At 73.6% G+C, this 55,202-nt stretch carries 52 protein-coding genes and 1 pseudogene (1 of these 53 running past the window's edge); 27 read left to right on the top strand and 26 right to left on the bottom strand.

Annotated features, from left to right (window positions below; translation table 11 throughout):
• Positions 1–868 carry the 3' portion of a threonine aldolase family protein gene (locus Sfr03f_RS29015; RefSeq protein WP_108957185.1) on the top strand. It extends 206 nt beyond the left edge of the window, so the window shows 868 of its 1,074 coding nt (coding positions 207–1,074); its start codon lies beyond the left edge, outside the window; the stop codon is at positions 866–868.
• A 75-nt stretch (positions 869–943) separates the two neighbouring features.
• Entirely contained in the window at positions 944–1,534 is a 591-nt protein-coding gene (locus Sfr03f_RS29010) for a transglutaminase domain-containing protein (RefSeq protein WP_108957229.1), read from the top strand.
• 49 nt (positions 1,535–1,583) lie between these two features.
• Here the strand turns inward: Sfr03f_RS29010 and Sfr03f_RS29005 are convergent, their stop codons facing one another.
• Positions 1,584–2,309 carry a lysophospholipid acyltransferase family protein gene (locus Sfr03f_RS29005; protein ID WP_108957184.1) on the bottom strand — a complete coding sequence of 242 codons (726 nt, stop codon included), beginning with the start codon at positions 2,307–2,309 and terminating at the stop codon, positions 1,584–1,586.
• A 235-nt stretch (positions 2,310–2,544) separates the two neighbouring features.
• Here Sfr03f_RS29005 and Sfr03f_RS29000 point away from each other — a divergent pair, with 235 nt between their 5' ends.
• The 5 genes from Sfr03f_RS29000 (at position 2,545) to Sfr03f_RS28980 (ending at position 7,000) form a co-directional block, all read left to right on the top strand.
• Complete coding sequence (locus Sfr03f_RS29000) at positions 2,545–2,910, top strand: thioredoxin family protein (protein WP_108957183.1); 366 nt, start codon at positions 2,545–2,547, stop codon at positions 2,908–2,910.
• A gap of 14 nt (positions 2,911–2,924) precedes the next feature.
• Positions 2,925–3,524, top strand: a complete 600-nt coding sequence (locus Sfr03f_RS28995) for a flavin reductase family protein (protein WP_159105754.1) — start codon at positions 2,925–2,927, stop codon at positions 3,522–3,524.
• A 194-nt stretch (positions 3,525–3,718) separates the two neighbouring features.
• Positions 3,719–4,504 carry an electron transfer flavoprotein subunit beta/FixA family protein gene (locus tag Sfr03f_RS28990; protein ID WP_108957182.1) on the top strand — a complete coding sequence of 262 codons (786 nt, stop codon included), beginning with the start codon at positions 3,719–3,721 and terminating at the stop codon, positions 4,502–4,504.
• Between the two features lie 54 nt (positions 4,505–4,558).
• Complete coding sequence (locus Sfr03f_RS28985) at positions 4,559–5,533, top strand: electron transfer flavoprotein subunit alpha/FixB family protein (RefSeq protein ID WP_108957181.1); 975 nt, start codon at positions 4,559–4,561, stop codon at positions 5,531–5,533.
• A gap of 192 nt (positions 5,534–5,725) precedes the next feature.
• Positions 5,726–7,000, top strand: coding sequence for a DUF6986 family protein (locus tag Sfr03f_RS28980; protein WP_108957180.1), 1,275 nt, complete (start codon positions 5,726–5,728; stop codon positions 6,998–7,000).
• A gap of 23 nt (positions 7,001–7,023) precedes the next feature.
• On the opposite strand, the gene Sfr03f_RS28975 is transcribed toward Sfr03f_RS28980, so the two are convergent.
• Complete coding sequence (locus tag Sfr03f_RS28975; protein WP_245967829.1) at positions 7,024–8,016, bottom strand: LacI family DNA-binding transcriptional regulator; 993 nt, start codon at positions 8,014–8,016, stop codon at positions 7,024–7,026.
• 170 nt (positions 8,017–8,186) lie between these two features.
• Between Sfr03f_RS28975 and Sfr03f_RS28970 the strand changes: the two genes are divergently transcribed.
• The 3 genes from Sfr03f_RS28970 (at position 8,187) to Sfr03f_RS28960 (ending at position 10,854) form a co-directional block, all read left to right on the top strand.
• A complete protein-coding gene (locus tag Sfr03f_RS28970) occupies positions 8,187–9,146 on the top strand; it encodes an ROK family protein (protein ID WP_245967821.1) in 960 nt (319 codons plus the stop codon).
• A 182-nt stretch (positions 9,147–9,328) separates the two neighbouring features.
• Positions 9,329–9,625 (top strand): hypothetical protein, encoded by a 297-nt coding sequence (locus Sfr03f_RS28965; protein WP_108957178.1) that lies wholly within the window; start codon positions 9,329–9,331, stop codon positions 9,623–9,625.
• Positions 9,626–9,816: 191 nt separating this feature from the next.
• Positions 9,817–10,854, top strand: a complete 1,038-nt coding sequence (locus tag Sfr03f_RS28960) for an NUDIX hydrolase (protein WP_108957177.1) — start codon at positions 9,817–9,819, stop codon at positions 10,852–10,854.
• A 123-nt stretch (positions 10,855–10,977) separates the two neighbouring features.
• On the opposite strand, the gene Sfr03f_RS28955 is transcribed toward Sfr03f_RS28960, so the two are convergent.
• Complete coding sequence (locus Sfr03f_RS28955; RefSeq protein ID WP_108957176.1) at positions 10,978–12,333, bottom strand: dipeptidase; 1,356 nt, start codon at positions 12,331–12,333, stop codon at positions 10,978–10,980.
• 307 nt (positions 12,334–12,640) lie between these two features.
• Here Sfr03f_RS28955 and Sfr03f_RS28950 point away from each other — a divergent pair, with 307 nt between their 5' ends.
• Positions 12,641–13,837 carry a geranylgeranyl reductase family protein gene (locus Sfr03f_RS28950; protein ID WP_245967828.1) on the top strand — a complete coding sequence of 399 codons (1,197 nt, stop codon included), beginning with the start codon at positions 12,641–12,643 and terminating at the stop codon, positions 13,835–13,837.
• Between the two features lie 127 nt (positions 13,838–13,964).
• Here the strand turns inward: Sfr03f_RS28950 and Sfr03f_RS28945 are convergent, their stop codons facing one another.
• The gene (locus Sfr03f_RS28945; protein ID WP_108957175.1) at positions 13,965–14,483 is read right to left on the bottom strand and encodes a nitroreductase family deazaflavin-dependent oxidoreductase; all 519 of its coding nucleotides are present in this window, start codon (positions 14,481–14,483) and stop codon (positions 13,965–13,967) included.
• 146 nt (positions 14,484–14,629) lie between these two features.
• Here Sfr03f_RS28945 and Sfr03f_RS28940 point away from each other — a divergent pair, with 146 nt between their 5' ends.
• Entirely contained in the window at positions 14,630–15,352 is a 723-nt protein-coding gene (locus Sfr03f_RS28940) for a TetR/AcrR family transcriptional regulator (protein ID WP_108957174.1), read from the top strand.
• Positions 15,353–15,631: 279 nt separating this feature from the next.
• Here the strand turns inward: Sfr03f_RS28940 and Sfr03f_RS28935 are convergent, their stop codons facing one another.
• Positions 15,632–16,378: a maleylpyruvate isomerase family mycothiol-dependent enzyme gene (locus Sfr03f_RS28935; protein ID WP_108957173.1), complete on the bottom strand. Its 747-nt coding sequence runs from the start codon at positions 16,376–16,378 to the stop codon at positions 15,632–15,634.
• 92 nt (positions 16,379–16,470) lie between these two features.
• On the opposite strand from Sfr03f_RS28935, the gene Sfr03f_RS28930 reads away from it, so the two are divergent.
• Both Sfr03f_RS28930 and Sfr03f_RS28925 read left to right on the top strand, forming a co-directional pair.
• Positions 16,471–17,364 carry an SIS domain-containing protein gene (locus Sfr03f_RS28930; protein WP_108957172.1) on the top strand — a complete coding sequence of 298 codons (894 nt, stop codon included), beginning with the start codon at positions 16,471–16,473 and terminating at the stop codon, positions 17,362–17,364.
• Positions 17,365–17,460: 96 nt separating this feature from the next.
• Positions 17,461–18,360, top strand: coding sequence for a class II fructose-bisphosphate aldolase (locus Sfr03f_RS28925; RefSeq protein WP_108957171.1), 900 nt, complete (start codon positions 17,461–17,463; stop codon positions 18,358–18,360).
• Between the two features lie 96 nt (positions 18,361–18,456).
• Here the strand turns inward: Sfr03f_RS28925 and Sfr03f_RS28920 are convergent, their stop codons facing one another.
• Entirely contained in the window at positions 18,457–19,650 is a 1,194-nt protein-coding gene (locus tag Sfr03f_RS28920; RefSeq protein WP_108957170.1) for a methyltransferase, read from the bottom strand.
• Positions 19,651–19,777: 127 nt separating this feature from the next.
• On the opposite strand from Sfr03f_RS28920, the gene Sfr03f_RS28915 reads away from it, so the two are divergent.
• Positions 19,778–21,019 (top strand): ROK family protein, encoded by a 1,242-nt coding sequence (locus tag Sfr03f_RS28915; RefSeq protein ID WP_108957169.1) that lies wholly within the window; start codon positions 19,778–19,780, stop codon positions 21,017–21,019.
• A gap of 11 nt (positions 21,020–21,030) precedes the next feature.
• Here the strand turns inward: Sfr03f_RS28915 and Sfr03f_RS28910 are convergent, their stop codons facing one another.
• The 3 genes from Sfr03f_RS28910 to Sfr03f_RS28900 form a co-directional block, all read right to left on the bottom strand.
• On the bottom strand, positions 21,031–21,285 hold the full coding sequence (locus Sfr03f_RS28910) for a PQQ-binding-like beta-propeller repeat protein (protein ID WP_159105753.1): 255 nt from the start codon (positions 21,283–21,285) through the stop codon (positions 21,031–21,033).
• A 128-nt stretch (positions 21,286–21,413) separates the two neighbouring features.
• The gene (locus tag Sfr03f_RS28905; RefSeq protein WP_170145179.1) at positions 21,414–21,968 is read right to left on the bottom strand and encodes an ATP-binding protein; all 555 of its coding nucleotides are present in this window, start codon (positions 21,966–21,968) and stop codon (positions 21,414–21,416) included.
• Between the two features lie 162 nt (positions 21,969–22,130).
• A complete protein-coding gene (locus tag Sfr03f_RS28900; protein ID WP_108957166.1) occupies positions 22,131–22,550 on the bottom strand; it encodes a hypothetical protein in 420 nt (139 codons plus the stop codon).
• A 281-nt stretch (positions 22,551–22,831) separates the two neighbouring features.
• Between Sfr03f_RS28900 and cds1 the strand changes: the two genes are divergently transcribed.
• Complete coding sequence (gene cds1, locus Sfr03f_RS28895; protein WP_108957225.1) at positions 22,832–23,959, top strand: L-cysteine desulfhydrase Cds1; 1,128 nt, start codon at positions 22,832–22,834, stop codon at positions 23,957–23,959.
• Positions 23,960–24,092: 133 nt separating this feature from the next.
• Here cds1 and Sfr03f_RS28890 read toward each other — a convergent pair whose 3' ends face one another.
• The gene (locus Sfr03f_RS28890) at positions 24,093–24,965 is read right to left on the bottom strand and encodes a DeoR/GlpR family DNA-binding transcription regulator (protein ID WP_108957165.1); all 873 of its coding nucleotides are present in this window, start codon (positions 24,963–24,965) and stop codon (positions 24,093–24,095) included.
• Between the two features lie 443 nt (positions 24,966–25,408).
• Between Sfr03f_RS28890 and Sfr03f_RS28885 the strand changes: the two genes are divergently transcribed.
• Entirely contained in the window at positions 25,409–27,766 is a 2,358-nt protein-coding gene (locus tag Sfr03f_RS28885; RefSeq protein WP_245967827.1) for a hypothetical protein, read from the top strand.
• Here Sfr03f_RS28885 and Sfr03f_RS28880 read toward each other — a convergent pair.
• The 5 genes from Sfr03f_RS28880 to Sfr03f_RS28860 form a co-directional block, all read right to left on the bottom strand.
• A complete protein-coding gene (locus Sfr03f_RS28880; RefSeq protein ID WP_108957164.1) occupies positions 27,726–30,182 on the bottom strand; it encodes a right-handed parallel beta-helix repeat-containing protein in 2,457 nt (818 codons plus the stop codon). The two genes, Sfr03f_RS28885 and Sfr03f_RS28880, sit on opposite strands and share 41 nt — an antisense overlap.
• 116 nt (positions 30,183–30,298) lie before the next feature.
• Positions 30,299–30,898, bottom strand: a complete 600-nt coding sequence (locus Sfr03f_RS28875) for an Rv1733c family protein (RefSeq protein ID WP_290429406.1) — start codon at positions 30,896–30,898, stop codon at positions 30,299–30,301.
• Between the two features lie 159 nt (positions 30,899–31,057).
• A complete protein-coding gene (locus tag Sfr03f_RS28870) occupies positions 31,058–31,885 on the bottom strand; it encodes an MOSC domain-containing protein (protein ID WP_108957162.1) in 828 nt (275 codons plus the stop codon).
• Between the two features lie 37 nt (positions 31,886–31,922).
• On the bottom strand, positions 31,923–32,501 hold the full coding sequence (locus tag Sfr03f_RS28865; RefSeq protein ID WP_245967820.1) for a DUF6643 family protein: 579 nt from the start codon (positions 32,499–32,501) through the stop codon (positions 31,923–31,925).
• A gap of 225 nt (positions 32,502–32,726) precedes the next feature.
• A complete protein-coding gene (locus tag Sfr03f_RS28860; RefSeq protein ID WP_108957161.1) occupies positions 32,727–33,956 on the bottom strand; it encodes a glycosyltransferase in 1,230 nt (409 codons plus the stop codon).
• A gap of 57 nt (positions 33,957–34,013) precedes the next feature.
• On the opposite strand from Sfr03f_RS28860, the gene Sfr03f_RS28855 reads away from it, so the two are divergent.
• The 5 genes from Sfr03f_RS28855 to Sfr03f_RS28835 all read left to right on the top strand — a co-directional run bounded on the left by Sfr03f_RS28855 (position 34,014) and on the right by Sfr03f_RS28835 (position 40,697).
• The gene (locus tag Sfr03f_RS28855) at positions 34,014–34,853 is read left to right on the top strand and encodes a glutamate racemase (RefSeq protein ID WP_108957160.1); all 840 of its coding nucleotides are present in this window, start codon (positions 34,014–34,016) and stop codon (positions 34,851–34,853) included.
• A 498-nt stretch (positions 34,854–35,351) separates the two neighbouring features.
• Positions 35,352–36,977: an apolipoprotein N-acyltransferase gene (lnt, locus tag Sfr03f_RS28850; protein ID WP_108957159.1), complete on the top strand. Its 1,626-nt coding sequence runs from the start codon at positions 35,352–35,354 to the stop codon at positions 36,975–36,977.
• Positions 36,978–36,987: 10 nt separating this feature from the next.
• On the top strand, positions 36,988–37,464 hold the full coding sequence (locus Sfr03f_RS28845; RefSeq protein WP_108957158.1) for an NUDIX hydrolase: 477 nt from the start codon (positions 36,988–36,990) through the stop codon (positions 37,462–37,464).
• Positions 37,465–37,524: 60 nt separating this feature from the next.
• Positions 37,525–38,340 (top strand): 3-hydroxybutyrate dehydrogenase, encoded by an 816-nt coding sequence (locus Sfr03f_RS28840; RefSeq protein WP_108957157.1) that lies wholly within the window; start codon positions 37,525–37,527, stop codon positions 38,338–38,340.
• Between the two features lie 491 nt (positions 38,341–38,831).
• Positions 38,832–40,697 carry a helix-turn-helix domain-containing protein gene (locus Sfr03f_RS28835; protein ID WP_245967826.1) on the top strand — a complete coding sequence of 622 codons (1,866 nt, stop codon included), beginning with the start codon at positions 38,832–38,834 and terminating at the stop codon, positions 40,695–40,697.
• A gap of 111 nt (positions 40,698–40,808) precedes the next feature.
• Here Sfr03f_RS28835 and Sfr03f_RS28830 read toward each other — a convergent pair whose 3' ends face one another.
• Complete coding sequence (locus tag Sfr03f_RS28830; RefSeq protein WP_170145177.1) at positions 40,809–42,206, bottom strand: MFS transporter; 1,398 nt, start codon at positions 42,204–42,206, stop codon at positions 40,809–40,811.
• A gap of 459 nt (positions 42,207–42,665) precedes the next feature.
• Here Sfr03f_RS28830 and Sfr03f_RS28825 point away from each other — a divergent pair, with 459 nt between their 5' ends.
• Positions 42,666–43,556, top strand: a complete 891-nt coding sequence (locus Sfr03f_RS28825) for a DUF5655 domain-containing protein (protein ID WP_108957223.1) — start codon at positions 42,666–42,668, stop codon at positions 43,554–43,556.
• Positions 43,557–43,568: 12 nt separating this feature from the next.
• Here the strand turns inward: Sfr03f_RS28825 and Sfr03f_RS28820 are convergent, their stop codons facing one another.
• Positions 43,569–44,402 (bottom strand): SDR family oxidoreductase, encoded by an 834-nt coding sequence (locus tag Sfr03f_RS28820; RefSeq protein WP_108957155.1) that lies wholly within the window; start codon positions 44,400–44,402, stop codon positions 43,569–43,571.
• 159 nt (positions 44,403–44,561) lie between these two features.
• Positions 44,562–45,314: a class I SAM-dependent methyltransferase gene (locus Sfr03f_RS28815; RefSeq protein ID WP_159105752.1), complete on the bottom strand. Its 753-nt coding sequence runs from the start codon at positions 45,312–45,314 to the stop codon at positions 44,562–44,564.
• A 268-nt stretch (positions 45,315–45,582) separates the two neighbouring features.
• On the opposite strand from Sfr03f_RS28815, the gene Sfr03f_RS28810 reads away from it, so the two are divergent.
• Positions 45,583–46,629 carry a serine/threonine dehydratase gene (locus Sfr03f_RS28810; RefSeq protein WP_108957153.1) on the top strand — a complete coding sequence of 349 codons (1,047 nt, stop codon included), beginning with the start codon at positions 45,583–45,585 and terminating at the stop codon, positions 46,627–46,629.
• 38 nt (positions 46,630–46,667) lie between these two features.
• On the opposite strand, the gene Sfr03f_RS28805 is transcribed toward Sfr03f_RS28810, so the two are convergent.
• Positions 46,668–47,357, bottom strand: coding sequence for a restriction endonuclease (locus Sfr03f_RS28805; RefSeq protein WP_108957222.1), 690 nt, complete (start codon positions 47,355–47,357; stop codon positions 46,668–46,670).
• A gap of 49 nt (positions 47,358–47,406) precedes the next feature.
• Positions 47,407–47,616: a hypothetical protein gene (locus Sfr03f_RS28800; RefSeq protein WP_108957221.1), complete on the bottom strand. Its 210-nt coding sequence runs from the start codon at positions 47,614–47,616 to the stop codon at positions 47,407–47,409.
• A 283-nt stretch (positions 47,617–47,899) separates the two neighbouring features.
• Between Sfr03f_RS28800 and Sfr03f_RS28795 the strand changes: the two genes are divergently transcribed.
• Positions 47,900–48,427 (top strand): ATP-dependent DNA ligase, encoded by a 528-nt coding sequence (locus Sfr03f_RS28795; RefSeq protein WP_108957152.1) that lies wholly within the window; start codon positions 47,900–47,902, stop codon positions 48,425–48,427.
• A 207-nt stretch (positions 48,428–48,634) separates the two neighbouring features.
• Positions 48,635–48,928 (top strand): annotated as a pseudogene (locus Sfr03f_RS28790) (Tn3 family transposase); the annotation flags it as partial.
• A gap of 18 nt (positions 48,929–48,946) precedes the next feature.
• On the opposite strand, the gene Sfr03f_RS28785 reads toward Sfr03f_RS28790, so the two are convergent.
• From Sfr03f_RS28785 to Sfr03f_RS28770, 4 genes are all read right to left on the bottom strand, one after another.
• A complete protein-coding gene (locus Sfr03f_RS28785; protein ID WP_245967819.1) occupies positions 48,947–49,474 on the bottom strand; it encodes a flavodoxin in 528 nt (175 codons plus the stop codon).
• A gap of 270 nt (positions 49,475–49,744) precedes the next feature.
• Positions 49,745–50,596, bottom strand: coding sequence for an aldo/keto reductase (locus Sfr03f_RS28780; RefSeq protein WP_108957151.1), 852 nt, complete (start codon positions 50,594–50,596; stop codon positions 49,745–49,747).
• A gap of 35 nt (positions 50,597–50,631) precedes the next feature.
• Positions 50,632–51,660 (bottom strand): zinc-binding dehydrogenase, encoded by a 1,029-nt coding sequence (locus Sfr03f_RS28775; RefSeq protein WP_174721673.1) that lies wholly within the window; start codon positions 51,658–51,660, stop codon positions 50,632–50,634.
• A 41-nt stretch (positions 51,661–51,701) separates the two neighbouring features.
• Complete coding sequence (locus Sfr03f_RS28770) at positions 51,702–52,679, bottom strand: aldo/keto reductase (protein WP_108957149.1); 978 nt, start codon at positions 52,677–52,679, stop codon at positions 51,702–51,704.
• 215 nt (positions 52,680–52,894) lie between these two features.
• On the opposite strand from Sfr03f_RS28770, the gene Sfr03f_RS28765 reads away from it, so the two are divergent.
• The gene (locus tag Sfr03f_RS28765; RefSeq protein ID WP_245967818.1) at positions 52,895–53,656 is read left to right on the top strand and encodes a helix-turn-helix transcriptional regulator; all 762 of its coding nucleotides are present in this window, start codon (positions 52,895–52,897) and stop codon (positions 53,654–53,656) included.
• Here the strand turns inward: Sfr03f_RS28765 and Sfr03f_RS28760 are convergent.
• Positions 53,622–54,014: a hypothetical protein gene (locus tag Sfr03f_RS28760; RefSeq protein WP_108957148.1), complete on the bottom strand. Its 393-nt coding sequence runs from the start codon at positions 54,012–54,014 to the stop codon at positions 53,622–53,624. The genes Sfr03f_RS28765 and Sfr03f_RS28760 overlap by 35 nt on opposite strands.
• Positions 54,011–55,045, bottom strand: coding sequence for a hypothetical protein (locus tag Sfr03f_RS28755; protein WP_159105751.1), 1,035 nt, complete (start codon positions 55,043–55,045; stop codon positions 54,011–54,013). Before Sfr03f_RS28755 ends, Sfr03f_RS28760 begins: the two co-directional genes overlap by 4 nt.
• Positions 55,046–55,202: the final 157 nt, after the last annotated feature.

Genomic DNA, 55,202 nt, shown 5'->3' with positions numbered 1-55,202 from the left:
CTACCCGGTCTTCAACGGCACCGGCGCCAACGTGGTGGCGCTGCAGGCCGTCACCGACCGCTGGGGCGCGGTGATCTGCGCGGAGAGCGCGCACATCAACACCGACGAGGGCGGGGCGCCGGAGCAGGTCGCCGGCATCAAGCTGCTCACCGTGCCGACCCCCGACGGCAAGCTCACCCCCGAGCTGATCGACCGCCAGGCGTTCGGCTTCGAGGACGAGCACCGCGCGATGCCGCAGGTCGTCTCCATCACCCAGTCCACCGAGCTGGGCACCGTCTACACACCCGAGGAGATCCGCGCCGTCTGCGAGCACGCCCACGCCCACGGGATGGCCGTCCACCTCGACGGCTCCCGGCTCGGCAACGCGGCCGCGTCCCTGGACGTGCCCATGCGGGCGTTCACCAACGCGGCGGGCGTCGACCTGCTGTCGCTGGGCGGCACGAAGAACGGCGCCATGTTCGGCGAGGCCGTCGTGGTGATCGACCAGGAGCGGGTGCGGCGGATCAAGCACCTGCGCAAGACCTCCATGCAGCTGGCCTCCAAGATGCGGTTCGTCTCCGTGCAGTTCGAGGCACTGCTGTCCAAGGACCTGTGGCTGCGCAACGCCCGCCACGCCAACGAGATGGCCCGGCGGCTCGCCGAGGGCGTCCGGGCGGTGGACGGCGTGGAGATCCTGTACCCGGTGCAGTCCAACGCGGTCTTCGCCCGGCTGCCGCACGCGGTGACCGAGCGGCTGCAGAAGCGCTTCCGGTTCTACTTCTGGGACGAGGCGGCCGGCGACGTGCGCTGGATGTGCGCGTACGACACCTCCGAGGACGACGTCGACGCGTTCGTCGCCGCCCTCAAGGAGGAGATGGCGTCCCGCTGAGCCACCCTGTGCATAGATATGCGATCGTCCGCAAAACAATTGACCGCAGACGGTCGCATTTCTATGATCTCGGCCATGCAGACGATCCAGCAGACGCCCGACCTGTCCGCGTATCTCGCCGCGTCCGAGGTGGTCGATCACGAGCACCCGGCTGTGCGGGAGCTCGCCGCGGAGCTCGCCTCGACGGCCGAGGACTCGTATGACTATGCGCGCGCCGCTTTCGAGTACGTGCGCGACGCGATCCCCCACTCGCAGGACGCGGACGACCCTCGGGTCACCTGGCGCGCCTCCGACGTGATCCGGCTGCGCACCGGCATCTGCTACGCGAAGGCCCACGCACTGGCCGCGCTGCTGCGGGCCGAGGACATCCCCACGGCGTTCTGCTACCAGCGGCTCGACGACGACCGGGGCGGCTTCGTGGTGCACGGCCTGGTCGCCGTCCGCTTCAACGGCGCCTGGCACCGCCAGGACCCCCGGGGCAACAAGCCGGGGGTCGACGCGCGGTTCTCCCTGACGCGGGAACGGCTGGCCTTCCCGGTGGACGCCTCGCGGGGGGAGCGGGACTACCCCGAACTGCACGCCGAGCCGCACCCGGCGGTGCTCGCCGCGCTGCGCGGGGCGCGTGACCGCGCCGGACTGTGGCGGACGCTGCCCGCGGAGCTGTGACGCGCGGGCAGCGGGGAAGGGCCGTGGCGCGGGAGGGGCCCCGGGCGCCTCAGTGCTTCTCGCGGCGGGCGACTTCCTCCGGCGTCGGGGCCGTGCCGCCCAGGTGTGCCGGGAGCCACCAGGAGTCCTCCGCGCCGGAGGGCTGGTCCGGGTAGTCGCGCCGGGCGTCGTCCAGGAGGTCCTGGATGCGATCGCGCAGACGCGCGGTCAGCTCCTCGGCCGTGCCCTCGGCGGTGTCGATCGGCTTGCCGATCCGGATCGTCACCGGGGTGTGGCTGCGGCTGAAGTCGCGCTTGCGGCCCTTGGTCCACAGGCGCTGGGTGCCCCAGAGCGCCATCGGGATCAGCGGGACGCCGGACTCCTGCGCCAGCCGGGCCGCGCCCTTCTTGAACTCCTTCAGGCAGAACGACTGGGAGATGGTCGCCTCGGGGAAGATGCCGACCACCTCGCCCGACCTCAGCGAGTCCAGGGCGTGCGTGTAGGCGGCGTCACCCTTGCGGCGGTCCACCGGGATGTGGCGCATGCCGCGCATCAGCGGACCGGACACCTTGTGGCGGAAGACCGAGTCCTTGGCCATGAAACGCACCAGGCGCTTGCTGGGGCGGGCGGCGTACCCGTCGAAGATGAAGTCGAGGTAGCTGATGTGGTTGCTGGCCAGCACCGCGCCCCCCGCCCGAGGTATGTTCTCCGTTCCGCGCATGTCGATCTTCAGGTCCCAGGCCTTGAACAACGACAAGGCGAGACCGATGACGGGACGGTAGACAAGCTCTGCCATGGGCGGGACGAGCCCCTTCTTTCCGAGTGACTGCCGGGGAAGGGGTTACCGCTCCCGGCCGATCCAACCTACGCGGCCGTAACTTACGGGCGCGTAGAGATGTTGCCCCAAGAACGGGCAAAGGACCAGATGAAGTGCCTGGTGGGGAGGAGATCCTCGTCACGTCCCCCGAAATGGCCCCTGACCGGGGAATCCTCACCCCCCGTCCACCGCTGACGATCACGGACAGGTCATCATGGGAGCGCCGCGACGGCGGCGGAGCGGAGGAGTGCGGGTGAGCGGGCGCGACGGTGGTCCACGCATCGACGTGACGGTGCTCGGCGACGGCGCCGGCCGGCGGGCCACCCTGCTGCAGTTCTCCACCGCCTTCTGCGCGCCCTGCCGCGCGACACGGCGGGTCCTGGCCGAGGTGGCCGCGATGGTCCCCGGGGTGACCCACGTGGAGATCGACGCGGAGGCCCACCTGGAGCTGGTGCGCGCGCTGGAGATCGAGGCCACCCCGACCACGCTGGTGCTCGACGCGGACCGCCGCGAGGTGCGCCGGGCCGCCGGAGTGCCCCGCAAGGCCGATGTGATCGCCGCCCTGGGGGAGGCGATATGAGGAAGGACACCCGTATGGCGGCCCAACCCGTGACGGCGCTCCCCGTGGAGACGGCGGCGGCCGTCCCGCCGCAGCCGGGCGCACGGGCCGAGGCGCCGGGCCACGCGGGGGCCGGTTCCGCGACGGTCGACGGCGGCGGTACTCCCTCCGACCTGCTGCGCTCCGTCTTCCGGCGCCACGCCGCCGGTGTGGCCGTGATCACCGCCGGTCACCAGGGGCGCCCGTTCGGCTTCACCGCCACCTCGCTCACCTCCGTCTCCGCGGAACCCGCGCTGGTGTCGTTCGGCATCAGCGAGCGGTCGTCCTGCTGGCCCGCCGTCGCCCGGGCGGAGTACGTGGGCGTCCATCTGCTCGGCGAGCACCAGAGCGAACTGGCCGCCACCTTCGCCCGCAGCGGGGCGGACCGCTTCGCCCCGCCGACCGCGTGGCGCGAGGGACCCGAAGGCGTTCCGGTGCTGGACGACGTGATCGCCTGGCTCGTCTGCCGCCCGGTGGCACGCATACCCGCCGGGGACCACCGGATCGTGGTCGCCGAGGTCACCACCGGGGACCCGGCCGGGGCGGGGCGTCCGCTCCTCTATCACCAGGGCCGCTTCGGCGGTCTGCGGGCCTGACATACCGGCCGTTACGCAGCGTTACCCACGTCACACCGCAAAGCGCTTGCTTAGCCGGGTGCCGAGAGGTGTACTACTGGCGGGTAATTTATTCGTCGGGGGGCAGACACTCCCCGGACGGAAGAGGCGGCTTCGGACGCATATGCTGCGTGACAGGAAGCAGCCCGACATGACGATGCAGTAGGAGAGCCGGCGTGAGCCTGAGGATCGTTGTCACCGTGAAGTACGTGCCTGACGCCACCGGCGACCGGCACTTCGCCGACGACCTGACCGTCGACCGCGACGACGTCGACGGTCTGCTGTCGGAGCTCGACGAGTACGCCGTCGAGCAGGCGCTGCAGATCGCCGAGAACGCCGACGACGCCGAGGTCACCGTCCTCACGGTCGGCCCCGAGGACGCCAAGGACGCCCTGCGCAAGGCGCTGTCGATGGGTGCCGACAAGGCGATCCACGTCGAGGACGACGACCTGCACGGCACCGACGCCATCGGCACCTCCCTGGTGCTTGCCAAGGCGATCGAGAAGGCCGGCTACGACGTCGTCATCTCCGGCATGGCCTCCACCGACGGCACCATGGGCATCGTGCCGGCGCTGGTCGCCGAGCGCCTGGGCGTCCCGCAGGTCACCCTGCTGTCCGAGATCGCGATCGAGGACGGAAAGGTCACCGGCCGCCGCGACGGCGACGCCGCCTCCGAGCAGCTCGAGGCCTCCCTCCCGGCCGTCGTCTCCGTGACCGACCAGTCGGGCGAGGCGCGCTACCCGTCCTTCAAGGGCATCATGGCCGCCAAGAAGAAGCCGGTGGAGTCCTGGGACCTCTCCGACCTCGACATCGAGGCCGAGGAGGTCGGTCTGGAGGGCGCGTTCACCAAGGTCGAGGCCGCCAACGAGCGCCCGGCCCGCACCGCCGGAACGATCGTCAAGGACGAGGGCGAGGGCGGCAAGCAGCTCGCCGAGTTCCTCGCGGGCCAGAAGTTCATCTAAGGCCCACCCCGCCGACCGCCCCTCAGACTTCGCATTCGCAGGAGATCGAATCCCATGGCTGAAGTTCTCGTCTACGTCGACCACGTCGACGGCGCCGTCCGCAAGCCCACCCTCGAGGTGCTGACCCTGGCCCGCCGCATCGGCGAGCCGGTCGCCGTCGCCCTCGGCGCCGGCGCCGCGGCCACCGCCGCCACCCTCGCCGAGCACGGCGCGGTGAAGGTGCTCACCAACGAGGCCGCCGAGCTCGCCGACTACCTGGTCGTCCCGAAGGTCGACGCCCTCCAGGCGGCCTACGACACGGTGTCCGCCGGGGGCTCCCTCGCCGCCGTCCTGCTGCCCACCTCCGCCGACAGCAAGGAGATCGCCGCGCGTCTGGCGCTGCGCATCGGCTCCGGCATCATCACCGACGCCATCGACGTCGAGGCCGGCGCCGACGGCCCGGTCGCGACCCAGTCGGTGTTCGCCGCCTCCTTCACCACCAGGTCCGTGGTGTCCAAGGGCACCCCGGTCATCACCGTCAAGCCGAACTCGGCCCCGGTCGAGGCGGCCCCGGCCGCCGGCGCGGTCGAGGAGCTCCCGGTGACCTTCTCCGCCCTCGCCACCGGCACCAGGATCGTCTCCCGCACGCCGCGTCAGTCGACCGGCCGCCCGGAGCTGACCGAGGCCGCCATCGTGGTCTCCGGCGGCCGTGGCGTGAACGGCGCCGAGAACTTCGGCATCATCGAGGCCCTCGCCGACGAGCTCGGCGCCGCGGTGGGCGCCTCCCGTGCCGCCGTCGACGCCGGCTGGTACCCGCACACCAACCAGGTCGGCCAGACCGGCAAGTCGGTGTCGCCGCAGCTGTACATCGCCAACGGCATCTCCGGCGCCATCCAGCACCGCGCCGGCATGCAGACCTCGAAGACCATCGTCGCGGTCAACAAGGACCCCGAGGCCCCGATCTTCGAGCTCGCCGACTACGGCGTCGTCGGCGACCTGTTCCAGGTCGTCCCGCAGCTGACCGAGGAGATCAAGACCCGCAAGGGCTGATCCCCGCACGCCGCGCCCGAGGGCCCGCCGCCGCATCGCCGGCCGCGGGCCCTCGGCGTGCGCGACGGCGGTCGCCGCAGCCGCCGGTGCGGTGCGCGTGCCGGGTGAGGCGCTGTTGACCGTGGAGCGGACCGGCCGTTAGCCTCCCGCCGAGTTCAACGATCTGTTGAAACGCCGAGAGGGGCGCCCCGTATGAGCCAGGCCGTGCCGACCTCCCTGTCCGGCGCGGTCCACGACCGGCTCGACGCGCTGCTCGCGCCCGCCGACGCCGACCTCGCGCGCCGCTACCCCGGCGACCCGGGCGCCCGCCGTCCCGTCCACACCGTCTACGTGCCCGCCGACCGCTTCACCGCCGGCACACCCCGCGCCTGGGGCGACCGCGCCCTCGCCGCGCTCGACGAACACGCCCCCGACGCCGCCGCGTTCGCCGCCGTGCTGGACCTGCCCGCCGCACTCGCCGGTCCGGTGTACGCCCGCGTGCGCGCCAAGCTGGAGCGCGAACCCGTCGAGGACCTCCGGATCGACTTCGAGGACGGCTACGGGCACCGCCCCGACGACGAGGAGGACGCGCACGCCGCCCGCGCCGCCCGGCTGCTCGCCGAGGCACGCCGCACCGGGGAGGCACCGCCCTTCGCCGGCATCCGCATGAAGTGCCTGGAGGCCCCGGTCCGCCGCCGCGCGGTGCGCACCCTCGACGTCTTCCTCACCACCCTGCGGGAACACGGCCCGCTGCCCGAAGGCCTGCTGCTGACCCTGCCCAAGGTGACCTCCGCCGAGCAGGTGACCGCCATGGTCCGGCTGCTCGAGGAGTGCGAGAAGGCCCTCGGACTCGCGCCGGGGCGGCTTCGCTTCGAGATCCAGGTGGAGACCGCCCAGGCGGTCCTCGGCCCGGACGGCGCCGCCACGGTCGCCCCGATGATCCACGCCGCCGAGGGCCGGGCCACCGGGCTGCACTACGGGACCTTCGACTACAGCGCCGCCCTCGGCGTCTCCCCGGCGCACCAGGCGAGCGACCACCCGGTGGCCGACCACGCCAAGGCCGTGATGCAGGTGGCCGCCGCGGGCACCGGCGTGCGGGTCAGCGACGGCTCCACCAACGTGCTGCCCGTGGGCGGCACCGAGCAGGTCCACGCGGCGTGGCGCCTGCACCACCGGCTCACCCGGCGGGCGCTCGCCCGCGCCTTCCCGCAGGGCTGGGACATGCACCCCGGTCACCTGCCCACCCGGTACGCCGCCGTGTTCGCCTTCCACCTCGAAGGGCTCGACCGGGCCGCCGACCGGCTCGCCCGGTACGCCGCAGGCGCCGAGGGCGACGTCCTGGACGAACCCGCCACCGCCCGCGCGCTGGCCGGCTTCCTGCTGGCAGGACTCGACTGCGGCGCCTTCGACGAGACCGAGGTGACCGGACGGACCGGGCTGACCCGCGCCCGGATCGAGGCCTACGCCCGGCCGGGAGCGGCGCGGTAGGACCGTCGGTGGGCATCGCGGGGTCAGTCAACCGGCGGCAGTTCCCCCGACCCCCGCACCACCAGCCGGGTGGGCAGCTCCACCACGGACGGCTCCAGCTCGGCCTGGGCCATCCGGGCGAACAGCCGCTGCGCCGCCACCCGGCCGAGCCCCGCCGGATCCTGCGCCACCACGGTGACCGCGGGACGCAGCAGATCCGCCAGCTCGAAGTCGTCGAAGCCCACCAGCGCCACCGGGCGGTGCGGCTGCCGCTCCGCGAGGACCCGCACCACCGTCACCGTCACCCGGTTGTTGCCGGTCAGTAGGGCCGTCACGGGATCCGGGCCGTCCAGCATCTCCTCGGCCGCCCGCCGCACCCGCTGCGGCGCGGTGCTCCCCACGGACACCCGGTCGGGCCGCACCGGCAGTCCGGCCTCCTCCATCGCCGTGCGGTAGCCGCGCAGCCGCTCGTCGGAGGTGTGGATGCCCGGCACGTCCCCGATGTAGCCGATCCTCCGGTGGCCGTGCGCGATCAGGTGCGCCACCCCGGCCCGCGCGCCGCCGTGGTTGTCGGAGAGCACCGTGTCCGCCTCGACGGCACGGGCCGGGCGGTCCACGAAGACGGTGGCGATCCCGGCCCGCATCTCCGGCTCCAGGTACCGGTGGTCCGTGCCCGCGGGCACCACCAGCAGACCGTCCACCCGCCGGGCGCACAACGCCAGCGCCAACTCCCGCTCGCGGTTCGCGTCGTGGGCGCTGGAACCGTTGATCAGCAGGGTGTCGTGGGCACGCGCCACCTCCTCCACCGCGCGCGACAGCGGCCCGTAGAAGGGATCGGCGAGGTCCTCGAGTATCAGTCCCACGGTGGCGGTGCGCCCCTTGCGGAGCACCCGGGCGCTGTCGTTGCGGCGGAACCCGAGGGCGTCGATCGCCTCCTGGACCCGCCGCCGGGTCCCGGCGGTCACCCCGGGCTCCCCGTTGACCACCCGGGACACGGTCTTCAGACCCACGCCCGCGCGGCTCGCCACGTCCTTCATCGTGGGGCGGCTGCCGTAACGGGCGGGCGGACGGCCGGCGGTCAGGGTCACGATGCGCAGGTCCTGTCCTGGGAGGGCGGATTCGGGAGGGGGCAGGGGGCGAGGCGTGGCGACGAGCATAGAGTGCGGACATCGTTGTCAGGCAGGGAAATCGCAGGAAAGCAGGGGACATGACGCCCATGGACACCGCGCCCTCCGGTGCAGGCCTGGTGGCGGCGCTCGACGTCGGCGGGACGAAGATCGCGGGCGCGCTGGTGGACGCCGACGGGCGCGTTGTGCTGCGCGCGCGACGCCCCACGCCCGCGGCGGAGGACGGCGCGACCGTGATGGCCGCGGCGGCCGAGGTGCTCGGCGACCTCCGGGACTTGCCGCTGTGGGCCGCCGTGCAGGCCGTCGGGATCGGCAGCGCCGGCCCGGTCGACCGCGCCGCGGGCTCCGTCTCGCCGGTCAACATCCCCGGCTGGCGCGGATATCCGCTCCGCGAGCGGGTGCGGGACCTGGCCGGGGGACTGCCCGTGCAGCTGATCGGTGACGGGGCCGCCGTCGCCGCGGCCGAGCACTGGGTGGGCGCCGCCAGGAACAGCTCGCACGCCCTGTGCATGGTGGTCTCCACCGGCGTCGGCGGCGGCCTGGTCCTCGGCGGCCGGGTGCGGCCCGGACGTACCGGCAACGCCGGGCACATCGGGCACATCAGCGTCGACCTCGACGGCGACCCGTGCCCCTGCGGCGGCCGCGGCTGCGTCGAGGGTCTGGCCCGGGGCCCGGCCATCGCCCGGCGGGCGCGGGAGAACGGCTGGCGCCCCGAGCCGGGCGGCGAGGGGTCGGCCGCCGAGGTGGCCGCGGCCGCACGGGACGGTCACCCCGCGGCGGTGGCCGCCTTCGCAAGGGCCGGGCGCGCCCTGGCGGCGGCGATCGCCGCGGTGGCCGCGCTGGTGGAGATAGAGGTCGCGGTCGTCGGCGGGGGAGTGGCGGAGGCGGGGGAGGTCCTGTTCGCCCCGCTGCGCCGGTCGCTCCCGGAGTACGCCACGCTCGCGTTCACCCGGGGTCTGCGGGTCGTCCCCGCCCTCACCGGGCCGGACGCAGGCCTGATCGGGGCCGCGGCGGCGGCGCTGGGGCGGGTCGACGGGTGACGGGGGGCCTGACACCGGGAAGCGCAGAACGGGGACGTCCGTGCCGATCGGTTGCGCGTGATATGGGCGTAAATTGACGTATTGAGTCGATTTGCTGAACATGTCGGGATGGAGCGCGACCGAGTCAGGGTGTGCCGGGCGTGTCACCGTGACCGATGGCCCGCCTGCGGTGTTGTCACGGCATGAAGAAGCGCAGCATGCTGGCCATCGCCTCCTTCGCCGCCGGGTGCGTCCTCGCGGCGGTCTCGCCCTCCCACGCGGAGGGCGAGGAGGCGGAACGTCCTGTCGAGGACGTGCACAGCACGGTGGAGGAGCTCACCGGCGACGACAGTATCGCCCGCCACGAGGTCTTCGGCCCGACCGCCGGGACCACTCTCCACGAGGGCGTGACGTACCTGGACGGGACGGAGTCGTTGGAGGCGCTGGAGACACTGGAAGCGCTGCCCGCGCCCGACGCGGGCGTATGGCCGGTCCTCTGAGCCGCTGACGTCCGTGGTCGTTGCCCGGCGTCCCGAACGTCCGCCGCCCGGTCGGTCCGTCGGCCTGCCTGGACCGTGATCCCCTGTGCTCCCCCGTTGCCCCCTCAACTGCGGCTGGTTTCCGGTGCAGGGTGGGGCGGGCACGTCACAGTCGTCCGCAGAGGACGAAGATCCGGGGAAGAGGGGGAACTGTGATCGTCTGGATCAACGGCGCGTTCGGTTCGGGCAAGTCCAGCACCGCGAAGGAGTTGCTGGACCTGCTGCCCGGCAGCGCGCTCTTCGATCCCGAGGTGGTCGGGGGCGCGCTGACGTTCATGCTGCCGCCCAAGCACCTCGCCGGGGTCGACGACTACCAGGACCTGCCGATCTGGCGGCGGCTGGTCGTGGACACCGCGGCCGCCATGCTCCAGGAGCTCGGCGGCACCCTGGTCGTTCCCATGACCCTGCTGCGCCAGGAGTACCGGGACGAGATCTTCGGAGGCCTCGCGGCCCGGCGGATAGCCGTGTGCCATGTGGTGCTCACCCCGGCGGAAACGATTCTTCGGCAGCGGATCACGGAAGCCCAGGACCCGGCGGGTCCGGAGACCGAGCGGCGCGTCCGGCAGTGGCGCCACGACCACGTCGAGCCGTACCGGGCCGCGCTCGCCTCCTGGCTGGCCGCCGACGCCCATCCGGTGGACAACGGCGCGCTCACCCCGCAGCAGACCGCCGCACGGATAGCCCGGGCGGTGGGCAGCGGGGAGGCCGCCGCCTGCGACATCGTGCAGACGCCCGAACCCAGGGCCGAGACCGTCGCCTCCGGGGTCCTGCTCTTCGACGAGCAGGACCGGTTCCTGCTGGTCGACCCCACCTACAAGCCCGGCTGGGAGTTCCCCGGGGGAGTGGTCGAGCGGGGCGAGGCGCCCGCGCAGGCCGGTGTGCGGGAGGTGGCCGAGGAGACCGGACTGCGGCTGGCCGGCGAACCCCGGCTGCTGGTCGTCGACTGGGAGTCGCCGCAGCCCCCCGGCTACGGCGGACTGCGCTTCCTCTTCGACGGAGGGACCCTGCGCGGCGACGACGCCGGCCGTGTGCTGCTGCCCGGACCCGAGCTGCGCGGCTGGCGCTTCGTCACCGAGCAGGAAGCGGCGGACCTGCTGCCTCCGGTGCGGTTCCGCCGGCTCCACTGGGCACTGCGGGCCCGCGAACGCGGTGCGGCGGTGTACCTGGAGGCGGGGGAGCCGGTGGGGTGAGCGGAGCGAGCGGCGCTTCCCGCGACGGCCCGGCCCCGTGCGCGGTCGCGCTCGGCCGGCCGCCGCCGCGCCGGACGGTTCCTCGCACCGGTGCGAGGAACCGTCCGGCCCGGTGACGCGTGCTCAGCCGGCCGCGTACTCCCGCAGGAAGAGGGCCTCTGCGACCGACAGCCGCTCCAGCTCCTCGGGGGAGACGCTCTCGTTGGGCGCGTGGATCTGCGCCTCCGGCTCGCTGAGGCCGATCAGCAGGATCTCCGCCTCCGGGTAGAGCGTTCCCAGCGTGTTGCACAGCGGGATGGAACCCCCCTGACCGGCGAACTGCATCTCCTGGCCCGGGTAGGCCACCGCCATCGCCCGTGCCATCGCCGTGTACGCCGGGCTGCCGGCGTCGGCCCGGAACGGCTGGCCCTGCCCGATCCGCTCGACGGCGACCCGCGCGCCCCACGGCGTGCGGCTCTCCAGGTGGGCCTGCAGCAGTTTCGCGGCCTCACCGGCGTCCACGCCCGGCGGCACCCGCAGGCTCACCAGCGCCCGCGCGCTCGCCTGCACCGACGGCGTCGCACCGACCACCGGCGGGCAGTCGATGCCCAGCACGGTGACCGCCGGCCGCGCCCAGATGCGGTCGGCGACCGTGCCCGAACCGATCAGCCCGACACCGTCCAGTACCTTCGCGTCGGCGCGGAACTGCTCCTCGTCGTACTGGAGACCGTCCCACACCGCGTCGCCGGCCAGGCCGTCCACGGTCGTCGAACCGTCCTCGGCGCGCAGCGAGTCCAGCACGCGGACCAGCGCCGCCAGCGCGTCCGGGGCCGCGCCGCCGAACTGCCCGGAGTGCAGGTTGCCCTCCAGGGTGTCCACCTGGACGCGCACCAGCGTCATGCCGCGCAGGGTCGTCGTCACGGTCGGCAGCCCCACCCGGAAGTTGCCCGAGTCGCCGATCACGACGGCGTCCGCGGCCAGCAGTTCGGGGTGCTGCTCGGCGTACCGCTCGAGGCCGCCGGTGCCCTGCTCCTCGGAACCCTCGGCGATCACCTTCACGGTGACCGGCACGCCGCCGTTCGCCTTGAGCGCGCGCAGCGCCAGCAGATGCATGATCACGCCGCCCTTGCAGTCGGCCGCGCCCCGCCCGTACCAGCGGCCGTCGCGCTCGGTGAGCTCGAACGGCGGGGTGACCCAGGCGGCCTCGTCCAGCGGCGGCTGGACGTCGTAGTGGGCGTACAGCAGGACGGTCCGGGAGCCCTCGGGACCGGGCAGGCAGCCGTAGACGGACTGCGTGCCGTCGGGGGTGTCGAGCAGCGCGACGTCCTGGAACCCCTCCGCGCGCAGCGCGTCGGCCACCCAGTTCGCGGCGCCCTCGCTCTCGCTGCGGGGGAACTGCTCGAAGTCGGCGACCGACTTGAAGGCGACCAGCTCCGCGAGTTCCTCCTTCGCCCTCGGCATCAGCGAGGCGACGGTCGCGGCGACCGGGTTCGACGACATGGGCGGGCTCCTCGTAACTCTCGGGTCTCACGTCGACCCGTCCGCGCGGGTCCGGCGGGCGGGCCCTGCGCCGCCGTCCACTCGGGCGGGCGGTTCCTCGCAGGCGGCGGACGGGCGCGAGTGGCGCCGGTCCGCGTCGTCGATACTCCCACAGTGGCCTGCGGCGATCGCAGCCGTAGGATGCTCTGGACAGTGCGGCAGGCATCTGACTGGTGATCGGGAGCGGTTGGCGATCGTGAGCGGCGAGAACGGTGAGAACGGCGGAAGCCCCGCGTCGGAACCGGCGGAGCCCGCGGGCTCCGAGGACCTGACCGGACGGCACGGAGGCCAGGACCGCGTCTGGGACGTGGTCGTGGTGGGCGCCGGCCCGGCCGGAGCGTCCGCGGCCTACGCGGCGGCGGTCGCCGGGCGGCGCGTGCTGCTGCTGGAGAAGGCGGAGCTGCCGCGCTACAAGACCTGCGGCGGCGGCATCATCGGCCCCTCCCGGGACGCCCTGCCGCCCGGCTTCGAGGTCCCCTTCGAGGACCGCGTGCACGCGGTGACGTTCTCGCACGAGGGCCGCCGCACCCGCACCCGGCGCTCCCGCCGGATGCTCTTCGGGCTCGTCAACCGCCCCGGGTTCGACCACGCGCTCGTGGAGAGCGCGCAGAAGGCCGGTGCCGAGCTGCGCACCGGAGTCACGGTCTCCCGCATAGAGCAGCACGGGCCGACGGTGCCCGACCGCCGAACGGTGGCCGTGGTGCTGCAGGGCGGCGAGACGGTGCTGGCCCGCGCGGTCGTCGGCGCCGACGGCAGCGCCGGCCGCACGGGCGCCCACGTCGGCGTCAAGTTCGGGCAGGTGGACCTCGGCCTGGAGGCCGAGATCCCGGTGCCGGAGACGGTCGCCGAGGACTGGCGGGGACGCGTCCTGATCGACTGGGGCCCGCTGCCCGGCAGTTACGGCTGGGTGTTCCCCAAGGGCGACACCCTCACCGTCGGGGTGATCTCCGCGCGGGGGGACGGCGCGGCGACCAAGCGGTACCTCGAGCAGTTCATCGGCCGGCTCGGCCTGGCGGGCTTCGAGCCCGCCATCTCCTCCGGTCACCTGACGCGTTGCCGCACCGACGACTCCCCGCTCTCCCGGGGCCGGGTGCTGGTCTGCGGCGACGCGGCGGGCCTGCTGGAGCCGTGGACGCGTGAGGGCATCTCCTACGCCCTGCGGTCCGGGCGGCTGGCCGGCGAGTGGGCGGTGCGGATCGCCGAGGCCGCCGACGCGGTGGACGTGCGGCGCGAGTCGCTCAACTACGCCTTCGCGGTCAAGGCCGGGCTGGGCGTCGAGATGAGCGTCGGCCGGAAGATGCTGGCCCTCTTCGAACGCCGGCCGGGGCTGTTCCACGCCGCGATCGTCGGGTTCCGGCCCGCATGGCGGGCGTTCGCCGACATCACGCGCGGGGCGACCACCCTGGCCGAACTCGTCCGCACCCACCCGATGGCGCAGCGGGCGCTCCTGCGGCTGGAGCGGTAGACCGCGCGCCCGGGTTCCGGTTCCGGTCCGGGCGACCGGGCTCAGGGCCGAGTGCCGGGCTCAACGCCGAGGAGCCGGGCGCATGGCTGAGGGGCCGGGCGCGTGGCCGAGGGGCCGGCAGGAGGCCTCAGGCGGTGATCGTGATCCGGAAGACCGGGTGGTCGGCGGCCGCGGCTGCCAGTTCCTCGTCGGACGAGGCCGCGGTGACGCCCTGGAAGTACTGGTTGACCTCCCAGCCCCACTTGTCCAGGTAGCCGCGCAGCACGGCGACCTTCTGGTCGTCGGGCAGCTCGGCGGCGGTGAAGCGGCGGACCTTGCGCCCGACCCGCAGTTCGCCGCCGCCGGCCACGCGCATGTTGCGCACCCACTGGGAGTGCCCGCGGGCGGAGACCAGGTACTGCTCGCCGTCGTGCCGGTAGGGATTCACCGGGATGCGCTGCATGGCGCCGCTCTTGCGGCCGCGCACCGAGAGCTCCGCGCTGCCCATCAGACTCACGCCGTGCCGGGCGAGCCAGCCCACCACCGCGTTGAAGCGGGAGGCGACGGGGCCGGCCTTGAAGTAGTAGGGGGTAGTGGGTGCGGGTGCGGGTGTGGGGGGTGTGGTCGGGGTGGTGCCGGGCGTGGGCTGCTGGTCGTCGCTGCGCATGAGAACCCCTCGGAGAAGCGAGAGCGGTGCTCTCGGTTGAGAGCAGTGTGCGCGCTGTCGGCGTCGAAAAGCAAGAGCAGTGCTCGTGTTTCGGAGCGGTGCTCGGGATTGTGTGCACCGCTCTCGTTCTGTGCCACACTCGCATCATGAGCGCGACAGAGGGAGTCCGGGCCCGTGCCCGACGGGAGATCACCGCGGCGATCAAGGACGAGGCGCGGCGCCGGCTCGCCGACGAGGGGGCGGCCAAGCTCTCCCTGCGCGCGGTGGCCCGGGAACTGGGCATGGCGTCGTCGGCCGTCTACCGCTACTTCCCCAGCCGCGACGACCTCCTCACCGCCCTGATCATCGACGCCTACGACTCGCTCGGCGCCGCCGCGGAGGCCGCCGAGGCGAAGGCGGCCGCCGCCCCGGGTGCGGCACCCGTCGACCGCTGGGTCGCGGTCTGCGAGGCGGTGCGCGGGTGGGCGCTGGCCCACCCGCACGAGTACGCCCTCATCTACGGCACCCCCGTCCCGGGGTACCAGGCGCCCCAGACCACCGTGCCCGCCGCGGCGCGGGTGGGGCTGCTGTTGATCGGCATCACCCGCGACGCCCACCGCGGTCCCGCCGGGCTCTCCCGCACTCCTCTGCCCGAAGGGCTGCGCCCCGAGGCGGTGCGGATGACCGCCGACCTGGCGCCCGACCTGCCCCCGGAGACCACCGTCGCGCTGGTCGCCGCCTGGGCGGAGCTGTTCGGCCTGATCGGTTTCGAACTCTTCGGCCAGTTCCACCGGGTGGTCGAGGACCGCGCCGCCTTCTTCCGCCACGCGGCCGCCCGCCTCGCCCACGAGACGGGCATCGCGTTCCCGGGGGCCACCCCGGACGCGTGAAAGGCCGGTCCGCACGGCACGGCGCGGCACGCGGCGGCGCGGCGCGGCCCTTCGCGGCGCGGCCCCTCGCGGCACGGTGGGGCACGGCGCGGTGCAGCACTGCCCGGCGCGGCGCGGTGCGATCGGCACGGTCGGGTGGCGGCCCGTCCGTGAGGACGTGCCCGCGCGAGCCGGTACGGGCGGCGTGGGCGTCGAGTGCACGAGCGTGACCGCCGTGCGAGAGCCGCTACCGCCGGCGGTGCGGAGAGCCCGGGACGGGGAGCGGGCGGGGGTCCGACGTCACCCCACCCGGGCGGTCTCCCGCCACAGCGCAGCCGTCGCCGCGTCGCCCGTCACCGAGGGGATCGGCGCACGGTTCCACAGGGCGGGGTACAACTCCGCGGCCGTGCCGGACAGTTCGCAGTCGGGGTCGGTGGCCACCGCGCCGTCCGTGCCCCGCACGGTCACCGGCGGGTCCTGCGAGAGGTGCAGGGTCCACACCGCGTCCGCCACGTCGGTGGCCCGCACCCGCAGCAGCCTCGGCTCGGGCGAACGCACCCGGCTGGAACGCCGGGCGAGGAAGCCGCACAGCAGCTCGTCGATCCCGTCCACGGCGAACTCCGTGGCCACCGGCGTCGGTTCGAGGCCCCGCGCGGCCTCGGCGTCCATCCGGTGCACCGCGGTCTCGTGGGCCTGACGGCGTGCCCAGAACGCCAGCGGTGAAGGCGCCCGCAGGAAGTGCCAGCAGTCGGTCGCCGGATCGGCGGAGGCGAGGGTCCGCGTCAACTCGGCGTGCCCGTCCGCGAACCAGGCGAGCAGCTCCGCGCCGTCCAGCTCCGGAGCGTCCTCGATCCGCCGGGGCGAGGTGAGGCCGAGGGCCACGAAGGCCGTCGCCCACCGGTGCACCGCCCCCGTGTGGCGGACCAGGTCCCGCACCCGCCACCCCGGACAGGTCGGCACCGGGGCGTCCGTCCCCGCCTCCTTCGCGGCCGCCGCCAGCGACTCGCCCTCCCCGCGCAGGAATTCGACGTGATCCGCAATGCTCATGTCCATCCCCTGAGTCTGCCGGAGGATCGGCTGTAAGGTGCAGCCATTACGTGCCTCGCCCGTTACGTGCCTCGCCGTGGAGGGATGCGCAAGTGACCCATGTCGAAGACGAGTTGACCACCCAGCCGGAGTGCTGGCAGCGGGCGGCGGACGAGGCCCCCGGCCACTTGGCGGCGCTGCCGGCCCCGGGGGAGAGGGTCGCGGTCGTGGGCTGCGGCACCTCCTGGTTCATGGCCCAGGCCGCCGCCGCCCTGCGCGAACAGGCCGGTCAGGGCGAGACCGACGCCTTCGCCGCCTCCGAGTTCCCGCTCGGCCGCCGCTACGACCGCGTCCTGACCCTGACCCGCTCCGGCACCACCACCGAGGTGCTCGACCTGCTGACCCGGCTGCGCGCCGACGGCGTGCCCACCACCGCCGTCACCGCCGACCCCGACACACCCGTCATGGAGGCCGCCGACCGGGTCGTCGTCCTGGCGTACGCCGACGAACGCTCCGTCGTGCAGACCCGGTTCGCCACCACCGCGCTCACCCTGCTGCGCGCCCACCTCGGCCTGCACACCGCGGAGGCGGTCACCGACGCGCGGACCGCCCTCGCCACGCCGTTGCCCGACGGGCTCGTGGACTGCTCGCAGTTCACGTTCCTCGGCCGGGGATGGACGGTCGGCCTCGCCAACGAGGCGGCGCTGAAGATGCGTGAGGCGTCGCTCTCCTGGACCGAGGCGTACCCGGCCATGGAGTACCGGCACGGCCCCATCAGCGTCTCCACACGCTCCACCGCCACCTGGATGCTCGGCGAGGCCCCGGCGGGCCTGGCCGAACAGGTACGCGGCACCGGCGCGCTCTGGGTGGACGGCGGGCTCGACCCGCTGGCCGAACTGGTCCGCGCCCAGCGACTCGCCGTCGCGGTCGCCGTCGCCCGCGGACTCGACCCCGACAGCCCGCGCCACCTCACCCGCTCGGTGATCCTCGCCGACGCACCCGCGTGAGCGCTCCGGCTCCACACCCCCGCGTGAGCGTCCCGGCTCCACGCACCGCCTGAACTCCCCGGCCGCACACCCGCCTCGCCGTCCGTAAGGAGAGCCGTGCCCCTGGTACCCGCAGGTGACCTGGTCACGGAGGCCGCCGCCGCCCGCCGGGCCGTGGCCGCCTTCAACGTCATCACCCTGGAACACGTCGAGGCGGTGGTCGAGGGAGCCGAACGGGCCGGCTCGCCGGTGATCGTCCAGGTCAGCGAGAACGCGGTGGCCTTCCACGGCGGACGGCTGCTGCCGCTGGCCCGGGCCGCCGCCGCGGCGGCCGCCGCCGCCCGGGTGCCGGTGGGGCTGCACCTCGACCACGTCACCGACGACGACCTGCTGCGGCAGGCGGCGGACGCCGGGTTCAGCTCCGTGATGTACGACGCCTCCCGGCTCCCGCACGCCGCGAACGTCGCCGCCACCCGCGAGGCGGCCCGCCTCGCCCACGCCCGGGGACTGTGGGTCGAAGCCGAGCTGGGTGAGGTCGGCGGCAAGGAGGGCGCGCCCGCTCTGGACGCCCACGCGCCCGGAGCCCGCACCGACCCCGTCGAGGCCCGCGCGTTCGTGGCCGAGTGCGGGGTGGACGCCCTGGCGGTCGCGATCGGCAGCGTCCATGCCATGACCACCCGTACCGCCGCCCTGGACCACGCCCTGCTGGCCCGGCTCGCCGCGGCGGTGGACGTGCCGCTCGTGCTGCACGGCTCCTCCGGCGTCCCCGACGGCGAGCTGGCGGCGGCGGTCGCCGGGGGCATCGGCAAGGTCAACGTCGGCACCGCCCTCAACGTCGCCCTGACCGGCGCCGTGCGCGCCCACCTGGACCGGCACCCCGAGCAGGTCGACCCCCGCCGCTACCTCGCCCCCGCGCGGGAGGCCATGGCCGGGACGGTGGTGCGCTACCTCGAGGTGATCACGGCGGACCGCGCCCGGCAGGACGCCGTGACGCCGGCCGCCGTCACCGGGGACTGAGCGGCGGCCGGCCGCGGCGGCACTCGAAGGGCGACCGGCCGTGGCGGGGACCCGAGCGGCGGCCGACCGCCCCGGCATCCGGGACGGCAACGTCGGTCAGCCGCGGCGGACCGCCCGCAGCACCACGAACTTGGGGTCCGAGGCGACGAGTTCCATGTTGCCGAACACTCGCCGGAGCTTCACGTGGTAGCCGAGGTGCCGGTTGCCGACGATCCACAGCTCGCCCCCAGGCCGCAGCACCCGCCGCGCGCCCTGGAACATCCGCCGGGCCACCGCGTCGGTGGTCGCCTGGTGGGAGTGGAACGGCGGGTTGCTGAGCACCAGGTCGGCGCTGTCCGGCGGCAGGCCCTCCAGCCCGTCGCCGACCCTGAACGCGGCCTTGCCGTCGGCCACGTTGGCCCGGTAGGTCTCCTCCGCGGAGGCCACCGCCGGGTACGACTCGTCGGTGAACAGCACCTCGGCCGTGGGGTCGGCCAGCGCCACCGCCGTGCCGACCACGCCGTTGCCGCAGCCGAGGTCGACCACCTGCCCGAGACCCGGACCGGTCGGCAGGTGCTGGAGGAAGAAGCGGGTGCCGATGTCGAGCCGGTCCGCGCAGAAGACGCCCGCGTGGTTGACCACCGGGCGGCCCGCCACCAGGGCGGCGTCCTGCGGCAGGAGGTACCGCAGCGGCCACGGGTCGGTGCCCCGGTCCGCCGCCGGGGCGGGGGAGGCGAAGATCAGCCGCGCCTTGCGCTCCGCCAGGGAGGTGCGGGTGGGGCCGACGATCCGCTCGAACAGGGCGAGCGTCGAGGTGTGGATCTCCTTGACCATGCCGGTGCCCACCACCAGCGAGTCCTCGTGCAGCGCCGGGGCCAGCCGGTGCAGCTGGTCCTCCAGCAGCGCCAGGCTCTTGGGCACCCGCACCAGCAGGACGTCGACGCGCCGGGGCGGCGCGTCGCGGGTCGTGAGCAGGGTGACGCCCTCCTCGGCCAGGGCGTTGGCGGCCAGGTTGGCGCGGGTGGCCTCGCGGGTCAGGAACGACTCGGTGATCTGGGTGACCGAACCCCCGGCCTCGCCGGCCGCCCCCTCCCGCGCGGCGCGCGCGGCGCGGGCCGCCAGGGCCGTGGTCAGGGCCCCCCAGCGGTCGCCGACGACCACCACGGCCCCGCCGCCGGAGGGCGCGGCGTCCGCGAGGTGGCGCAGCAGGTACTCGTCGGAGGCGTCCCAGGCCCGCAGCCGGTCACGCGGGTCCCGGGGGAAACGGGAGAGGGCAAGCTCGGCCCAGGGGGTGGTGAAGCGGTCGTTCATCGTGCGTCCAGGCTAGCCGAGCCGCCACGCCCGGCAGTCCGGCCGCCCGGCAGGCCGACTGTCCGGCCGGGCGCCCGTCCGGCAGTCCGGCCGTCCACCGTCGGGGGATCATGAAAGACTCGGCGGCATGAACGGCAACGCGGACCCCCGCCAGGAGGGGGAGGGAACGACCCGGACCCGGCTGGACCGCGGGCGCGGCGCGCTCGGCCCGGCCCTGCAGCTCATCCACACCGGGCGGGCTCCCACCCGTGCCGTGCTGACCTCGGAGCTCGGGGTGACGCGGGCCACCGCGGGGGCCGTCGCCGCCGAGCTGGAGGCGCTGGGGCTGATCGAGGTGGACGCCCACCCGGTCGCCGCCGCGGGCTCGCAGGGCCGGCCCTCCCACCGGCTGCTGGTCGCCGAGCACGGTCCCGTCGTCCTCGCCGCTCAGGTGCACGTCGACGGGTACCGCACCGCCCTGGTCGGCCTCGGCGGCCGGATCGTCGCCACCGCGCACAGCGCCCTCGAGGTCGAGGAGGACCCGGCGCAGCTGCTCTCCGTCGCCGTGGAGGCGGGCGCGCGGCTGCTGCGCGAGACGGGACTGCGCTGCGTCGGGGCCGGGCTGGCCGTGCCGTTCGCGGTCACCGAGCCCGACGGCGTCGCCCTCAACCCCCTCCTGCTGGCCTGGCCCGCCGGAGCCCCGGTGCGGGACGTCTTCGCCGAGTGCCTGCGCGCCGCCGGCATCGACGGCCCCGTCTTCGTGGGCAACGACATGAACCTCACGGCGCTCGCCGAGCACCGGCACGCCGCCGGGCGGGGCGCCGACCAACTGCTGTGCGTCGCCACCGGCCACCAGGGCGTCGGCGGTGCCCTGGTGCTGGACGGGCGGTTGCACACCGGCAGTTCGGGCCTCGCCCTGGAGGTCGGCCACCTCACCGTCGACCTCGGCGGGCGGCCCTGCCACTGCGGCAGCCGCGGCTGCCTCGACGTGGAGACGGACCCGCCGGCCTTCCTCGCCGCGCTCGGACGGGAGCCCGGGCCCGAGGGGTCGCTGCTGCGGCAGGCGGAGGATCTGATCCGTGACGGCTACGCGCACGACCCGGCCGTCCGGGAAGCGGTGCGGTCCCTCATCGACCGGCTCGGCCTGGGACTGGCCGGACTGGTCAACATCCTCAACCCGGACCGCATCATCCTCGGCGGACTGCACCGCGCGCTCCTCGAGGCCGACCCGGAGCGCCTGCACGCCGTGGTGGCCCGGCGCAGCCTGTGGGGGCAGAGCGGTGCCGTGCCGCTGCAGAGCTGCACCCTGCCCTTCAACAGCCTGGTGGGGGCCGGCGAACTGGCCTGGCAGCCGGTGTTCGACGACCCCCTGGCGGTGCTGGAGGGCTGACCGCGGGGCGGCTACGCCGGAAGGGCCGTCAGCCGCTTGCCGTGGAGGCAGAAGACGCTGCTCCCCGCGGTGGTGACGAACCACTCGTCGAGTTCGCCGGAGCCGTCGTTGTAGGTCCACAGGTAGTGACCGCTGCGGGCGTCCAGGGCGTGGACCCCGCCGCGCGGGTCCAGTTCGGTGGCCGCGTACAGCACGTCGCCGGCCGGCGCGAAGTGCCAGGGGGCGGTGGCCTCCCGCTCGGACAGACCGGTGTTCTCCCACAGCACGCCGCCACTCGACGGGACCCGATCGGGATACGGCCGTCGCAAACGTGCCGCTCCTGTCACGCGCCGACGACCCGGCGGTGGGCGGACGGCGCGTGCGCACGCCGCCCGCCCACCGGGTCACCGCCGGATCAGCCGGGAACGGCCGACCGGGCGGGAGCGGGGGAGGAGGTGACGACGACCTCCACCAGGGCCGGTTCCGGCCCGGGCACGGGCGCCGCTTCGGGTGGCACGACGTCGACCAGGATCGGCTGCGAGGCCGGCTCCGGGAAGGCGTCGTCCGCGGCGGGAAGGGTGAACCAGACGACCTTGCCGCAATCGCCGTCCGGACGCGCGCCCCAGCTCTCGCTGAGAGCGGCGACCATGGCCAGGCCCCGGCCGCAGGTGGCCAGGGACTCGGCCAGCGAGTCGGCGTCCCCCACCACGGGGAGCTGGGGGTCGTGGTCGTGGACCGACACGGTGAGCCGGTCGAGCAGGAGCTCGAGCCGCACGGTGCAGGTCTTGTCCGGCCGGGCGTGCCGGTGGACGTTGGTCAGCAGTTCGGTGACACCGAGCGAGGCCCGCTCGATGAGGGAGTCCAGATGCCAGTAACGCAATTGTGCCGAGACGATTCTGCGGACCTGTCCGATCCGCGACGGCAGGGCCTGGAGCTCCACCGCGCAGTGCCTGCTCGGGTGACTGATCACGGCTGCAACTCCCCGACGTAGAGGTCCGGAAGATGGCGACGACCGGGTGTCGGCGTAGTCGCCGGTAAACCGAGAGTGACGTATGGACAGCGTGACCCAGCGCCCGCACCGCCGCAACTCGCGGGGCCGGCGGCCGTCGGCGCGGCGGGCGATCGGTCCTGTTCAGTGGGGTCGGGCGGCCAGGCGGACCGTGCGGGCCAGGCGCGCCGCCGGGGACTCGGCGCCCTCCGCCCGCCGCTCGGGGCGCGCCTCGGCGAGCCCGGCGTCGGTCTCGTCGTCACGGAGCGTCAGGATGTAGTGGGCGCCGCCCAGCTCCAGCAGGACGCGGTCGCTCCACCCGAACCGCATCCGCAGGAGCCTGGCCTTCCGCGCGGGAGCGGAGGCGAGGACGCGGCCTCCGCTGCTCAGCAGCTCCACCAGACCGCCCCGCACCCGCACCTGGCCGGCGAGGGTCAGCGAGCGCAGGCCGCGCTCGATGCGCACGCCCCTGGCGATGAACTCGTCCTGGCTTCCCGGCTGTTCCACGTCGTCAGGCCCTGTCGGGAGGAACTCCTCCGTGGCGGTGACCTCCGGCTCCGGCATGGTGACGCCCCCCTTCGCGCTTGTCCGCTGCGTCCCGTTGCACCCCCTACGAGCAGTCTGCCCGGACATGCGGCCGGACGCCAGAGCCCCACGAGGTCCCGGGTGCGGCGCGCGCGGCACGCCGGCCAGGTCCGCCGGGGTGGTCGTGCGCCCCTTGTCACCGGTGCGCTCCCAAGGCCGTGCTTGAGGACTCCAAAGATGCGTTTATGCAGGTGAGAAGCGTGTGCAAGGTGTCTATGATCGGGACCCCCGGAGCTGCCGGGCCGTTCGAGGAGTCCTCCATGCCCAGCCCCGTTCCCCTTCCCGGTGCCGACGCCACGCCGGACGTCGACCGCAGCGACGTGACGTACCGCGCCTGGCTGAAGGAGGCGGTGCGCCGGGTCCAGGCCGACGCCAACCGCTCCGCCGACACCCACCTGCTGCGCTTCCCGCTGCCCGAGCGGTGGAACATCGACCTCTACCTCAAGGACGAGTCGACCCACCCCACCGGAAGTCTCAAGCACCGGCTCGCCCGCTCGCTCTTCCTCTACGGCCTGTGCAACGGATGGATCCGCCCCGGCCGGCCCGTGATCGAGGCGTCCAGCGGCTCCACCGCCGTCTCGGAGGCCTACTTCGCGAAGCTCATCGGGGTGCCGTTCATCGCGGTGATGCCGCGTACCACCAGTGCCGAGAAGTGCCGGCTCATCGAGTTCCACGGCGGCCGCTGCCACTTCGTGGACGACCCGCGCCGGATGTACGAGGAGGCCGCGCGCCTCGCAGCGGACTCGGGCGGCCACTACATGGACCAGTTCACCTACGCGGAACGCGCCACCGACTGGCGGGGCAACAACAACATCGCCGAATCGATCTTCCGTCAGCTGGAGCTCGAGCGCTTCCCGGTGCCCGCCTGGATCGTCGCCACCGCCGGAACCGGCGGCACCTCGGCGACGCTGGCCCGCTACGTCCACTACATGCAGTACGACACGCGGATCTGCGTCGCCGACCCGGAGAACTCGGTGTTCTTCGACGGCTGGACGACCGGCGAGCCCGAGCCGGTCTGCGAGGGCGGCTCCCGCATCGAGGGGATCGGGCGGCCCCGGATGGAGCCCAGCTTCGTGCCCGGCGCGGTGGACCGGATGATGAAGGTGCCGGACGCGGCGAGCGTGGCCGCGGTGCGCGCGCTGGAGCGGGTCATCGGCCGCAAGGCGGGCGGCTCCACGGGGACCGGTCTGTGGAGCGCCCTGAAGATCGTGGCGGAGATGGTGGCCGCGGGGCGCTCGGGCAGCGTGGTGACGCTGCTGTGCGACCCCGGTGACCGCTACCTCGACAAGTACTACTCGGACGCCTGGCTGGCCGAGCAGGGGCTGGAGATCGGCCCGTACGCGCAGGTGCTGGAGCGGGTGATCACCACGGGCGTCTGGCCGGAGTGACCGGCGAGGCCGGTGCTCCTCGGGCCGGTGCCCAGCCCGTGCGGGGCGCGGCCGGTGCGCACCGGCCCGCTCGGGGTGCGGCCGGTGTGCCCCGGCCCGCTCGGCGCGAAGCCGGTGTGTCCGAGGCCGGTGTTCAGCCCGCTCGGGACGCCCGGTAGGTCTCGTCCGCGGTGTCCGGCGGCGCGGAGCCCTCCTCCCCGGCCACCACCAACCGCAGCGGCAGCTCGGACAGTTCCGCGCGGGTGACCGCCGGCAGCCCGGCGTCGGTCACCAGGACGTCCACCTCGGACAGCGAGGCGAAGGAACTCAGCCCCACCGTGCCCCACTTGGTGTGGTCCGCGACCACCACGACGCGCCGGGCGGAGGCCACCAGCCGCCGGTTGGTCTCCGCCTCGGCGAGGTTCGGGGTGGACAGCCCCGCCTCCGCCGAGATGCCGTGCACGCCGAGGAACAGCAGGTCGAAGTGGAGCGCGGCTATCGCCCGGTCGGCCACCGGGCCGACCAGGGAGTCGGAGGGCGTGCGCACGCCGCCGGTGAGCACCACCGTCGGCCCACCCGCCTCCGCCCCGTCGGGGGCGCGGCCGGTGTGCAGCACGTCGGCCACCCGCACCGAGTTGGTGACCACCGTCAGGTCCGGCACCCCGGCCAGCACCCGGGCCAGCGCGTAGGTGGTCGTCCCTCCGGAGAGCGCCACCGCGGAGCCGGGCGTCACCAGCGAGGCGGCCGCGCGGGCGATCTCCTCCTTCGCGGCGGGCTCCCGGCCGGTCTTCTCCTCGAACCCCGGCTCGTGCCCGGTGGGCTCCGTGCCCTCCACGGGCACCGCGCCGCCGTGCACCTTCTCCAGCGCGCCCAGGCGGGCCAGCGCGTCCAGGTCACGGCGCACCGTCATGTCGGACACGCCGAGCCGCTGGGTCAGCTCGTTCACCCGCACCCCGCCGCGCCGGCGGACCTCGTCCAGGATCAGCGCCCGCCGTTGCTCCGCGAGGAGGTTCTGCCGCTCAGCCACCTCTACCCCTCGTCCCTTCTCCCGCGCGGCCGCTCCCGCGCCCCCGGCCGCACCCCTCGGGCGCTGTGACCAGGTCTTTCCCGCGCGGGCACCGGGCCCGGCGACATTCCATCCTCGCACGACACGCCGAAGCGCGGTCAGGTGGCCGAGCGCGCCGCGTGATCACCGCCCTCACCCGATCGGGGGGAGATTCGGTGACGGAGGGTTGAGGAGGTGCGGGAACGGAGATCCCACGGGCGGAGCACCGCATCACATGTTCGAATGCCGCGCGGGCCAGGGGTGCGCGCCGGACGCCGCGGCCACCACACGTCACCGGGGGAGCAGCAGTGGTATCTGGACAGGCGACGCAGACCACGCCCGCGCCGCGGGCGCCGAACCCGCCGGCGGGCGGAGCCACCCTGGAACTGCTCGTGCACGGCGTGGGCGGCACCACCCCGGCGGAGATGCTCGACGACCCGCGGACGGTCCGCGTCACGGGCGACGGCATCGCCGCCGTGTTCCGGCGCGCCGACGACGTGGACGCCGAACGCGCCGCCCGGACCGCCCCCGCGGGCGACGGCACTGCCCCCGTCCAGGAGGCCTACGTCTGGTGCAACCTCACCTCCGGCAACGGCAGCCGGGCCCTGTGGCTGCTGCTGCTCCCCTTCATGGTCGTCAACCTGGCCCACTGGATGCGCCCCGCCGCCCACGGGCTCCACCGCGCCGTCCGCCTGCACGGGACGCTGGTGCGCCTCGCCGGGCTGAGCCTCACCGTGCTGCTGGTCGCCGCCGCCTGCGAGGTCGCCCTCGACCTGACCGCCTGGCAGTGCGCGGGCACGGCGGCCTGCGCCTCCGCCCACTCCTGGCTGGGCTTCCTCACCGAGGGCTGGTGGAGCGCCCCGGGCCGCCGCCTTGCCCTGGCCGCCGTGGTGCCCACCGCCCTCACCGTGCTGCTCTGGTACCTCTCGCACCGCACCTGGAGCGCCTACGAGTCCCAGCAGCCGCTGGCCGGCACCGAGCCGGAGGAGGGCGCCGAGGCCACACCGCTGGGGCGGCCCGGGTTCTGGTACGGCCGCCGCCTGGTCGCCAGGCTGCGCGCCGCGCACACCGCCGCGGCCCTGCTCACCGTCGCCGCGGCGGTGACCGCCGCCGCGGCCCGCCACGACCGCGGCGTCGGCGGCCCCGCCCTGCTCGACCTGCTCGGCCGGCTGCTGGAGACCACCCTGGCCGTCGCCGGCCTCACCGTGGTGGCGGTGGTGTGCCGCCGTGGCCGCAGCGAGCGCCGGATCGACCACGGCCTCGACGCACGCCTGCAGCGGGTGCTGCCGCTCGGCGCCACCGTCCTGCTGGTCCTCGCCCTGGTGTACGCCTCCTGGTCCCGGCCCGGCTGGCGGTCGGCCGGACTCCTGGCCGGGGACGCGGTCTTCGGGGCGATCTGCCTCGCCCAGGGGCTGCTGGTGGTGGCCCTGGCCGCGGTGGCCCGCACCCTGCACCGCTCCCGCCCCGACCCGCGTGCCGCACTGCGCGGACTCGCCGGCCCGGCGGTCGCCCTGCTCGCCTGCGCGCTCGGCGGGGTGATGTCCGGAGGCGTCGCCCAGCGGGTCGCCGACTGGCTCGACGGCCGCAGTGGCACCCTCGCCGGCCCGCCCGTGGTGCTGACCTGGCAGGCCTCCGCCATCCCGGTCCTGCTGGCCGTGGTCCTGGTACTGCTCGCCGTCCTCGGCCACCGCGCCTGGCGCTCCGTGCGCGGCGAGATCCCCGCGGTGCTGCGCGACCACCCCGGCGAGCCGCACGACCCGGTGCGGGTGCGCCGGGTGGCCCGGGTCCGTGCCCTGGCAGCCCTGACCGACCGGGCCCCGCTGATCGTCGGCGTCGTCGCCGCCGTCACCTTCCTTCTCGGAGCCGGCGCGCTGGCCGGCGCCCTCGGCAGCGGCCGGGCGCCCGCCGACGCCGCGCAGGGCGCCCCCGCCCCGATGGAAGGGGCCGCCGAGGTGGCGCAGGCCATCGGATCCTGGCTGATCGGCCTGGGCTTCATACTCTTCGTCACCTTCGGCCGCCGGGCCTACAAGGACGCGTCCGCCCGCCGCACCATCGGCATCCTGTGGGATGTCGGCACCTTCTGGCCGCGGGCGGCCCACCCCTTCGCGCCGCCCTGCTACGCGGAGCGGGCCGTGCCCGACCTGACCTGGCGGATGGCGACCTGGACCGCGGCCACCGGCGGCCGGCTGGTGCTCTCCGGGCACTCGCAGGGCAGCGTGCTGGCCGCGGCGGCCGCCTGGCAGCTGCCCGCCCCGGTACGCGCCCGGGTCGCGCTGCTGACCTACGGCTCCCCGCTGGAGCGCCTCTACGGACGCTGGTTCCCCGCCCACTTCGGCCCCGAGGCGCTCGGCCGCCTGCACCAGGAGGTCGACTGCTGGCGCAACCTGCACCGCCGCACCGACCCGATCGGCGGCCCCGTCCTGGTGGGCACGGCGGACGTGACGGGCGAGGCGGACGCGACGGGCAGGGCGGCCGCGGACGGCACCGCGGCGCCGGCGGGCGCGGCCGGTTCCCCCGGCTCCTCGTCGTGCGCACCGGTCGACCGGGAGGCGCTCAGGGACCCGCTCTCCCTGGGCCGGACCGCGGAGCACCCGCTGCCCTCGCCCATCCTCGGCCACGGGGGCTACCAGGCCGACCCCGTCTTCGCCGAAGAACGCGCCGCGCTGCTCGCCCGGCTGCCGCACGGCCTGCCCGCGCCCCGCGACGGGGGTGACGGGCAGGACCCGCCGCCCGGGGAGCCCGTCAGTCCAGCGCCGGGAGATCCTCCGGGTGGAGCAGGCTGAGCTCCTCGGTGCTCGGGTCGGGCAGCTGCGCCACCCGGCCCGCGTGCCGTTCCACCATCGCCTCGAAGGTCTGGCGGGCGGTGCGTCCGTTGCCGAACGCGGGCCCCTTGGGGATCTCCGCGAAGTACTTCAGCAACGCCTCGTCCGTGCCGTCCGCCAGCCGGTACTCGTGCTCCTCGGCCTGCTGCTCCACGATCCGCAGCAGCTCGCCGGGGCCGTAGTCGCCGAACCTGATGGTCCGCGAGAAGCGGGACGCCACACCGGGGTTGACGGACAGGAAGCGCTCCATCTCCTCCGTGTAGCCCGCGACGATCACCACCACCGCCTCCCGGTGGTCCTCCATCAGCTTCACCAGCGTGTCGATCGCCTCCCGGCCGAAGTCCCGGCCCGAGTCCTCCGGCGAGAGGGCGTACGCCTCGTCGATGAACAGCACACCGCCCCTGGCCCGGTCGAACGCCTCCTGGGTGCGGATCGCCGTCGACCCGATGTGCTCGCCGACCAGGTCGACCCGGGAAACCTCGACCAGATGCCCCTTCTCCAGCACGCCCAGCGAGGCCAGGATCTCTCCGTACAGCCGGGCCACCGTCGTCTTGCCGGTGCCGGGGGAGCCGGTGAAGACCAGGTGACGGCGGACCGACGCCGCCTTGAGGCCCGCTTCCTGACGCCGCCGGCCCACCTCGATCATGTCGGTGAGCGCCCGCACCTCCCGCTTGACGCTCTCCAGGCCGACCAGCGCGTCGAGGGCGCCCAGCACCTCCTGCGCGGCCCGCACCGGGGCGCCGCCACCCGCCTCGCCCGCGGGACCGGCCGGAGCCCCGGCTCTCGGCGCCGGCACGGAGCCCAGCAGCCCGCCCGTGCCCGCCTGCGCGGGGGCGGTCAGCACCGCGCCCTCGCCGGTGGCGGATCCCCTCCCGGGCGAGGAGCCGGCGCCGAGGCTCTCGTCGCCGGTGCAGTCCTCCACGTCCGGTCCGCCCGCGCCGCCCGCCCCCGCCTCCGCGAACTCGTAACCGCCGCGCGCGCACCGCTTGGTGCGGCACTTGCGCAAGGTGGTGCGGCAGCCGTCCAGGACGTGGAAGCCGTAGCCGCCGCTGCCGGTCACCGTGCAGCCGACGAAGGTGCCCCGGCCGCCCGCCGACACGTAGAACCCCGCCTCGGCCGGCCCGTCGACGGTGCACCGCTCCACCGTCGGGTCCGCCCCCTTGGTGACGATCACGCCCGTCTGGGTGCCGTCCAGCGAGCAGTTGGCGAGCGTGCCCCCGCTGCCGTGGTCGCGGAACCAGGCGCCGGTGGCGGCGTCCCGGATGCGGCAGTCGTCCAGTTGCGCGGTCGCGCCGTCGCTGACCGAGACCGCCGTGTTGCGGACCTGGCTCAGGTCGCTGTCCACCACGTCCGCACGCGACCCGCGGTCCAGCACGAACAGCGCGTCCGGCACGTCGTGCACGCGGCAGGAGTCCAGCACCGCGGTCGCGCCGTCGCTCACCCAGACCGCCGGGTAGTCGCCGGTCGAGTCGAAGATCTCGCACTGATGGGCGTCGACCCGGGTCCCCGGATCCCACACCGAGAGCCCGTTGCGCCCGAACTGCCGGACGCTGGTGCGGGTGAGCGTGAGAACGGAACGGGACCGCAGGTCCATCGCGTTCTCGGGGACGTCGTGGATCCGGCAGTCGGCCAGGGTGAGGACCGCGTCGGTGTCCATGGTGACGCCGTCCCCGGCCGTGCGGTGCACGTCGCAGTCGGTGAGCTGACCGGTGGCCCGGCCGGTGATCTGCACGCCGCTGCCGCGCACCTCGTAGATCTCGCAGCCGACCGCCTCCACGAAGGAGTTCTCCCCGGTGGCGCTCAGACCGGCGCCGGCGGCGTGGTGCACCCGGCAGCGCTCCAGCCGGGGCCGCGCCCCGCCGTGCACCGCCACGCCCGCCTGCCCGGCCGCGGTCACCTCGCACTCCTCGAAGAGCCCGCCCGCGCCGTCGGTGACGGCGATGCCCACGCCCGCCGGGTTGTCCACCGAGCAGCGGCGCACCGTGGGGCGCGCGGAGCCACGGACCTCGATGCCGGACGCGGAGCGCGTCACCACGCGGATGTCGGAGATCTCCGGGGAGCCCTCCTCGACCAGCAGCGCCGGCGCCGACGAGTCCTGCCCCTCCAGGTGCAGTCCCTGCACCACGGCGGAGCCCCGCACCGTCAGCGGCACGCCGTCGGCGGGCGCGATGCGCACGGCCCCCGGCTGTCCCTCGGGCCCCCGGAGCGTCACCGCCCGCTGGACGAGAAGGTTCTCCCGGTAGGTGCCGGGGGAGACGGTGAGCACGTCCCCGTCGCCCGCGGCCTCCAGGGCGGAGGCGAGCGAGGAGTACTCTCCCGTGCGGCGCCGCCACCGCGACGTGCCGGTGTGCGTCACCTGGACCGTGCCCTGTGCCATGGTGCTTTTCTGTCCCCACCTCGTCGTACACGGGATGTAGCGGATTGGGCCGAACGTGTCGGCCCGACCACCGTAGCGTGCGCGTCGACGGTGGGTTGCCCGGTGAACGATCGTGATCAGCTTCCGGTACCGGTCCTGCCCCAGTCGGGTCCGGCCCGCTCCCAGGCCCGGTCCAGCCGCTCGAAACGCAGCCGCATCAGGTGGCGGATCGTCATGCGGCGGGCCGCCTCGGCGATCGCCGCGGTGAGCAGGGCCGCGCCGACGCCGGCCAGGCCCGCCTGCAGCGTCAGGTCGCCGGTGTCGAGGGGACGGCCGACCGGACGGCCCCGGGTGTCGGTCCAGAGCGTGAAGTGCCGCCCCGGGAGCGGAGCCCGCAGGCTCGTCCAGGTGTGCGCACGCCGTGGGGTGCCGTCGGGCGCGGTCCAGGACGCGAAGACGCGCTGGCGGTTGCCGCGCTGCGGGGTACGGTCACCGGTCGCGGGAAGCTGCGCGGAGACCGCCGGGTCCTTCAGGACGGTGGCCGTCACGCGGTGCCGCGCGGCGTGCTGTTGACGGGCCGTACGGCTGAGCGAGTCGTGCGCCGCGGAGCCCGCGAGCACACCGGCGAGGGGCGCGGCGACCGCGATCAGCAGCAGAGCGGCCAGTGCCGCCCAGGCCTCCACCAGATCGGTCGTGCGCCGCAGCGGATTGTGCCGCCACCGCCAGATCCCCCGCATCGCTCCCACCGTGTCCCCCCGTCTTCCCCTCCGTGATAGCCCTCCCGCCGGCCGTTCACGCGCCGAACGCCGGCAAAGAGAGCGACCTCACCCTTTCGGCACAGCCGCCCCGCGGCCGCCCGGACCCGGCCTCCGGCGCCGTGCGGACCGGTGATCCGCTCACTCCAGGACCGTGACCGGGTCCCCGACCCGCACGGTGCCCGTGGTCAGGGGCACCAGGTACTGGCCGAAGACCAGTCGCGAGCCGAAGCGGCGCAGGCGGCCGAGGGTGAGCAGCGGCTCCCGTCCACGGCGGGCCGACTGCTGGTCGGTGGCGGTCACCACGCACCGCCCGCAGGTGCGGGCGACGCGGAGGTGGACGCCGCCGACGGCCAGACGGTTCCATCCGTCCTCGGCCCAGGCCTCGAAGCCGTCCACCACCAGGTTGGGGCGGAAGCGGTTCATCGGCAGCGGGCCCTCCTCGGGATGGTCGCCCTGCGCCACCGCCGCGTTGAGCGCCTCGAGCGAGGCGAGGGTGGTCAGCAGCAGGGGATAGCCGTCCGCGAAGGACACGGTCTCGCCGGGCAGGGCGTACTCGGGGTCCACCGGACGGACGACCGCGGGGTCGTCCATGTGCAGCAGGCGCACGGAGGCGTCCAGATAGGCGCTGCACCAGGCGTGCGCCGCCTCCTCGGCGAGCACTCCCCGCACCCGGGTGCCGAAGACGTCCACCTCCGCCGTCCCGGAGGCCGCCGGGTCGGGAACGGGGACGGTCAGCGGCTGCGTGCCGGGTGCGGACAGACGGACGCCGCCGGGCAGGAGCTCGGCGGCGGCCAGGGCGAGACGGGGATGCCGGCGCCGGGTGACGACCTTTCCCCCGTCGTCGACCAGGGCCCAGCGCCGGTCCCCCACCGGCCCCCAGGGCTCGATCAAGGCCTCCCGGAGAGCTTGTCCCCGGAAGGCCTTGACCGGATGTACATGGATCGAATGAACTTCCGCGTTCCCCATGCGGTCATCGTGCCACCGGCCCGGACCGCTCCCCGGTTCAGTAGCCGCGGTACTCCTGCTGGCCGTACTGCGGCTGGTAGGAGACCGGGGCCTGCTGTCCGTACTGCGGGGCGTACGGAGCCTGCTGACCGTACGGAGCCTGCTGTGCCGGGGCCGGGGCGGGACGGGGGGCCGCCGGACGCATCGCCTCGTACCCGGTGCCGGCCTGCGGCGCGGGGCGGGGCTGCTGCTGCGTCGGATAGCCGCGCGGGCCGGCCGCCTGCTGCGGGATGTACGGGGCCGGAACCGGGGAGGGCGCCGGAGGCAGCGCGGCCTGGGCGGCCGGGAGCGCGGGCTGCGCCTGCGGGTACCCGTACCCGTAGGACGGCGCGGGCGGCTGCGGGGCCGGCGGCTGGTAGGACGGGCCCGACGGCAGGGCGGGCAGGGCCGGCAGGTGGCTGCCGCCGGTGCCGTAGGAGGAGTGGGTGGTGTACGACGGCGTGTCGTACATCGGCGGTACCCGGATGGGCGCGATCTGAGGGGTACCCCGCTCGGCGACCAGGGAGTCGTAGATCGGGGTGTCCGGGAACGCGGCTGAGGAATAGCCGCCGCCGTAAGGGGAGCGGGGGGAGGTCATACCCATAAGTTAAGCCCACGATGTGGTCGTTGGGGAGACAGATAAGAAGGTTGTTTTCCGTGTCGGCGGTGATGTTGGATACCCAATCCGAGCGAATTTGGCAAAAAGGGGCCTCCTGTCCATCACGAATCGTGTATGGGAGTCGGTATCGGACACGTTACCCACGGTTAACTCCGGCCTCAGGAGTGTCCTCATGCGGTCTTACGGGGCTTTTGTGCCAGTCCGTCAGGCGTCCTGTCCGCCGGTGCTCGTTCGGCCGTTCGGAGCCCTCCGCGAACGGGTGACGGAAAGGGCCTCGGGGCGGCCGTAGGTGCGGCCCTTCCAGGCGGCGCCGCGCCCCCGGTGGTGGCGCACCGCGGAGTCCACCGTCATCAGCGTGTAGAGCGACGCGGTGAACGGCAGCAGCACCGCGGCCCACGGCGGCTGCCGGTGATACCGCACCATCGGCAGGTAACTCGCCGCCATCAGCAGCCAGGCCGCGCCCCCGCAGACCGCCGCGGCGGGCACGCCCGCCACCACGCCGGCCGCCAGGGCCGCCACAGGCGCCAGGTAGACCAGGCACAGGCCCGCCACCGTGCCCGCCAGGAGCGCGGGGCTGTGGCGCAGTTGGGCGTAGGCGCTGCGCGACACCATCCGCCACAGGTCCCGCAGGCGTGGGTACGGGCGCACGCTGACCACGTCGTCGGCCAGCCCGAGCCAGATCCGCGCGCCCGGTGCGCGACCCTTCACCGCACCCGCCAGCGCCACGTCGTCGATCACCGCGCCCCGGATCGTGTCCGGGATCCCCGCCTCCTCGGCGGCCGAGGCGCGCAGCAGGACGCAGCCCCCGGCGGCCGCGGCGGTCCGGCACCCGGGCCCGGCCACCCGGCGGAACGGGTAGAGCTGCGCGAAGAAGTACACGAAGGCCGGCACCACCAGACGCTCCCAGGCGCCCGCCACCCGCAGCCGGGCCATCAGCGACACCATGTCGAAGCCGCCGGTGACCGCGGCGGAGACCAGGGAGCGCAGACTGTCCGGCGCGTGCGCGATGTCCGCGTCGGTCAGCAGCACGAACTCGGGGGAGCCCGCCCGCGCCGCGGCGAGCCCGTGCCGCACCGCCCAGAGCTTGCCGGTCCAGCCCTCCGGCGGTTCCCCGGGCGAGGCGACGGTCAGCGGCAGCCCGCCGTGGCGGCGGGACAGCCGCCGGGCCAGGTCGCCGGTGCCGTCCGTGCTGCCGTCGTCCACCAGCACGACGGCGGCCTCGCCCGGATAGTCCTGGGCCAGCAGCGACGGCAGGCTGTGCGGCAGGACGTCCGCCTCGTCGCGGGCCGGGACGACGACCGCCACCCGCGGCCACGCGGCCGGCTCCCGCCGCTCGGGGAGCCGCACGTCGGTGCGCCAGAAACGCCCGTGCCCGAGCAGCAGCCAGAGCCAGACGGCGAGGGACACGGCGGAGATCCACACCACGACGCTCATCGCCGCAGTCTGCATCACGGAAGCGGGCACTCCGCGCTCATCGTCTATGGTGACGGGGTGAAGATCGCGCTCATGGACTCCGGAATCGGGCTGCTGGCGGCGGCCGCCGCGGTGCGCCGGCTCAGGCCCGACGCCGATCTGGTCCTCTCCTCCGACCCGGGCAGCATGCCCTGGGGTCCCCGCAGCTCCGAGGACATCGCCCGGCTCGCGCTGGCCGTCGCCGAGGCCGCCGCGGAGCACCGCCCGGACGCCCTGATCGTCGCCTGCAACACCGCCTCCGTGCATGCGCTGCCCACGCTCCGGGCGCACCTGGAGCCCGCTCTGCCGGTCGTGGGCACCGTGCCCGCGATCAAGCCGGCGGCCGCCGGCGGAGGCCCGGTCGCCATCTGGGCCACTCCCGCCACCACCGGCAGCCCCTACCAGCGCGGGCTGATCGAGCAGTTCGCCGCGGGCGTCGACGTCACCGAGGTGCCCTGCCCCGGCCTGGCGGATGCCGTCGAGCACGCCGACGAGGCCGCCGTGGACGCCGCCGTCGCGGCCGCCGCCGCGCTCACCCCGGCCCGCGTGCGCACCGTGGTGCTGGGCTGCACCCACTACGAACTGGTCGCCGGGCGGATCGGCACCGCCCTCGAGCGCGTCGTCGGCCACCGGCCCGAGCTCTTCGGCTCCGCCACGGCGGTCGCGGCCCAGGCGCTGCGGCGCGTCGGCGCGGCGGGGATGGGCGCGGGCGCGGAGGGCGACGCCGTGCCGGGTGACGCCGCTCGGGGCGGCGCAGGGACTGCGGCCGGCTCGGGCACGCTGACCGTGCTGCACGGCGGCGTCGAGTCGCGGCTCACCGAGGCCGCCCTCTTCTACGCCGAGGGGCGCGGACTGCGCGAGGTCAGCGCGGCCCGCTGACACACCGCGCCGCCGGTGGCCGCGGGGCCGGGGCGGGACCGACGTCCGCGCTGAGGCGCCGGGTCGGCGGGAGCGGCGGGTCTCGGTCAGGTCGACGTCAGGCTGAAGCACAGTGCGGGTGGCCGTGCGGCCGGACGGGACCGACGGCAGCCTTGCGAAGGCGCCAGGCCTGCGGCGCGGTCGGCGTCAGGGGCCGAGGCATCGCGTCGGCGGTGCGCGGGGTTCGGGCAAGGCGGACGTCAGTGGTGCAGTACCGCGCGGCTGCCCGCGTGGCCGGGCGGGACCGACGGCAGCGCCTCGGTGGCCGGGGCGAGAGCAACGTCACCGGCCGTGGGCCGGGCCGGGTGCGGCCAGGCCCGGGTACCGTCGAAGCCGTCCGTCTCCTCCCGGTTTGCCGCCGGTTTCCGCCTGCCCGGCGGCGACCCACCGTCCTCGGCACCCCGCCGGCGGGTCCGCCGGCCCGATCCGGGGCCCTGACATGCGCCTTAGACTCCACCAGTGACCGTCACCGCACCCACCACCGAAGCCTCGGGCGACCGGCCCGCGGGCGGATCCGCCGAGCGCCCCCGCGGCCGGGCCGCGGCCCGGCTTCGCCGGCTCCTGCCGGCCGTGGCCGCCGTCCTCTCCGGCCTGCTGCTCTACGCGAGCTTCCCACCACGCACCCTGTGGTGGCTCGCCCTGCCCGCCTTCGCCGTCCTCGGCCAGGCGTTGCGCGGCCGCCGGTGGAAGCCCGCCCTCGGGCTCGGCTACCTCTTCGGGCTCGGCTTCCTGCTGCCGCTGCTGGTGTGGACCGGCATCGAGGTCGGCCCCGGGCCGTGGCTCGCCCTGGTCGCCGTGGAGGCGCTGTTCCTCGCGCTCACCGCGGTCGGCATCGCGGCCGTGTCCCGGCTGCCCGCCTGGCCCCTGTGGGCGGCGGCGGTGTGGACGGCCGGCGAGGCCGTCCGGGCGCGCTTCCCGTTCGGCGGCTTCCCCTGGGGCAAGGTGGCCTTCGGCCAGGCCGACGGCGTCCTGCTTCCGCTGGCCGCGCTGGGCGGCACCCCGCTGCTCGGCTTCGCGGTGGTGCTGAGCGGCTTCGGCCTCTGCGAGGCGGTCCGGCAGGCCTGGTCGGCGCGCCGGACCGGGGCGGTGCGCCGAGGCGCCGCGGCCGCCGCGCTGCTGAGCCTGCTCGCCCCGTTCGGCGCCGCACTCGGCGCGCGCGCCGCGGTGGACGCCGGCGCGGCGGACGGCACGGCCACCGTCGCCGTGATCCAGGGCAACGTGCCGCGCCTGGGCCTCGACTTCAACGCCCAGCGCCGCGCGGTCCTCGACTACCACGTCCGCGAGACCGAGCGGCTGGCCGGCCGCATCGCGGCCGGCGAGGCGGAGCGGCCCGACCTGGTGCTCTGGCCGGAGAACTCCTCCGACATCGACCCCTTCGCCAACGCCGACGCCGCCGAGGTCATCGACCGCGCCGCCAAGGCCGTGGACGCCCCGATCGCCGTCGGCGGCGTGGTCGAGCGGGACGGCAAGGTCTACAACGAGCAGATCCTCTGGGACCCGGTGAAGGGCCCGGTCGACACCTACGACAAGCGGCAGACCCAGCCGTTCGGCGAGTACCTCCCGCTGCGCCCCCTCATCGGCGCGATCAACGAGACCTGGACGAGCATGGTCCGGCGGGACTTCAGCCGCGGCACCACCCCGGGCGTCTTCCGGATGAACGGCACCGGCGTCGGACTGGTCACCTGCTACGAGGCCGCCTTCGACTGGGCGGTGCGCGACACCGTGACCTCCGGGGCCCAGCTGCTCTCGGTGCCGAGCAACAACGCCACCTTCGGCCGCAGCGAGATGACCTACCAGCAGCTCGCCATGTCCCGGGTGCGGGCCGTCGAGCACGGCAGGACGGTGACCGTGCCGGTGACCAGCGGGGTCAGCGCGATCATCCTGCCCGACGGCCGGGTGACCGCGCGCACCGGCATGTTCGTCCCCGGCACCCTCGTGCAGGAGGTGCCGCTGCGGTCCTCCAGCACCCCGGCGACCACCCTGGGCACGCTGCCCGAATGGGCGCTGGTCCTGGTCGGCGCGGCGGGCGTGGCCTGGGCGGCCGGCCGGACCGTGCGGGCCCGGCGGGCCGGCACGGGCCGATAGGGTTCGGGCCATGGCAACCCCGGACTTCATCCGCACGCTCCGCGCCAGCGCCGGGCACCAGCTGCTGTGGCTGCCCGGCGTCACCGCGATCGTCCTCGACGAGGACGGCGGTCGCGTCCTGCTCAACCGGCGCGCCGACACCCGCCGCTGGGCGGTGATCGGCGGGATTCCCGACCCGGGGGAGGAGCCCGCCGCCTGCGCCGTGCGTGAGGTGTTCGAGGAGACGGCGGTGCGCTGCGTCCCGGAGCGGGTGCTGAGCGTGCAGGCGCTCAAGCCGGTGACCTACGAGAACGGCGACGTCTGCCAGTACATGGACATCACCTTCCGCTGCCGCGCGGTGGGTGGCGAGGCGCGGGTGAACGACGACGAGTCCCTGGACGTGGCCTGGTTCCCGGTGGACGCCCTGCCGGAGCTCGATGCGTGGGCAGTGACGCGGATCAAGCAGGCACTGTCGGACGCCCCCACATGGTTCGACCCTATGAGCTGACCCGCAAGTATGGTCGCTGGCCACATGGGTCGGGGTGGGGCGGCTGCCTAGGGTCGGACCATGACCGAGCAGCCCAGCACCCTCGGGGGCCTCGACTCCCCCCTCGATCCGTCCCCGCCCGACCTCTGCGGACGCACCGCCCTGGTGACCGGCGCCGCCGGCGGCATCGGGCGCGCCTGCACCCTGCGGCTGGCCGCGGCCGGCGCCACGGTGCGGGCGGTGGACCGTGACGGACACGGCCTCGCCGAGCTGGCCGGGCAGGCGGCGGGGCTGAAGGGCACCGTCGAGCCCCAGGTCCTCGACCTCACCGACCTGGACGCCGCCGAGCGGGCCGCCGCCGGCGTCGACGTGCTGGTCAACAACGCCGGGATCCAGCTGGTGCGGCCGGTGCACGAATTCCCGCCGGACGTCTTCCACACCGTGCTCACGGTGATGCTGGAGGCCCCGTTCCGCCTCATCCGCGGGGCCCTGCCGCACATGTACGAGCAGGGCTGGGGGCGCATCGTCAACATCTCCTCCGTGCACGGCCTGCGCGCGTCGGCCTTCAAGTCGGCCTACGTGTCCGCCAAGCACGGGCTGGAGGGCCTCTCCAAGACGGTGGCCCTGGAGGGTGCGCCCCATGGCGTCACCTCGAACTGTGTGAATCCCGGCTATGTGCGCACACCACTGGTCGAGAAGCAGATCACCGACCAGGCGGCGGTGCACGGCATCCCCGAGGACCGGGTGGTCTCCGAAATCCTGCTCCGCGACACCGCCGTGAAGCGGCTGATCGAACCGGCCGAGGTCGCCGAGACGGTGGTCTTCCTCTGCGGCCCGGCCGCCGCCACCATCACCGGGTCGTCGTACGTGATGGACGGCGGCTGGACCGCCCACTGACCGGTCCGGACCCTTCCGCGCGGGGCGGCGGACCGCCGCCGTCCCGCGCTTCGAGAGGCCGTTGTCCACAGGGGTGTCCCGGGGCCCCGGCCATGGTGAATCCTGTGCCCATGCCCCACGATCGCCCGCAGAGCGTGCCGCCGCCGGTCGCCCGGCCGTCCGCGGAACCGTCCGTTCCACCCCGGGCGGACGGCGCGGCCTCCGCCGCGCCGTCCGCCGCCCACGGCGCCTCGCCCGACGCCGTGCCCGCGGCCGCGCCCGCCGTCGGGCCCGGCACCGAAGCGGCGGCTGGAACCCCGGCCGGAACCGGGACCGGAACCCGGGCCGGAAGCCCGGCCGGAAGTCCGGCTGGAACCCCGGCCGGAAGTCCGGCTGTGCGGGGGACGGCCGAGGTTCCGGCCGTGTCCGGACCGGCCGCGGCACCCGACGCCGGGGACGGTGCGGAGCCGGGCGGGGACGGCGAGGCGCCCGGCGGGGCCGAGACGCCCTTCCTGGAGCTGCTGGCCCGCGGCGCCTCCGCCGACGCCTACGACCGCCCCGTGCTGGTCGCCCGCGCAGAGGGGCGCCCGGCCGCCGAGGTCGCCGCCCTGCGCCGCGCCCGGCACCTCGCCCTGCGGGTGCGTTCCGAGCTCGAGGGCAGGCGCCGCCGCGAGGAGGAGCTGTCCGCGCTGTTCGCCACCGCCCACGACCTGGCCGGCCCCCGCGACCTCGACGCCGTGCTGCGGGCCATCGTCCAGCGCGCCCGCTCCCTCCTCGGCACGGACGTCGCCTACCTCTCCCTCCACGACCCGGCCCGCGGCGACACCTACATGCGCGTCACCGAGGGTTCCGTCGCGGCGCGGTTCCAGCAGCTGCGCCTCGGCATGGGTGAAGGGCTCGGCGGCCTGGTCGCCCAGACGGCCCGGCCCTACGTCACCCAGGACTACTTCAAGGACGAGCGGTTCCTGCACACCGGGGCCATCGACGCCGGCGTCCACGACGAGGGACTGGTCGCCATCCTCGGCGTCCCCCTGATGCTGGGCGACCACGTCATCGGCGTGCTGTTCGCCGCGGACCGCCGCGCGCGCGTCTTCGAACGCGAGCAGATCGCGCTGCTCAGCAGTTTCGCCGCCCTCGCCGCGGCCGCCATCGACACCGCCAACCTGCTCACCGAGACGCGTTCGGCCGTGGCCGAGCTGGAGCGGGCCAACGAGATCATCCGCGACCGCAGCGCCGTCATCGAGCGCGCCTCCGGGGTCCACGACCGCCTCGCCGAACTGGTGCTGCGCGGCGGCCAGGTGCACGACGTGGCCGCCGCCGTCTCGGAGGTGCTGGACGGCTCGGTGTCCTTCGCCGACATCACCGCCGTCCCCGCCGAGGCGCTGGAGGCATCCCGCGCCGAGGGCCACGCAGTGCCGCACGGTGACGACTGGATCGCCGCCGTCACCGCGAGCGGCGAACTCCTCGGCGCCCTGGTGCTGCGGGGGCACCCCGTCCTCGACCCCGTCGACCAGCGCACCCTGGAGCGGGCCGCGATGGTCACCTCCCTGCTGCTGCTCGCCCGCCGCTCCGCCGCCGAGGCGGAACAGCGGGTACGCGGCGAGCTCCTCGACGACCTCCTCGACGCCCGCGACCACGACCCCCGGCTGCTGCGGATGCGCGCCGCACGGCTGCACGCCGACCTCGACGTCACCCACGTCGTCCTCGCCGCCCGCCTGGAGGCCACCGCGCCGGGCGGCGACGCGGAGGCGGAGGCCCGCCGCAGGCTGTGGTCCGCCGCGTCCCACCTCGCCTCCACCCGGCACGGCCTGGCCGCCGCCCGCGACGGCGGGACGGTGCTGCTGCTCCCGCTGCCGTCCGGCCGCAGCGCCACCGCGCTGGCCCGCGACGTCGCGCGCAGGCTGAGCACGGCGGTGCACGACGCCGTCACCGTCGGCGCGTCCGCACCGCAGGAGGTGCTGTCCGGCAGCCCCGACCAGGTGGCCGTCGCCTACCAGGAGGCCCGCCGGTGCCTGGACGCGCTGCGGCTCCTCGGCCGGGCCGGCGACGGCGCGGCCGCCGAGGACTTCGGCTTCGTCGGCCTGCTGCTCGCCGGGGACCGGGACATCACCGGCTTCGTCGACCGCACGATCGGCGAGGTGATCTCCTACGACGAGCGGCGCGGCACGGACCTGGTGCGCACCCTCGACGCCTACTTCGCGTGCGGGATGAGCCCTGCCCGCACCAAGGACGCGCTCCACGTCCACGTCAACACGGTGGCCCAGCGCCTCGAGCGGGTGGGCCGCCTGCTCGGCGAGGACTGGCAGCGGCCCGACCGGGCTCTGGAGATCCAGCTCGCCCTGCGCCTGCAGCGTCTGGCCTCGGCGCCCCGCGCCTGAAGCCGGCGGCCTCGGTCCCGGCACTCGGCACGGCGAAGGCCCCGCACGCTCAGGCGGCGTGCGGGGCCTTCGCCGTGCCCGGGGTGGCCGGCGAGCCACCCCGGGCGGGGGTCAGACGGTCTGCTCGCTGGGAGCCACGCCGCCCGACGCGCCGGCTGACGCGGGGGCGCCCGCGGCGGCGGTGCCGTCGATGTCGTTCAGGTCGCGGTCGCGGGTCTCCTTCGCCACGGCCACCGCGATCAGCGTGACGACCGCCGCGGCGATCACGTACAGCGAGATCGGGGTGGAGGTGCCGTAGTTCGACAGCAGCGCGGTCGCGATCAGCGGGGCCGGGGCGCCCGCCGCCACCGAGGCGAACTGGGCGCCGATCGAGGCGCCGGAGTACCGGACCCGGGTGGAGAACAGCTCGGAGAAGAACGCCGCCTGCGGGGCGTACATGGCGCCGTGCAGCACCAGGCCCACCGTCACCGCGGTCAGCAGGGCGAGGAAGCTGCCCGTGTCGATCAGCCAGAAGAAGGGGAACACCCACAGGCCGATGCCGGCCGCGCCGAGCATGTAGACCGGGCGGCGGCCCCAGCGGTCGGACAGGGCGCCCCACGCGGGAACCGCGCAGAAGTGGATCGCGGAGCCGATCAGCACCGCGTTCAGCGCGGTCTGCTTGGACATCTCGGCCGCCTCGACGGCGTACACCAGGATGAACGCGGTGATCACGTAGAACGAGATGTTCTCCGCCATGCGGGCGCCCATCGCGACGAGGATGTCCTTCCAGTGGTACCGGAAGACGGCGACCAGCGGCAGCTTCTCGGCGGCGCCCTCGGCCTTGCGGGCCTCGGCGGCGGCCAGCGCCTGCTTGAAGACGGGCGATTCGTCGACCGACAGACGGATCCACAGACCGATCAGGACCAGCACGCCGGACAGCAGGAACGGAATGCGCCAGCCCCATGACTCGAAGGCGCTCTCCGAGAGGGTGGCGGTCAGCAGCGCCAGCACACCGGTGGCCAGCAGCTGGCCGGCCGGGGCGCCGGTCTGCGGCCACGAGGCCCAGAAACCGCGCCGCTTGGGGTCGCCGTGCTCCGACACCAGCAGCACCGCGCCGCCCCACTCGCCGCCGAGCGCGAAGCCCTGCACCAGCCGGAGCACCGTCAGCAGCACCGGGGCGGCCGCGCCGATCGTGGCGTGGGTCGGCAGGAGGCCGATGAGGAAGGTCGCGCCGCCCATCATCAGCAGGCTGATCACCAGCAGCTTCTTCCGGCCCAGCCGGTCGCCGTAGTGACCGAACACCAGGGCGCCCAGCGGGCGCGCCAGGAAACCGACCGCGTAGGTCAGGAACGCCAGGAGGGTGCCGACGAGCGGCTCCTCGTCCGGGAAGAACAGGGTGTTGAACACCAGCGCGGCGGCCGAGCCGTAGAGGAAGAAGTCGTACCACTCGATGGTGGTGCCGATGAGGCTCGCGGCGACGATCTTCTTCAAGCTGTTCGGCGTCGGGGGCGCGGCTGCCGATGAGGCCATGGTGACCACTTCCAGATGTGGGATGGGGACGTCTACGTGTCGGCACAACGTAGAAACCCGCAGGTCAGACGCACATGTGGCGGGACACCATAGTTTCGTCCGCGAGAGTGAGTGTCCCCTCCATGACAGTGCGATCGTTCCTCGCCAGACCCCTCCCGACGGCCGAAAACGCCCCGCGAGACCCCTGTCCGAGTTGCCCTGTCGCGGCACGTTTTGGAACCGCCGTGCTGAATCCCGTGCTGACTTGGTGCTGACTAAAAGCCCACGTCATCACCCGTCATCGCATGTCCCGTGCTGACTTGGTGCTGACTACGCTCTGTTGAACTCGGGCATCTGGGACTGATCGGCTCGGAGTCGTTGAGCGGGGAGCTCTCGCGTTTGCTTCCCGTTTCGAAGGTGCGCCTGGAAACAAACCCGTGCCTCCCCGACGTTGTGAGACTCCTGGCGGATGAGGGGAAGGTGTCGGAGCTGAAGCTGTTCCGGGCGACGAAGGATGGGGCGATCGAGGTGGCCCCGCGTCTTGCTGAGGTCGAGGCGGACGTGCAGCGCCTCATCGAGATGAACATGGAGACGCTGCTGGGCGTCAGGTTCCTCGCGAGCGAGTACGTCATCAACTGTGTCGACGGCGGACGCATCGACTCCCTCGGGATCGACGGCGCGCCCGTGATCGTCGAGTACAAACGCGGCACAGACCCGGGATTGATCAGCCAGGGTCTCTTCTACATGGCCTGGCTGACGGCTCACCGTGATGTGTTCCGGAACTTGGTGCGCGACCGTCTTGGGGCCGCGGCGGCCGCCCAGGTGAGGTGGAGCGCGCCCAGGCTGATCTGCGTCACCGGCGACTTCACCCGCTACGACATCCACGCCGTGCGCGAGCACCGGCGGATGATCGAGCTGGTGCGCTACCGGTTCTTCGGCACGGACCTGATCGGTTTGGAGCCGGTCACCTCGCCCACGCGGACCCCGCACCGAGGCAGCGAGGCACACCGCGGTCATCGTGCGGTCGATACCAGGCGCACGGGTCCGGTCCAGACGCGGATGACGGAGCTGGTGAACGCCGTCGACGAGACGCTGCTCGGCCTGGGACGGGACATCACGCGGGTCGAGAACCGCACCTACCGGGCTTACCAGCGTGTACGGAACTTCGCGTGCGTGTGTCCTCCGCAGCGGTCGAAGCTGCTGGTCTACCTGCCGCTCGACCCGCGGAGCGTCGATCTCGTGCCCGGGTTCACCAGGGACGTGTCGCGCATCGGGCATCACGGCACCGGGGATCTCGAAGTGCGGCTGGGTACGGAGCGGGACCTGGAGGCCGCGGCGGAGTTGTTCCGCCTCAGCTACGCCGTGGCGTGACGACCGGAGCCGTCAGCCCCTGCCGAGGAATTCGTGCGCGCCGCGGAGTCTGGTGCGCAGCTTCCGCTGCGTGGCGCGGCTGTCGAGACGTACGTCAGGAGGGCCCGGATATGGACTCTCCGCTCGAAGACCCGTGGGCAATCGGGAAGGGTCGAGACCGTCGCGTCCGGCGATCAGGACGCCGAGTTCGTGGCGGCTGAGGGCGTCGGCTCCGCCGAGGTGGTGGATGCCGCGCGCGTCCGATGCCGCGAGTTCCAGGAGGGCTTCGGCCAGGTCGGTCACGTGGATGGGGCAGCGGATGTCGTCCGTGAACAGAGCGCCGGCGCGAGTCCCGGCGGCCAGTTCGTGCACCGTGCGTTCGTGTTCGGACTGTCCGCCGCCGATGATCAGCGAGGTGCGCGCGACGACGCTGTCCGCGTGCACCAGGCGGACTCCGGTCTCGGCTGCGGCCTTCGCCGCTCCGTAGGGTGTGATCGGGTCGGGTAGTTGCGACTCGTCGTAGTGGAGGCGGCTGCGGCCGGAGAACACGGCGTCGCTCGAGACGTGGATCAGCCGACTGCCCGACCTCGCGGCGGCGAGCGCGAGCCGGACGGGGCCTTCGGCCGTGACCGCCCAGTCGGCAAGGCCGCTGGAGGCGTTGATGACGACCTGGGGACGTGCCTCGGCCATCACCCGCTGGACCTGATCGGTGTTCCGGAGGTCGAGCCGGTACCAGGCGACGGGATGCCCGCCGTCCCTGGGAGGTCGGGAGGAATAGGTTGTTGATGTCGCGTGACCTGCTGTGACCGCTCGCCGGACCAGTTCGGTGCCGAGGAATCCTGAACCGCCGACGATCAGCATTTCCATGCCGTGCCCCTTCCCGCTATCCGCTCCCTGGGCCGTCGAGTTCCGCGACGCGCAGTTGTCGCACGCGCACGTTCCAAGTGATTCCCGAGCGGCTTGGCGTCGGCACCTTTGGGCTCGGCTTCGGAGACGGATCGGGGATAACCGGCACTGGTCCGATGGTCACCGCCGCAGCAGGATCACGGCGTATCCGGGCCCGTCCGGGCTGCGCTGCAGCTCCTCCAAGGCCCAGCAGGCCGACTCTGCGACCACTTCCGTGATCTCCTCCGACGTGGGGAACCAGTAGTCGAACCATGTCGTGGCGATGCCAGCGGCGCGGACGCGGATGCGGGCCTGGCCGCGGGAACGACCTCGCTCCACGTTCCAGGCGTGGTAGGCGGCGTGGATGCTGTCGTCTCCGCCCGGGTCCGTCCCCGTCCCGATCGGCCGGCCGCCCGGCCTGGTCACCGTCGCGAGAGCATCCAGGACCTGATGGGCCGTCTGAGGCCCGCCCAGCAGGCCGATGTTGTTCCCAAACAGGGTGACGGTGTCGAACTTCCCGAGCCCGGGCAGTAGATCGGGCACAGAGCCGACCACGCACTCCACTCCGCGGCCCCGCACGACGTTCACCGCGCCCGGAGAGGCGTCCAGACCCATGACGTCGAGCCCTCGGGCAGCCCATGGGACCGTGTGACGGCCACCGCCGCAGCCCACGTCGAGGATCCGCCCTCCCGCCCGCTCCCACGCCCACCGCTCCAGGACCGCCCAGCGCTCGGGTTCCGAGAAGTAGGTGGACGCGTCATGGGCGTCGATCCGGCCGTCGTCCCGCTCGATGATCTCGACGGCCGACCAAGGCGCGGCTCCGGCAGCCCAGCACTGAGCCAGGATCTGCCCGAACGCATCACCGATCTCCGGTTCCTTCGAAGGCAGTTCCATGCCCCGATGCTGCCAGCCCGCCTCCATCTGCTGCAGCCGAATTGCCTCTTGTGGCCGGTTTGCTGTCACGGCGCCGGCCCACCCCGTGCCCCCGGTGAGGTGGGCACGCACACCCCGCTGAAGAGTAGAGGCGCCGGATGTTGAGCGGTTCGGCCGGAGATGAGGAGGCTGGTGACGCAGCGGTTTCCTCCAGGCCGCGCCGATCGTTCTCCAAGGGCGCGATGATGCAGTCCTCGCGCCGCCCTACCGCTGCCACCGGAGCACACCGATGACCCCTCTCTCCCACGGCGACGTCAAGGCCGCAGCCGACCGCGTCCGCGGGCACGTCCGGCCCGTGACCGTCACCGAGCTGGACGCGGCCGCCGTCCGCACCGCCCGACGCGATCCGCTCGACGACCGGCCGGACGAGCCGTGCCGGGTGTGGCTGGCGCTGGAGTTCATGCAGCACACCGGGAGTTTCAAGGCGCGCGGCACGTGGAACTTCCTCGCGGCGCACCGGGAAGAGGGCACCTTGCCCGCCGCCGGCGTCACGATCGCCTCCGGCGGGAACGCCGGCCTGGCGTGCGCCTGGGCCGCCCAGCAGCACGACGTACCGGCGGTGGTGTTCCTCCCCGCGACCGCGCCGGAGGTCAAGGTGGCACGGCTGCGGTCCTACGGCGCGGAAGTGCGCCTGGTCGGAGCCGAGTACGCCGACGCGCTCGCCGCCTGCGAGGCGCACGCCGCCGAGACCGGGGCGCTCGCCTCCCACGCCTACGACCACCCCCTTATCGCAGCCGGCGCTGGAACGCTCCTCGAGGAGATCCTTCAGCAGATCCCCGACCTTGACACCGTGGTGGTCGCGGTCGGCGGCGGCGGGCTGTTCGCCGGAGTCGCGACCGCCGCCCAGCACCACGGAGTTCGCACCGTGGCCGTGGAGCCCGAGAACTGCCAGGCCCTGGCGGCAGCGCGGGTCGCCGGCCACGTGGTCGACGTCACGGTGGACTTGGTGGCCGCGGACTCGCTCGGCGCCCGCCGCACGTCCGAGACGGCGCTGCGGGCCGCACTGCAGGACAACGTGCTGTCGGTGCTCGTGCCGGACGACGGCATCGTGCGGGCTCGGCAAGCGCTGTGGGACCACCGGCGCCTGGCGGTCGAACACGGAGCGGCGACAGCCCTCGCGGCCCTGCTCGCTGAGGACCGCTGTACGCCGGAGGCGGACATGCTTCCGGCCTCCGAGCGGGCGGTGATCCCCGGGACCAGCTACAGGCCGGCGCCCGGGGAGAAGGTGTGCGTCGTGCTGTGCGGAGCGAACACGGACCCGTCCGATCTGGTCTGAGTCGCGGCGGCGGTCCGCACAGGCAACGCGTGCCGTCGTCAGGAAGCAGCGCGCCGTCCGGTGCCGCCACCCCTGCCGTTCAACGGGATCAGTGTGTCCAGGTGCGCGCCCTTGACCCAGGCGCCCAGCAGATCGCGATGCAGAGCCACGATGTCCTGCCGCAACGCCAACGCCAGCGCGGCCTTGGTGAACGCGCGGCCGGTGGTGACGAATACCGCGACGTCCGCGCCGTGCTCGAGGCGCGCTGTGCCGACGAACTTCTGCATGTCCTGGGACGACACACTCCGGTGCGGTGCGTACTTCTTGCACTGCACGACCAGCTTCCGGCCGTCGGCCAAGTAGCCGACGACGTCCGCGCCCAGGTCGCCGCTCTTACCGCTGACGACCACTCTGGTGCTGCCGTCCCGCCGGCACAGCTCTGCGATGTACGTCTCGAACTCCTGCCACGACAAGGCGTCCACCTCGGCCATGGACAATTCGCGCGCCCGGGCCTCCTCCTGCGCCCGCCACAAGCGGTCCTGGCCGACGGCGTGACGGTGCGCACGCAGCAGCGCCCAGCCTGTCCCGCCCACCGCGGCCGCCGCGAGGAGAGCCACCAGAATCGGCCAGACTGTCGACCAGTTCGCGGCGACCGCTACGGCGGTGAGGGACGCCGCCAGGGCTCCCCAGCTCTGCAGCTGCCGCCGAGTCCGCTTCTTCAGGCGCCGGTGCCATTGACGTGCCGCCATCACTGCCTCGCTCCCCGCACACGTGATCCGCAGCCCGCGCCGGAGGGCGTCATCGGCTGGCCTGAGTGACGCCGCTCGCCAACTGTCCCAGAATGTCCAAGATCCCCTGACCGGCCGCGGTGGGAGCGATCAGAACCCCCAACGCCAGAACGATCACGACGGTGAGCTTCTCGTCGGAACGACTGCGCGCCTGGGTACGGCGCCTCAGCCGCAGAACGACGATGACTGCCAGCAGAACCGTCACGTTGATGGTCAACAACCGCTCCGCCCTCCCCACAGGCCAGCCCTCACCCCCGACGACGGGACGCCGCCGCCAGTCTCTTGTGTAGCGGCATCGCGATGCGGTCGCGGGCTGGTTGCCCATGAATGGCACAAAGCCGCCGAACTGGCCGAATCGCGCGACAGGCCGGTTGCCGGGCGGAGGTCTCGTCGTGCGGTCAGCCGGGTCCTCCGACGGGCGGGTGGGGCAGGTGGCTCGAGCTGCGACACAGGCTGATCAGGCGTAGAGCTGTGGTGTGCCTCTCGATCCTCCGATCCAGCCGATGCTCGCCGTAGCGCGTGATGAGCTGCCCCGAGACGCGGCCTTGCCGGGCGGTCTGGCGTACGAACAGAAGGCCGACGGCTACCGAGCCCTCCTCTTCGCCGGGCCCGGCCGCGCCCACCTGCAGTCGCGGAACGGCAGCGACCTCACGCCGGCCTTCCCTGACCTTGCCGCCGCCGCTCGTGCCCTTCCGGGGGTCACGGTTCTCGACGGAGAGTGCGTCGTTGCCTCCGGGGGCCGCCTGGATTTCAGCGCCCTCCAGTCCCGGGCTCGCCGTCGTGGTGCGGGCGCCCGGACGGCGGCGGTCGAACATCCGGCGCATCTCGTCGTCTTCGACATCCTGGAACTCGCGGGTCGGTCGCTCCTCAGCGAGCCGTACCACTCGCGGCGCGACACCCTGGTCAGCCTCTTCGAGCGCGGCGTCTTGGCCGGCCGGTTCTCTCTGTGCCCGGCGACCACGGACCGCGACACCGCTTTGGCCTGGCTCGCCCCGGCGTGGGGAGCCGTCGGGATCGAAGGCGTGTTGTAGCCAGGGTTCGAAGTCGACCGATTGACCGGAAGCGGCCGACCGGCCGATCTGCCCGATGGCTTGCCAGCGGTCACCGGCGCCTGGCCGCCGATCCGGCCAGTGCAGGCCGGAACCTGAGCGACGGGCGGCTTCCGACGCGCTGAGGGGTCCGGCTCGCCGGGCCCCTCACAGTGATGGTGCGTTTCTCAGACGCTGAGGTGCTTGCCGAAGAAGTACCGCGAGGGCCAGGAGGACCAGCTCGCCGCCCTCGGCCTGGTCCTCAACGCCGTCGTCCTGTGGAACACCCGCTATCTGGACGCCGCCGTGGCCCGGCTCCGCGCCGAGGGCCACGACATCAAGGACGAGGACGTCGCCCGCCTGTCCCCGCTCAAGGACCGGCACATCAACTTCCTGGGCCGCTACCTGTTCAACATCAAGGCCAGCGGCCCCGGCCAGGGCCTGCGTCCCTTCCGTGGACCGGATGCGTCCGAGGACGGTGACGAGGACGGCGAGCAGCCGTGACGTCCCCGGTCGGACCGGTCACCGGGTGGGCAGCCCGATGCGTCGCAGCCATGCTGCGACTTCGGTGTCGGCGTCCTTGACCTCTTCGCCGCGTACCGCGAGGCCCTCGGCGATGGTCGCGCTGGGGCAGGAGGCGGCGTAGTCGCGTTCGGTGGTGCCCAGGCCGCTCATGGCGTAGGTGGTGACCGGGTGGACGGTCTTGCCGCGGAAGTCGAGGGCTTCGGTGAACGTCGTCATGATCATGGGGGCTCGGACGTTCCAGATGGGGCTGGCCAGGAGGATGGTGGTGTAGTCGTCGAGGGAGGGCAGGCGGCCTTCGATGGCCGGGCGGGCGTCGGTGTCCTGCTCGCGGACGTTGCGCTTCACGGTCGCGTCGTAGTCGTGAGGGTAGGGGTCGGCGGCCTGGATGCGGTAGGTGTCGCAGGCGGTGCGGTCGGCGATTTTGTTGGCGAGCACCTCGGTGTTGCCGACCTTCAGGTCGGTGCGGCCGCCGTAGTAGTAGTTCTCGCCCGGGCGGGAGAAGTAGGCCAGCAGGACTCGTTTCACGTTGCTTCCGCTCCTCGTGGCGGGCTGGGAGGCGGTGGGGGTGCCGGACCGAGGTGAGGACGGTGAGCAGCCCGCCAGGTGGGGCGCGCTCAAAGCGGCGGTTGCGGTCAGCAGCGCGCCGCGCAGAACGGTGCGCCGGCCCGGCAGGGCGCCGTGGTGCTGCGGCGGGATCAAGGTGGGCGGCTCCCGGTGAACCGTGGAAGCCGGGCGGGCGCCCCGGGCATTCGCCTTGAGGGCACCCGCGGCCGGCGACGGGCAGGGGTGAGGCGTTCAGCTGTCCAGACGGCGCCCGGCGAGCCACTTGACCATCTCGGGGTCGTGGTGGTCGAAGAACAGGGAGCTGCCGGTGTCGAGGGTGGCGATCTGTGCCATCTGTTCGTCGGTGAGCTGGAAGTCGAAGACGTCGAAGTTCTCGGCCATGCGCTCGGCGCGCACCGACTTGGGGATGGCGACGACGCCGCGCTGGGTGAGCCAGCGCAGCACGACCTGGGCGACGGACTTGCCGTACTCCTTGCCGATCCCGGCGAGCAGCGGGTTGGTGAACAGGTCGTTCTTGCCTTCGGCGAAGCCGCCCCAGGACTGGATCTGCACGCTGTGCTCGCGCATGAGGTCCTGGTAGTCGGCGCGCTGGAAGAAGGGGTGGGTCTCGATCTGGTTGACCTGCGGGGTGATCTCGTTGTTGATGATCAGGTCGAGCAGACGGTCGGGGTAGAAGTTGGCGACGCCGATCGCCTTCGTCAGGCCCTCGCGGTTGAGCGCCTCCATGGCACGCCACTGGCCGTAGACGTCGCCGAAGGGCTGGTGCATCAGGTACAGGTCGAGGTGGTCCAGGCCCAGCTTGGTCAGGGACGTCTCGAAGGCGCGGCGGGTGTTCTCCTGGGCAGGGGCGTCCTGGACCCACAGCTTGGTGGTGACGAACAGCTCCTCGCGCGCGATGCCGCTGGACTTGATGGCGCGGCCGACGGCTTCTTCGTTGCCGTAGGCGGCGGCGGTGTCCAGCAGGCGGTAGCCGGCGGCCAGGGCCTCGGAGACGGCGCGCTCGGTGTCCTCGGCGGGGACCTGGTAGACGCCGAAGCCGAGGAGCGGCATTTCGACGCCGTTGTTGAGGGTGACGGTCTGCATGAGCGGGATGTCCTTCGCTGGAGGCGGGGGCGGGTTCAGCGGCGGAGGAGGGCCTTGAGGACCTGGCGGTCGGCCATGGCCCGGTAGGCGTCCGGTGTCCGGTCGAGGGTGAATTCCTGGTCGAAGACGCGGCCGGGGGTGATGGTGCCGTCCAGGACGTCGGGCAGCAGGTCCGGGATGTAGGCGCGGGCGGGGCTGGCGCCGCCGGTCAGGGTGATGTTGCGCATGAACTCGGCCGGGCCGATCGGTCCCTGCTCGTACTGGGGGACGCCCAGGCGGCTGATGGTGCCGCCGTCCAGGACCGCGCCGAGCGCGGTGTCGAGAGCCTGGCGGGTGCCGACGGCCTCGATGACCTTGTCCACGCCGCCGGTCAGCTCGCGGATGCGGACGATGCCCTCCTCGCCGCGCTCGGCGACCACATCGGTGGCGCCGAACTCACGGCCCAGGCCGGTGCGGGCCTCGTGGCGGCCGGCGAGCACGATCCGCTCGGCCCCCAGCCGCTTCGCGGCGATCACCGCGCACATGCCGACCGCGCCGTCCCCGACCACCAGCACGGTGTCGCCGCGGCCGACGCCGGCGGTGACGGCGCCGTGGTGGCCGGTGGTCATCACGTCCGACAGCGCCAGGAGCGACGGCAGCAGCGCGGAGTCGGAGGCCACCGGCAGCTTCACCAGGGTGCCCTCCGCGTACGGGACGCGGACGGCTTCGCCCTGCCCTCCGTCGACGCCGTCGAAGCCGTACCGGCCGCCGTTGCGGCAGGAGATGTGCAGGCCCTTGGCGCAGTAGTCGCAGGTGTTGTCGCTGTAGGTGAACGGGGCGACGACCAGATCACCGGTCTTCAGGCCGGTCACGTCCGTGCCGGTCTCCTCGACGACGCCGAGGAACTCCCGGCCCATGGGGCGGCCGGTGCCGGTGGCGGGCATCGACGCATAAGGCCACAGGTCACTGCCGCACACACAGGAGGCGACGACGCGCACCACGGCGTCAGTGGGCTGAACGATCTTCGGGTCGGGCCGGTCCTCGACGCGGACGTCACCGGCTCCGTACATCACTGCTGCACGCATCAGGGGTACTGCTCCAAACGGGGATCGTTGCGGGGCCCGGGTCAGCGTTCGAGCATCCGGGCCTGGGCCTCGGTGTGGGTGTCGCCGGCGGCGGGCGGCAGGCTGGAGAGCTTGTCGAGCTGCTCGGCCGTCAGCGTGACCGCGTCGGCGGCCGCGTTCTCCTCGACCCGGGCCACGCGCTTGGTGCCGGGGATGGGGGCGATGTTGTCGCCCTGGGCGAGCAGCCAGGCCAGCGCCACCTGCCCGGGCCTGGCACCGACCTCGTCGGCCAGCGCCTTGACCTCGTCGGCCAGCGCCAGGTTGCGCCGGAAGTTCTCGCCCGTGAAGCGCGGGTTGTCACGGCGGAAGTCGTTCTCGTCGAACTGGTCGGTGGAGCGCACCGTGCCCGTGAGCATCCCGCGGCCCAGCGGGGAGAACGGCACGAGGCCGATGTTCAGCTCCCGCAGGACGGGCAGCACGCGCTCCTCAATTCCCCGGGTGAACAGGGAGTACTCGGACTGCACCGCGGTGACCGGCTGGACGGCGTGGGCCCGGCGGATCGTGTCCGGACCGGCCTCCGAGAGGCCGAAGGCACGCACCTTGCCCTCGGCGATCAGCTCGCCCACGGCGCCGGCGGTCTCCTCGATCGGCGTGTTCGGATCGACGCGGTGCTGGTAGTACAGGTCGATGTGGTCGGTGCCCAGCCGCTTCAGGGAGCCCTCGACCGCGGTGCGGATGTTGGCCGGGCTGGAGTCCAGGTTCCACGCGCCCTCCCCGCCGTGCGAGACCAGGCCGAACTTGGTGGCCAGCACCACCTTGTCCCGGCGGCCCTTCAGCGCCCGCCCGAGCATCTCCTCGTTGGTGTAGGGGCCGTAGATCTCGGCGGTGTCGATAAGGGTGACGCCCAGCTCAAGGGCCCGGTGCACGGTCCTGATCGATTCCGCGTCATCGGTGCCCGAGCCGGTGTATCCCTGGGACATGCCCATCGCACCCAGACCGATCCGGGAAACCTCCAGGTCACGCAGCTTGATGTACCGCATTTCGCCCTCTTCCGATCATGGTTTCGCCTGCTCTCCCACTCTTGCCCGATCCGGCAGGCCGTGCCCGTCGAAGTCCGGGCGGCGCGAGGGGCCGGCGTCTTCCTCATTCACCTTCGCCCGGATTGCTCCGGTGTGGCAGGGCGGGCTCTTCGGGGGTAACGACAGGGCCCCCCTCCCGCCCGCGTGGCGGGTGCCCGGCGGGTGAGACTGGAGTCATGACTTCGACGAGCGCGCACAGCGAGGGCGCCGAGCTGGGTCGCTTCCTGCGCGCCCGCCGCACCCAGACCAGTCCCGAGCACGTGGGTCTCAGCGTCGGCGTCGGTATCCGCCGCACCCCCGGTCTGCGCCGGGAGGAGCTGGCCACTCTCGCCGGGATCAGCATCGACTACTACGTGCGTCTGGAACGCGGCAAGGAGACCCGCCCCAGCCCCGCCGTCCTCGACTCGCTCGCCCGCGCCCTGCACATGGACGACCAGAAACACCAGCACCTGCGCGAGCTCGCCGCCCGTGCCGCCCGCTACGTCTCCGAACCGCCGCCGGCCCCGAGCCGCACCGTGCGACCCCACCTGAAGCTGCTACTGGAGTCACTGCGCCCGAACCCGGCCTACGTCATCAGCCGCAGCATGGACATGCTCGCCTGGAACCCTGGCGGCATCGCCCTGTACGCGGGACTGGAGGACTGGCCCGCCAAACACCGCAACCTGGCCCGCTACCCCTTCCTCCACCCGGCCTCGCGCACCCTGTTCACCGACTGGGACCGTCAGATCACCGCCTGCGTCGCCCGCCTGCGCGCCGTCGCCGGGACCGCACCCGACGCCGTCAGCGCGAGGCGTACCGCGAAGCCGTCGAGCATGCCCACACCGACTTCGCCGGCCTCCAGACCGGCGGCGTCCCTGGGCCCAGTCCGGACGCCGCGGCGTCAGCTCGTGACCGTGATCGTTCTCACGGGGATTCCCTGCGTCGGGGCAGCGGCGTGACGGCCCGTGCCTCGTGGAGGGCGGCGCGCAGGCGGTCGTTGTCGACGCTGAGGCGCTGGATGGCAGCGACGGCGGCCTCAAGTTGGGCGGCAAGATCGCGTTTGTCGCGTCGCAGGCGCGCGTTGTCGGCTTTCATCTCGGTGTATGCTACGGCGCCGTTCGCGCTGGCCGGAGCATGTGCGGTCGGGGTTAGGTCGGTACAGACGTCGGGGAAGTTGCGGCGGAAGGTGGTGTTGGCGAGGCCGAGGCGGGTGGCCAGGGCCAGCACGCTTGGAGTCCTGCCGGTCTCCTGGGTCAGCGCGTCGACGGCTGCGCGAACGTCGGCTCGGCTCGGCAGGGGGCGGCTGTAGGCGGTCACTGGGCCGCCTCACCGACGGGGGCGAGAAAGGCTCGGATCGCGTCGCGACGCCGCTGAAGGTCGGCGTGCAGGAGGGGTGCGAGCTCGGGTCGGGTGCGGAGCCGGGTGTCGAGGCGCTCAGCCTGCGCGGTGAGAGCGGTGATGTTGTCGGCGGTCAGCGCAACGTTGCGGCACTCCAGCGGGCGGCAGTCCAGCGGTACCGGGAGCGCGCGGCCTCCATCCGGCGCGGCGCGGGGGCGGCACAGGGCCTTGTCGGGGTTGAAGACGCAGGTGACATAGGTGCCGGGGTAGACCTCGGGGTCGTGGCGGGCCAGGACGCGGCGCAGGCGGCGGGGGTCGGTAATGACCGAGCCGGTGAAGCCCATGCCCTGGTGAAAGTCGGAGAGGCGGGCGGCAGCTTCTGCGGCGGCGGGGCCTCGCAGGTCGTGCTGGTGGTCGGTGGCCAGTGCGAGCAGGCGTTCACCGCGTTGCATGGCCTGTTCGGCTTCGACTTCGGCGCGGAAGCCCGAGTCGCTGGTGCCGGCGTAGCCCTCGAACATCTGGATCCCGAGGTGGCGGTATTGGACCGCTCCTGCGATGACGCCGCCGGGGCGGCGGGCGACGTACCAGGCCAGCGTGCGGCGGAACTGGCGGGCGGTCAGGTTCCAGGGGGTGCCGTTGACGTCGGGGATCGTGTCGGTGCGGTGATGGTGGCGACAGTAGGTGTTGATCCAGGTGATGACGTTGTTGATCAGCTCATTGCTGGAGCGCAAGGTCATTGCCCCGGGGCGGGCTCGGGAGTGTTGGCGCAGGCCCCTGAACAGCAGGTCGGAACCGGGCGGCTGGAGACGTTCCAGAGCAGTGACGGCGCGAGCGGCAGGGGCGCCGATGATCCACGTGGCAGTGGTCCCGGCGGGGTCGTGTTCGCCCTTGAAGGCCAGGCTGGTGATGGTCCAGCGGTAGGGATGACCGGAGCCGTCGAGCAGAGCGTGGGTGCTTCCAGGACGCAGGTGCTTGACTACTGGCGGGAGGGGAATATCTCTACCGTGCACTATTCCCATCCCTTCTCACCCGCCTACGTTGGGATCGAAGGAGGGAGTGTGCCTGCGGTTCACTGCTCTACCGTTCAGAACGACCACTGCTGCCCGTGAGGTCGTTACCGTCCCTTCCAGCCGCTGACCGCCGCCAGACGTCGAAGCCAGGGCGCCC

This window comes from Streptomyces fragilis (assembly GCF_003112515.1).
Classification (GTDB): domain Bacteria; phylum Actinomycetota; class Actinomycetes; order Streptomycetales; family Streptomycetaceae; genus Streptomyces; species Streptomyces fragilis.
Note: the sequence above shows the minus strand (reverse complement) of the source record. Positions and strands in the feature narration are given on the sequence as shown.

What these genes read in the sequence shown, in the direction of transcription:
- Sfr03f_RS29010 (WP_108957229.1), top strand. Translation starts at nt 944, where the DNA reads ATGCAGACGATCCAGCAGACGCCCGACCTGTCCGCGTATCTCGCCGCG.
- Sfr03f_RS29005 (WP_108957184.1), bottom strand. Translation starts at nt 2,309, where the DNA reads ATGGCAGAGCTTGTCTACCGTCCCGTCATCGGTCTCGCCTTGTCGTTG.
- Sfr03f_RS29000 (WP_108957183.1), top strand. Translation starts at nt 2,545, where the DNA reads ATGGGAGCGCCGCGACGGCGGCGGAGCGGAGGAGTGCGGGTGAGCGGG.
- Sfr03f_RS28995 (WP_159105754.1), top strand. Translation starts at nt 2,925, where the DNA reads ATGGCGGCCCAACCCGTGACGGCGCTCCCCGTGGAGACGGCGGCGGCC.
- Sfr03f_RS28985 (WP_108957181.1), top strand. Translation starts at nt 4,559, where the DNA reads ATGGCTGAAGTTCTCGTCTACGTCGACCACGTCGACGGCGCCGTCCGC.
- Sfr03f_RS28980 (WP_108957180.1), top strand. Translation starts at nt 5,726, where the DNA reads ATGAGCCAGGCCGTGCCGACCTCCCTGTCCGGCGCGGTCCACGACCGG.
- Sfr03f_RS28975 (WP_245967829.1), bottom strand. Translation starts at nt 8,016, where the DNA reads ATGAAGGACGTGGCGAGCCGCGCGGGCGTGGGTCTGAAGACCGTGTCC.
- Sfr03f_RS28970 (WP_245967821.1), top strand. Translation starts at nt 8,187, where the DNA reads ATGACGCCCATGGACACCGCGCCCTCCGGTGCAGGCCTGGTGGCGGCG.
- Sfr03f_RS28965 (WP_108957178.1), top strand. Translation starts at nt 9,329, where the DNA reads ATGAAGAAGCGCAGCATGCTGGCCATCGCCTCCTTCGCCGCCGGGTGC.
- Sfr03f_RS28955 (WP_108957176.1), bottom strand. Translation starts at nt 12,333, where the DNA reads ATGTCGTCGAACCCGGTCGCCGCGACCGTCGCCTCGCTGATGCCGAGG.
- Sfr03f_RS28945 (WP_108957175.1), bottom strand. Translation starts at nt 14,483, where the DNA reads ATGCGCAGCGACGACCAGCAGCCCACGCCCGGCACCACCCCGACCACA.
- Sfr03f_RS28940 (WP_108957174.1), top strand. Translation starts at nt 14,630, where the DNA reads ATGAGCGCGACAGAGGGAGTCCGGGCCCGTGCCCGACGGGAGATCACC.
- Sfr03f_RS28935 (WP_108957173.1), bottom strand. Translation starts at nt 16,378, where the DNA reads ATGAGCATTGCGGATCACGTCGAATTCCTGCGCGGGGAGGGCGAGTCG.
- Sfr03f_RS28920 (WP_108957170.1), bottom strand. Translation starts at nt 19,650, where the DNA reads ATGAACGACCGCTTCACCACCCCCTGGGCCGAGCTTGCCCTCTCCCGT.
- Sfr03f_RS28915 (WP_108957169.1), top strand. Translation starts at nt 19,778, where the DNA reads ATGAACGGCAACGCGGACCCCCGCCAGGAGGGGGAGGGAACGACCCGG.
- Sfr03f_RS28900 (WP_108957166.1), bottom strand. Translation starts at nt 22,550, where the DNA reads ATGCCGGAGCCGGAGGTCACCGCCACGGAGGAGTTCCTCCCGACAGGG.
- cds1 (WP_108957225.1), top strand. Translation starts at nt 22,832, where the DNA reads ATGCCCAGCCCCGTTCCCCTTCCCGGTGCCGACGCCACGCCGGACGTC.
- Sfr03f_RS28885 (WP_245967827.1), top strand. Translation starts at nt 25,409, where the DNA reads ATGCTCGACGACCCGCGGACGGTCCGCGTCACGGGCGACGGCATCGCC.
- Sfr03f_RS28880 (WP_108957164.1), bottom strand. Translation starts at nt 30,182, where the DNA reads ATGGCACAGGGCACGGTCCAGGTGACGCACACCGGCACGTCGCGGTGG.
- Sfr03f_RS28875 (WP_290429406.1), bottom strand. Translation starts at nt 30,898, where the DNA reads ATGCGGGGGATCTGGCGGTGGCGGCACAATCCGCTGCGGCGCACGACC.
- Sfr03f_RS28870 (WP_108957162.1), bottom strand. Translation starts at nt 31,885, where the DNA reads ATGGGGAACGCGGAAGTTCATTCGATCCATGTACATCCGGTCAAGGCC.
- Sfr03f_RS28865 (WP_245967820.1), bottom strand. Translation starts at nt 32,501, where the DNA reads ATGACCTCCCCCCGCTCCCCTTACGGCGGCGGCTATTCCTCAGCCGCG.
- Sfr03f_RS28860 (WP_108957161.1), bottom strand. Translation starts at nt 33,956, where the DNA reads ATGAGCGTCGTGGTGTGGATCTCCGCCGTGTCCCTCGCCGTCTGGCTC.
- Sfr03f_RS28845 (WP_108957158.1), top strand. Translation starts at nt 36,988, where the DNA reads ATGGCAACCCCGGACTTCATCCGCACGCTCCGCGCCAGCGCCGGGCAC.
- Sfr03f_RS28840 (WP_108957157.1), top strand. Translation starts at nt 37,525, where the DNA reads ATGACCGAGCAGCCCAGCACCCTCGGGGGCCTCGACTCCCCCCTCGAT.
- Sfr03f_RS28830 (WP_170145177.1), bottom strand. Translation starts at nt 42,206, where the DNA reads ATGGCCTCATCGGCAGCCGCGCCCCCGACGCCGAACAGCTTGAAGAAG.
- Sfr03f_RS28820 (WP_108957155.1), bottom strand. Translation starts at nt 44,402, where the DNA reads ATGGAAATGCTGATCGTCGGCGGTTCAGGATTCCTCGGCACCGAACTG.
- Sfr03f_RS28815 (WP_159105752.1), bottom strand. Translation starts at nt 45,314, where the DNA reads ATGGAACTGCCTTCGAAGGAACCGGAGATCGGTGATGCGTTCGGGCAG.
- Sfr03f_RS28810 (WP_108957153.1), top strand. Translation starts at nt 45,583, where the DNA reads ATGACCCCTCTCTCCCACGGCGACGTCAAGGCCGCAGCCGACCGCGTC.
- Sfr03f_RS28805 (WP_108957222.1), bottom strand. Translation starts at nt 47,357, where the DNA reads ATGGCGGCACGTCAATGGCACCGGCGCCTGAAGAAGCGGACTCGGCGG.
- Sfr03f_RS28795 (WP_108957152.1), top strand. Translation starts at nt 47,900, where the DNA reads ATGCTCGCCGTAGCGCGTGATGAGCTGCCCCGAGACGCGGCCTTGCCG.
- Sfr03f_RS28780 (WP_108957151.1), bottom strand. Translation starts at nt 50,596, where the DNA reads ATGCAGACCGTCACCCTCAACAACGGCGTCGAAATGCCGCTCCTCGGC.
- Sfr03f_RS28775 (WP_174721673.1), bottom strand. Translation starts at nt 51,660, where the DNA reads ATGCGTGCAGCAGTGATGTACGGAGCCGGTGACGTCCGCGTCGAGGAC.
- Sfr03f_RS28770 (WP_108957149.1), bottom strand. Translation starts at nt 52,679, where the DNA reads ATGCGGTACATCAAGCTGCGTGACCTGGAGGTTTCCCGGATCGGTCTG.
- Sfr03f_RS28765 (WP_245967818.1), top strand. Translation starts at nt 52,895, where the DNA reads ATGACTTCGACGAGCGCGCACAGCGAGGGCGCCGAGCTGGGTCGCTTC.